40 protein-coding genes, 1 tRNA gene, 1 CRISPR repeat array and 1 riboswitch (1 of these 43 running past the window's edge) are annotated in these 57,671 nt (G+C 42.1%); of the genes, 36 read left to right on the plus strand and 5 right to left on the minus strand.

What is annotated here, in order from left to right:
- Positions 1–1,235: uracil-xanthine permease family protein (locus tag AXE77_RS00545; RefSeq protein WP_240612606.1), on the plus strand; the 1,235-nt coding region annotated here is incomplete at its 5' end.
- A gap of 130 nt (positions 1,236–1,365) precedes the next feature.
- A complete protein-coding gene (locus tag AXE77_RS00550; protein ID WP_116711640.1) occupies positions 1,366–4,995 on the plus strand; it encodes a UPF0182 family membrane protein in 3,630 nt (1,209 codons plus the stop codon).
- A gap of 134 nt (positions 4,996–5,129) precedes the next feature.
- Here the strand turns inward: AXE77_RS00550 and AXE77_RS00555 are convergent, their stop codons facing one another.
- Positions 5,130–5,921, minus strand: a complete 792-nt coding sequence (locus tag AXE77_RS00555) for an ABC transporter permease (protein WP_116711641.1) — start codon at positions 5,919–5,921, stop codon at positions 5,130–5,132.
- A 433-nt stretch (positions 5,922–6,354) separates the two neighbouring features.
- Here AXE77_RS00555 and AXE77_RS00560 point away from each other — a divergent pair, with 433 nt between their 5' ends.
- From AXE77_RS00560 to AXE77_RS00595, 8 genes are all read left to right on the plus strand, one after another.
- Entirely contained in the window at positions 6,355–7,356 is a 1,002-nt protein-coding gene (locus AXE77_RS00560; protein WP_430886641.1) for an ABC transporter substrate-binding protein, read from the plus strand.
- A gap of 138 nt (positions 7,357–7,494) precedes the next feature.
- Positions 7,495–8,094, plus strand: a complete 600-nt coding sequence (gene pth / locus AXE77_RS00565; protein WP_116711642.1) for an aminoacyl-tRNA hydrolase — start codon at positions 7,495–7,497, stop codon at positions 8,092–8,094.
- Positions 8,084–11,701, plus strand: a complete 3,618-nt coding sequence (mfd, locus tag AXE77_RS00570; protein ID WP_116711643.1) for a transcription-repair coupling factor — start codon at positions 8,084–8,086, stop codon at positions 11,699–11,701. The genes pth and mfd overlap by 11 nt, the downstream gene beginning before the upstream one ends.
- A 171-nt stretch (positions 11,702–11,872) precedes the next feature.
- Positions 11,873–12,085, plus strand: coding sequence for a helix-turn-helix domain-containing protein (locus AXE77_RS00575; protein ID WP_066714829.1), 213 nt, complete (start codon positions 11,873–11,875; stop codon positions 12,083–12,085).
- Entirely contained in the window at positions 12,085–13,692 is a 1,608-nt protein-coding gene (locus AXE77_RS00580; RefSeq protein ID WP_116711644.1) for a class I SAM-dependent DNA methyltransferase, read from the plus strand. Before AXE77_RS00575 ends, AXE77_RS00580 begins: the two co-directional genes overlap by 1 nt.
- Positions 13,679–14,809, plus strand: a complete 1,131-nt coding sequence (locus AXE77_RS00585) for a restriction endonuclease subunit S (RefSeq protein ID WP_116711645.1) — start codon at positions 13,679–13,681, stop codon at positions 14,807–14,809. Before AXE77_RS00580 ends, AXE77_RS00585 begins: the two co-directional genes overlap by 14 nt.
- A gap of 3 nt (positions 14,810–14,812) precedes the next feature.
- Entirely contained in the window at positions 14,813–18,154 is a 3,342-nt protein-coding gene (locus AXE77_RS00590; protein ID WP_116711646.1) for a type I restriction endonuclease subunit R, read from the plus strand.
- A 92-nt stretch (positions 18,155–18,246) separates the two neighbouring features.
- Positions 18,247–19,143 carry an AbiTii domain-containing protein gene (locus tag AXE77_RS00595; protein ID WP_165846011.1) on the plus strand — a complete coding sequence of 299 codons (897 nt, stop codon included), beginning with the start codon at positions 18,247–18,249 and terminating at the stop codon, positions 19,141–19,143.
- Between the two features lie 180 nt (positions 19,144–19,323).
- Here the strand turns inward: AXE77_RS00595 and AXE77_RS00600 are convergent, their stop codons facing one another.
- From AXE77_RS00600 to AXE77_RS00610, 3 genes are all read right to left on the minus strand, one after another.
- Positions 19,324–20,139, minus strand: coding sequence for an ABC transporter ATP-binding protein (locus AXE77_RS00600; protein ID WP_116711648.1), 816 nt, complete (start codon positions 20,137–20,139; stop codon positions 19,324–19,326).
- Positions 20,140–20,169: 30 nt separating this feature from the next.
- Positions 20,170–21,201, minus strand: coding sequence for an ABC transporter substrate-binding protein (locus AXE77_RS00605; RefSeq protein WP_116711649.1), 1,032 nt, complete (start codon positions 21,199–21,201; stop codon positions 20,170–20,172).
- 79 nt (positions 21,202–21,280) lie between these two features.
- Entirely contained in the window at positions 21,281–22,075 is a 795-nt protein-coding gene (locus AXE77_RS00610; protein ID WP_116711650.1) for an ABC transporter permease, read from the minus strand.
- Positions 22,065–22,187: riboswitch (TPP riboswitch) on the minus strand. Its footprint overlaps the gene before it by 11 nt.
- A gap of 147 nt (positions 22,188–22,334) precedes the next feature.
- Here AXE77_RS00610 and eno point away from each other — a divergent pair.
- The 13 genes from eno to cas2e all read left to right on the plus strand — a co-directional run bounded on the left by eno (position 22,335) and on the right by cas2e (position 37,621).
- Positions 22,335–23,630, plus strand: coding sequence for a phosphopyruvate hydratase (eno, locus tag AXE77_RS00615; protein ID WP_004106847.1), 1,296 nt, complete (start codon positions 22,335–22,337; stop codon positions 23,628–23,630).
- Between the two features lie 196 nt (positions 23,631–23,826).
- On the plus strand, positions 23,827–24,741 hold the full coding sequence (locus AXE77_RS00620) for an L-lactate dehydrogenase (protein WP_165846012.1): 915 nt from the start codon (positions 23,827–23,829) through the stop codon (positions 24,739–24,741).
- Positions 24,742–24,867: 126 nt separating this feature from the next.
- Positions 24,868–25,344 (plus strand): FtsB family cell division protein, encoded by a 477-nt coding sequence (locus AXE77_RS00625; RefSeq protein WP_116711652.1) that lies wholly within the window; start codon positions 24,868–24,870, stop codon positions 25,342–25,344.
- 77 nt (positions 25,345–25,421) lie between these two features.
- Positions 25,422–27,131: a DUF501 domain-containing protein gene (locus AXE77_RS00630; RefSeq protein WP_116712031.1), complete on the plus strand. Its 1,710-nt coding sequence runs from the start codon at positions 25,422–25,424 to the stop codon at positions 27,129–27,131.
- A gap of 67 nt (positions 27,132–27,198) precedes the next feature.
- Positions 27,199–27,282 (plus strand) — tRNA-Leu (locus AXE77_RS00635).
- A gap of 317 nt (positions 27,283–27,599) precedes the next feature.
- Positions 27,600–30,455: a CRISPR-associated helicase Cas3' gene (gene cas3, locus AXE77_RS00640; RefSeq protein WP_116711653.1), complete on the plus strand. Its 2,856-nt coding sequence runs from the start codon at positions 27,600–27,602 to the stop codon at positions 30,453–30,455.
- Positions 30,442–32,112, plus strand: a complete 1,671-nt coding sequence (gene casA, locus AXE77_RS00645; protein WP_116711654.1) for a type I-E CRISPR-associated protein Cse1/CasA — start codon at positions 30,442–30,444, stop codon at positions 32,110–32,112. The genes cas3 and casA overlap by 14 nt, the downstream gene beginning before the upstream one ends.
- A gap of 22 nt (positions 32,113–32,134) precedes the next feature.
- Positions 32,135–32,749, plus strand: coding sequence for a type I-E CRISPR-associated protein Cse2/CasB (casB, locus tag AXE77_RS00650; RefSeq protein ID WP_116711655.1), 615 nt, complete (start codon positions 32,135–32,137; stop codon positions 32,747–32,749).
- Between the two features lie 94 nt (positions 32,750–32,843).
- Positions 32,844–33,932 (plus strand): type I-E CRISPR-associated protein Cas7/Cse4/CasC, encoded by a 1,089-nt coding sequence (gene cas7e / locus AXE77_RS00655; RefSeq protein WP_116711656.1) that lies wholly within the window; start codon positions 32,844–32,846, stop codon positions 33,930–33,932.
- Positions 33,933–33,990: 58 nt separating this feature from the next.
- On the plus strand, positions 33,991–34,875 hold the full coding sequence (gene cas5e / locus AXE77_RS00660; protein ID WP_116711657.1) for a type I-E CRISPR-associated protein Cas5/CasD: 885 nt from the start codon (positions 33,991–33,993) through the stop codon (positions 34,873–34,875).
- Complete coding sequence (gene cas6e / locus AXE77_RS00665) at positions 34,876–35,520, plus strand: type I-E CRISPR-associated protein Cas6/Cse3/CasE (RefSeq protein WP_116711658.1); 645 nt, start codon at positions 34,876–34,878, stop codon at positions 35,518–35,520.
- A gap of 45 nt (positions 35,521–35,565) precedes the next feature.
- Entirely contained in the window at positions 35,566–36,507 is a 942-nt protein-coding gene (gene cas1e / locus AXE77_RS00670) for a type I-E CRISPR-associated endonuclease Cas1e (protein ID WP_116711659.1), read from the plus strand.
- A gap of 1 nt (position 36,508) precedes the next feature.
- Positions 36,509–37,621 (plus strand): type I-E CRISPR-associated endoribonuclease Cas2e, encoded by a 1,113-nt coding sequence (gene cas2e, locus AXE77_RS00675; RefSeq protein ID WP_165846013.1) that lies wholly within the window; start codon positions 36,509–36,511, stop codon positions 37,619–37,621.
- Between the two features lie 107 nt (positions 37,622–37,728).
- Positions 37,729–38,245: a CRISPR direct-repeat array (repeat unit 28 nt; unit sequence GTCTTTCCCGCATACGCGGGGGTGATCC).
- Between the two features lie 819 nt (positions 38,246–39,064).
- Here cas2e and AXE77_RS06600 read toward each other — a convergent pair.
- Positions 39,065–39,352, minus strand: coding sequence for a hypothetical protein (locus AXE77_RS06600; RefSeq protein ID WP_165846037.1), 288 nt, complete (start codon positions 39,350–39,352; stop codon positions 39,065–39,067).
- Between the two features lie 433 nt (positions 39,353–39,785).
- On the opposite strand from AXE77_RS06600, the gene AXE77_RS00685 reads away from it, so the two are divergent.
- From AXE77_RS00685 to recN, 13 genes are all read left to right on the plus strand, one after another.
- The gene (locus tag AXE77_RS00685; protein ID WP_116712033.1) at positions 39,786–40,775 is read left to right on the plus strand and encodes a cation diffusion facilitator family transporter; all 990 of its coding nucleotides are present in this window, start codon (positions 39,786–39,788) and stop codon (positions 40,773–40,775) included.
- Between the two features lie 122 nt (positions 40,776–40,897).
- A complete protein-coding gene (locus tag AXE77_RS00690; protein WP_116711660.1) occupies positions 40,898–41,800 on the plus strand; it encodes a TrmH family RNA methyltransferase in 903 nt (300 codons plus the stop codon).
- A 76-nt stretch (positions 41,801–41,876) separates the two neighbouring features.
- Positions 41,877–42,944: a phenylalanine--tRNA ligase subunit alpha gene (gene pheS / locus AXE77_RS00695; RefSeq protein ID WP_165846014.1), complete on the plus strand. Its 1,068-nt coding sequence runs from the start codon at positions 41,877–41,879 to the stop codon at positions 42,942–42,944.
- A gap of 6 nt (positions 42,945–42,950) precedes the next feature.
- Positions 42,951–45,575, plus strand: coding sequence for a phenylalanine--tRNA ligase subunit beta (pheT, locus tag AXE77_RS00700; RefSeq protein ID WP_116711662.1), 2,625 nt, complete (start codon positions 42,951–42,953; stop codon positions 45,573–45,575).
- Between the two features lie 214 nt (positions 45,576–45,789).
- A complete protein-coding gene (locus tag AXE77_RS00705) occupies positions 45,790–46,335 on the plus strand; it encodes an arginine repressor (protein WP_116711663.1) in 546 nt (181 codons plus the stop codon).
- Positions 46,336–46,732: 397 nt separating this feature from the next.
- A complete protein-coding gene (locus AXE77_RS00710; protein WP_116711664.1) occupies positions 46,733–47,947 on the plus strand; it encodes an argininosuccinate synthase in 1,215 nt (404 codons plus the stop codon).
- A gap of 18 nt (positions 47,948–47,965) precedes the next feature.
- On the plus strand, positions 47,966–49,477 hold the full coding sequence (gene argH, locus AXE77_RS00715) for an argininosuccinate lyase (RefSeq protein ID WP_116711665.1): 1,512 nt from the start codon (positions 47,966–47,968) through the stop codon (positions 49,475–49,477).
- Positions 49,478–49,621: 144 nt separating this feature from the next.
- Positions 49,622–50,941, plus strand: a complete 1,320-nt coding sequence (gene tyrS, locus AXE77_RS00720) for a tyrosine--tRNA ligase (protein WP_116711666.1) — start codon at positions 49,622–49,624, stop codon at positions 50,939–50,941.
- 117 nt (positions 50,942–51,058) lie between these two features.
- On the plus strand, positions 51,059–52,756 hold the full coding sequence (locus tag AXE77_RS00725) for a tetratricopeptide repeat protein (RefSeq protein WP_116711667.1): 1,698 nt from the start codon (positions 51,059–51,061) through the stop codon (positions 52,754–52,756).
- Positions 52,757–52,888: 132 nt separating this feature from the next.
- Positions 52,889–53,989, plus strand: coding sequence for an HAD-IIA family hydrolase (locus tag AXE77_RS00730; RefSeq protein ID WP_116711668.1), 1,101 nt, complete (start codon positions 52,889–52,891; stop codon positions 53,987–53,989).
- Positions 53,986–54,786: a TlyA family RNA methyltransferase gene (locus AXE77_RS00735; protein WP_116711669.1), complete on the plus strand. Its 801-nt coding sequence runs from the start codon at positions 53,986–53,988 to the stop codon at positions 54,784–54,786. Before AXE77_RS00730 ends, AXE77_RS00735 begins: the two co-directional genes overlap by 4 nt.
- A 100-nt stretch (positions 54,787–54,886) precedes the next feature.
- Entirely contained in the window at positions 54,887–55,828 is a 942-nt protein-coding gene (locus AXE77_RS00740) for an NAD kinase (RefSeq protein WP_116711670.1), read from the plus strand.
- A 115-nt stretch (positions 55,829–55,943) separates the two neighbouring features.
- Positions 55,944–57,671 carry the 5' portion of a DNA repair protein RecN gene (recN, locus tag AXE77_RS00745; RefSeq protein WP_116711671.1) on the plus strand. The gene runs 54 nt beyond the window's last position, so only the first 1,728 of its 1,782 coding nucleotides appear in the window; it begins with the start codon at positions 55,944–55,946; its stop codon lies off the right edge, out of view.

Consider the following 57,671-nt stretch of genomic DNA (forward strand, 5'->3'; position numbering starts at 1 on the left):
GTGAGGTTGTGGAGCCAGATGAGCGTTTAACCTGGACTCGTACTGCTGGTATTGGTGCTCAGCATGTTATTGCAATGTTTGGTGCCACATTCTTGGTGCCTATTCTTACTGGCTTTGATCCATCAACCACTTTGATGTTCACTGCTCTTTCCACAGCACTGTTCTTATTGATTAACGCGAATAAGCTTCCTAGTTATCTGGGAAGCTCTTTTGGTCTTATAGCCCCTGTTATGGCTGTAACAGCTGCTCATAAGGGTATTGCAGTTGCAAGTTTTGGCATCATGTGCACCGGTTTGCTTCTTGCTCTTATTGGTATTCTTGTTCATTTTGCAGGAGCAAAGTGGATCGACGTTATTATGCCTCCTGTTGTTAACGGTGCAATCGTTGCAATTATTGGTTTTAACTTGGGCCCAGCTGTGTGGAGCAACTTCCAAAAAGCTCCAGACACAGCACTCGTAACTCTTGTTGCTGTTATGTTGATTGCAGTAGTATTCCGTGGTCTTCTTGGACGTTTGAATATTCTTCTTGGCGTGCTCGTTGGCTACGCTTACGCTTGCTTTAATGGACAAGTAGATTTTAGCCAGATTGAGAAGGCTTCTTGGATTGGCTTCCCTAAGTTCCACACTCCACAAGTTGATTTCTCTGTGCTGCTTATGTTCTTGCCGGTTGTGCTTGTGCTTATTGCAGAAAACGTCGGACACGTAAAATCTGTGGCTCAGATGACTGGTCGAGATTACGATTCTAAGATTGGTACTGCGCTGTTTGCTGATGGCTTAGGTACTGCTATTGCTGGATGCTTCGGCGGTTGTGGTACTACTACCTACGGTGAAAACATTGGTGTTATGGCTGCAACAAAGGTTTACTCAACCGCAGCTTACTGGTGTGCAGCTGCGTTTGCGTTCATCCTGAGCCTTTGCCCTAAGTTCGGTGCTGTTGTGAATTCTATTCCAGCTGGCGTTTTGGGCGGCGTCACCACTTTGCTTTACGGCATGATTGGCATGATTGGTGTGCGCATTTGGGTAGAGAACAAGGTGAACTTCGATAAGCCAGTGAATATTATGATTGCTGCAATCGTGATGATTATTGGTATCGCTAACTTCCAGTTCGCTATTTCTGGTATTCAGTTCAACGGTATCGCTATCGGCACTGTTGTGGTGTTGGTTGTGTATCACGTTATGAAGGCTATTGGTAAGCTCACCGGCACAATTGCTAAAGACGATCCAGATGTTGCTTAACTGTACAATCTGATTTAATATAATCCGATTTAAGCGCGTTCGCATTAACTTTGCGGGCGCGCTTTTTTGTAATTATTTTTGATTACACAACAAGTAGATTGGGAATAATTAATATAGTACGATTAGCTTTATGTTGAAAGTCATTATAGAAATAATCATTGGCGTTGCATGGGCTGCTTTTGGTGCGTATCTGGCTAAAAAACCTAAAAACACTAAAGTGCATAAGCGTTCTGATTATTCAAGCGACGGAACGAAAAAGAGCAATCAAAATAATGATTTTGCCGATACTTCTTCCGATACTTCTTCCGATACTTCTATGGATGATTCCAGCAATCAAGATGTAGTTGTAGAAATCATTGATGAAGATAATAACAGTGATGATGTTGTTACTAAAGATGCTTCTAAAGATGAGCCTAATAGTGAAAACAAAGATAAGACTTTTTCAAAGTTCTCAAAAAAAATAAAAGATTGGGCAGACTATTATAGTGACGATGATGACCTCGGTGACCTCTTTACTGATCTATTAGAAGCTAAGAAGAAACTAGAAAACGAAGGCGATTCGCCAAAAAATAGCGATACTAGCGAAGATAGCGAAAATAGCGAAAATAGCGAAAGCAATACTAGCAATATTAGCGATAATAGTAATAGCAATAAAAACGATGATAAAGTTACCAAAAATAAGGAGCATAAGCGTTCTATGAGATTAGAGTTTAATGTAGGTAAATTTATTGGCGGTTCAAGAAAATGGCGTTGGGTTATTGTTGCAATAGTAGCAGCAATAGCTTTTATATGCGCAATTGTTTTTGGTCTTGCAAAGTTTATAACCGATTGCATGTGGTATGCGCAGCTCGGATTCGAAAGCGTAATTTGGATTCAGCTGGCCGCAAAAGTAGGTGTTTGGGTGCTGTACGCTGTGCTGATGTCTGCTTTCGGTTATTTGTCGGCATCGTTGGCAATTAAAGCGCGACCGAGCAATGCAGACGGATCTTATATTCGCGTGCGCGGAAATATTATAGACTTAAAACACGGAATTAGTTCCAAGGTTGCTCTACACATTGCAGGTGTTATTTCATTAATTGTCGGCGCAATTTTCGGCTCACAATTCTACAACCACTGGGTGCAAATTTTACTTATGTTTAACGCTCAGCCTTTTGGAATTAAGGATCCACAATTTGGAATTGACAATGGCTTCTACGTATTCGTACTTCCCGGATTAAGGCTATTTATCAGTGCCTTTGTGCTACTGCTAGTAATATCCCTTATTTTCTCTGTTATTACTCATGTGCTTATGGGATCTATACGCTTCACGGTTCCAATCAATGGTAAAGGAATACTAAGTATTACTAAGCGCGCTCGCAGACAGATTGCTGTCTGGTTTATGCTGGTAGTTTTGTCTTTCGCTGTTCAACAAATTGTTGACATGTTTGCTTTTGTAACGCTTGACGGTTCGCGTATTACTGGTGGTTCATATACTGATATGAATGCTAGAGTGCCTGGAAGTATAGTAATGGCAGTAGTGACTGTTTTGGTTGGTGCTGTTCTTGCGTTTTGGCTTATGCAATCTCACGCAATCTCTGGAGAAGCTCCTATTGCTGAGCGTTTCAAGACTACTGTGAAAGCTTGGAAAACTCCAACAATTGCTTTGGCTTCTTTAATTGCTTGCTCAATTGTTATATCTTTTGCTTGGCCTGTGCTGTTGCAACGTTTTAAGGTGGCACCTAATGCTCAGGAAATGGAAGCACCTTACATTCAGCATAATATTGATGCGACGAAGTTTGCGTATGGGTTAAATAATGTAAAGAAAGAATCCTATAACGCAACTTCTCAAGGTAAATCTGGCGCTTTGGCAAAAGAAGCAGAATCTACTGCACAAATTAGGCTTTTAGACCCTCAAGTTACTTCTCCAACTTTCCGACAACTTCAGCAGTCTAAGCAATACTATACGTTTGCAGATACGCTTGCAGTCGATAAATACGATATTGACGGAGTAAGTCAGGATACTGTTATTGCTGCGCGCGAACTCGATTTGGCGGGTAATGATAATCGCAACTGGGTAAACGATCACACTGTTTACACGCACGGTTACGGAATTGTTGCAGCTTACGGAAACAAAGTTACTGCAGATGGTCAGCCTCAATTTATGGAGTATGGTATTCCTACGCAAGGTAAGCTTACGAAGTTGCAAAAGTATGAGCCTCGTATCTACTTCTCTCCAAACGCTCCTGAGTATTCTATCGTTGGTTCTCCAAAGGGTACTGCTCCTTGGGAATTTGATTACCCAACTGGTTCAAATGGTGCTTTAACAACGTTTAAGGGAAATGGTGGACCAAGCGTTGGCAACTTCTTCTCTAAGCTGCTACATGCTATTCGTTTTGAATCCGATCAAATTCTATTCTCGGATAGAGTTACCGCAAATTCCCAGATTTTGTATGATCGCGACCCTAAGACTCGCGTTTCAAAGGTTGCTCCATATTTGACATTGGATGGGCGCGTTTATCCTGCGGTTGTTGACGGTCGAGTTAAGTGGATTGTTGACGGCTATACTACGTCTGATGCATATCCTTATTCGCAGATGACTGATTTTGGTAGCATAACCCAAGATTCCACAACTACTACATCTCGCTCAATTAAAGGTTTGACTAATCAGCGTGCAAACTACATTCGCAATTCTGTAAAAGCTACGGTTGACGCTTATGATGGTTCGGTTGACTTGTATGTATGGGATACAAAGGATCCTGTGATTAAGGCTTGGAAATCAATATTCCCAGGGCATTATCATGATATTTCTAAAATTTCCGGCGATTTAATGAAGCATTTACGCTACCCAGAAAGCCTGTTTAAGGTTCAGCGTTATTTGCTTGCAAAATATCATGTGGACACTGCAAGTCAATTCTTCTCAGGAGAAGACTTCTGGCAAACTCCAGTAGATCCTACGGAATCGCAAAGTCTTCAGCGTGAAGATATTTTGCAACCTCCATATTATTTGACCTTACAAACTGGAGACGCAAAGAAGCCTGTATTCTCGCTTGTTTCCACCTACATTCCTGCTGGTAGAATTACGCGCGAAATTTTGACTGGATTCCTTTCTGTAGATTCCGACGCGGGAGATACTCCAGGAAAAATTAGTCCAAATTATGGTAAGCTTCGCTTGCAAGAATTGCCGAAAGTTTCTAATGTTCCAGGACCTGGTCAGGCTCAGAATAATTTCAACGCAAACGCAAACGTGTCTAAAGAGTTGAATTTGCTTGAATCTGGTTCTACTAAAGTTAAGCGCGGAAACTTGCTGACTTTGCCGCTTGGAGGCGGATTGGTTTATGTGGAGCCTGTTTATGTGCAATCGAGTGGTTCTACAAGCTATCCGTTGTTGAAGAAAGTGCTGGTTGCATTTGGTGATCAAGTCGGTTTTGCTGACACGTTAGATGAGGCTCTTGACCAGGTATTTGGTGGAAATTCTGGCGCTTCTGCAGGGGATGCCGTCAACAAATCTGGTGGCGAAAAGGTTGACAAATCTGCTGCAGGTGCTGATCAAAAAGATTCAAATACTCATCGTTCAACAAGTGAGCTTTCCCAAAAGCAATCAGCTTCTACGAATCCTCAAGCTACGAATCCTCAAGTAAAGGCTGCTCTTAAGCGAGCTGCTCAAGCGTTAAAGGATTCTGACTCTGCAATGCGTCAAGGAAATTGGGAAGCGTATGGCAAAGCTCAAAAAGAGCTAAGCGATGCGATTAACGATGCTATGAAAGAAGAAGCTAGCAAGTAATAGAATTTTGCTACTATTCCGTTACTGTTGAGTTATTATTCCGTTACTATTTCAGTTTTCGAGCTGAGATAGTAACGGATATTTTTTTATTGATGTGTTGATTTCTCAGTTAATTAGCTGACTTTTAACGGCGATTAAAGTTGGTTATCAGGATCTTCGTCGTCACTTACCGGACCAAGAAGCATACGCTCACTAATATTGACTATTCCCATAAGCAATGCTGTAAAAGCAATAATTACTAAAGTTGCTGAAAAAATAAGGGGAGTGCGGAACGAATTGTAAGCAGCCTGTAACCAAATGCCTAATCCTTGACGTGCGCCAAGATATTCTGCAGTTGTAGCGGAACCAAACACATAAGCTGCGCTAATGCGAATACCGCCGAAAATTTGTCGCGCTGCAACGCGCAACTTTACATGCCATAAAGTCCAAACGCGACCAGCTCCACAGGTTAATGCAACGTCGCTATAAAAACTTGGTACAGCATCCAAGCCTCTAATCGTTTGAACTGCAATAGGGAACATGCTGAAAATAGTTACGATAACTATTTTCCCAGACATTTCGAAACCGAACCATATAAGAAATAGAGGGGCAATCGAAATAAGTGGTAACGTTTGTGCAGCACAAAGAAGGGGGAACAAAGCTGCGTGAACCAGCTTGCATACGTGAAAAAGTACGCCCAGTAAAATGCCGCTCACAATGGCAAGACTAAAACCAACAATTGTTTCTTTAATAGTTGCAAGAGTTGCAGGCCATAGTTGCGGCCACACTTCACAAGTGGCTTTTGCAATAGTTGTCGGAGTTGGAATAGAATTTTCTGGAATATTATAAAACTCGCAAGAAAGCTGCCAAACAATTAACAATGTGATAATAGAAATTACGGTTGGCAGGTAATTGTGCAGTAGTGTTTTCCAACGCGCGTGCGTCATGGAATATTGTTCCTTTCAATAAGCAAGCCATAATGCTTGGCTGAGTTGCTTGACTGCTGCCCCAATCAAACAACATAAAATTTTATAAACTTTCTTGTATGAAAATATCACATAGCTGGTATGTAGCGGCTATGCTAGCATTTTACGCATATTTACGCATATTTGTCTTTCGATAAGAGCATAATCGAGTCGTTTCGTGAGTCAATGTGTGGCAAACCGAAAGTGTTAATTTTCGGGGGCATTGAACGGCGCGGGCTAGGCCCTTGATACCGTTTTCTGCCAAGTTCGTGTCACATTCCCAGAAAACGGTTATTTCAAGAAAGTTAGGGAACTCATGACATGTCAATTATGGCGTAATATGCGAGCTTTTTGTTTGCAATTTAATAAAAATATTATGCGCGTAATAGCGGTATTTATAAGTTCGTGTTGCATTATGTCTCTGTGTGCGTGCGGTTCGAACGGCGGTCAGCAAAATAATAAGTCTAGTCTTCGCAATGTGTCGTTTATGCTGTCATGGATACCGGATACTAATCATATTGGCGTATACGTGGCAAAGCATATGGGATGGTTTAAGCAAGCTGGTTTACACGTAAACATTTTGGCTGTTTCTCAAACCGGTGCTGAACATGCAGTCGATTCTGGTGCTGCCGATTTTGCTTTAAGTAACATTACCAATCTTGCAGATTTCAGCACAAAGGGTGCGAGATTAAAAGAAGTTTTGCAAGTTCAACAAAAGCCTAGTGCAATTTGGTGCGCTCTCGCTAAAAACACTAATATTCATTCCCCGAAAGATTTTGATAACAGAACTTTCGCAACCTTTGGTTCTGCGGAAGGTGACGCGGTAATTCGACGTATGATTCAGTACGATGGTGGAAAAGGCAAGTTTGACAAGGTAACAGTTGGTACTTCCACATTCCGTACGCTCGAATCCGGAAAGGCGGATTTCGGCGGTTTTTATGGCACTTGGGAAGGTGTACAAGCGGAAATGTATGGTCCCAAGTTGCATTGCTTCAAAGAAGCTGATTACGGTGTGCCAGGCCAGCAAGATACCATTGGTATTATTACTCATGCAAACACGGTTAAACGTGATCCGAAACTTGTTCGCGCTTTCGTTAAAGCAGTTAAGCGCGGTTATGAATACGCTTATAATCATCCAGATGAAGCTGCAAGCATTTTGGTAAAAGAAGCTCCGGAAGCTAATCTTGATGTGAAATTCGTTAAGCGAAGCATGAAGATGATTGTTGACGGTCAATACTGGGGCAATCGTGCAGATATTAAGAGCGGCAAGTTTGTGTTCGGCACAAGTGATGTTAAGGGTGCTCAAGAATACTTCGACTTCCTAAGTAAGGAAGGTGCGTATACGGATTCTAAAGGCAAAGTAACATATAAAACTCCTCAGGCGAAAGAATTAACTACAGACGAATTTTTGAAGTAGTTTACTCAATGACTTGAGTCTTGCTAAAATAGACCGAGGCATATAAGGGCGTATCGAGAGCTGCATACTCATATGAGTGCAGTCGATACGCCCCTTTCGTCGTTTTATTACACATACGAATGGGAAAATGGTGGCATAATGGCGTCAGATTTTTGGCTTGTTGTTGGTTTAGGTAATCCTGGGTCAAAATATGAGGGAACTCGTCACAACATGGGCTTTATGGTTGCGGATGTGCTTGCAGAACGTTGGGCTGTGTCTCTTGCAGACCACAAAGGTTTAGCAAAGCTCGGTAAAGGTGTTATGAATCTCGACGGACGTATGGCCAAGTTTTTCCTAGCTAAGCCGTTAACTTTTATGAACGATTCCGGAGCGGCTGTTGCTTCTATAAGTTCTTATTATCAAATTGAGCCGGATCATATCGTGGTAATCCACGACGATATGGATCTAGACTTTGGCCGTATTAAAGTAAAAGCTGGCGGTTCTGCAGGCGGACACAACGGTATTAAGTCTATTGATCGCTCTCTTGGAACTCCGCAATATGCCCGCATTCGCATGGGTGTAGGTCACGCTCAGCGTGGTGCTCATGCGCACGATAATACGGTAAATTGGGTGCTTGGTGGTTTTGCTGGAGCACAAAAATCTGAACTTCCTAACTTTTTAGCTGACGGTGCTGACGCTGCAGAAAGTGTGATTTTCCAAGGGCTTGCGGCCACGCAGGAGCATTTTAATGGCCGTTAAGAGCGTAAGGAAAACAGTGTCGTCTGATACTGAAAATGAGCCCTCAGTTATTGCGCTGGACGATATTCTTAGCGATGTTTGCACTAACGACTCTCTTTTTCAAGATTTAGTTAGCAATGACTCAGATTTGTATGAGGATAGCAGTGCTAATGAAGGTGAACATGGCGATGGCAAGAATTGCGCTGAGAAAAGTTGCGGTGCGAATGACGAATTAACAGTTACAGCTCCTCTTGGAATTCGTCCAGCGCTTACTGCAGCAGTGGCAAAGCATACGCCGGTTGTGGTTATCGTGCCATCAAGTCGCGATGCGGAAGATTTTACTGTATCTGTTCGCGATTGGTATCAGGGCAATCCTCGCGATATTGCGTTATTGGAATCTTGGGAAACACTTCCTCACGAGCGTCTTTCTCCGCGAGCTGACACTGTTGCGAGTAGGATGGCGGTATTTCGTCGTCTTTGTCACCCTGAGAACAACAGTGAGTTATTTGGGCCAATTCAAGTGTTAATTATGCCGGTGAGGTCGCTTATTCAGCCGGTTGTAGAAGGACTTGGGGATGTTGATCCGCTTGTTTTTGCTTGCGGTGAAGAGTTATCTCTGCAAAGTGCTACGAAACGCTTGGTTCAGAATGCTTACACTCGTGTTGATCTCGTTATGGAGCGTGGTGAGTTTGCCGTTCGTGGCGGAATCATTGACGTATTTGCGCCAACGATGACGCATCCTGTGCGCATCGAATTCTTTGGCGATGAAATTGACACTATGAAGCAGTTTCACGCTTCAGATCAACGTACTTACGGATCAAATATCGCAAGTATGTGGGCTACTCCTTGCAGAGAACTTCAACTTACTGACAAGATTTGTCAGCGCGCGCGTTCTCTTATCGGGTCTATTCCTAACGCTGATGACATGTTGCAATCACTCGCTAATTCTATACCTGTTGAGGGTATGGAATCGTTGATTCCTGCTCTTGTCGACCGTATGCAATCAGTGCAAAGTATGTTGCCAAAACATGCCGTTATTATGCTTTCTGATCCAGAAAAATGCCGCCGCGCTGCAGAAGATGTTACGGCTACTGCCAACGAATTCTTAGCAGCCAGCTGGCATGTTGCAGCTTCCGGACATGGGGCGGGAGCTCCTATTACTTTCGATCAAGCCAACTTCTTAGATTTTGACGAAACTCTTTCCGCTTTGGAATTTTCAGATCATGATGTTTGGAAATTAACTTCTTTCGGAGTCGACCAAACTATTCACGGAAATATTGCTTTGCCAATTTGTGAGCCTCAAGAGTTTCGCGGTGATGAATCAAAAGTTTCTGGCGGAATCAGTGCACTTATTGACGATGGTTTCGACGTAACTATTACTTCGGCAGCATCCGGTACACTCGCTCGCTTAAGACGAGCAATATATTCCACAGGTGTACATAACTTCACAACGTTAAAATCAAGTATTTCAGACGGATTTATTGATAAAGCTGCAAAAATTGCGGTGCTTACCGAACGCGATTTAACCGGTAAATCTTCAACAGCAACGCAATTAAAAACGCCAAAGCGCAGGCGCAAAGCAATCGACTTAATGGAATTGAAGCCAGGCGATTTCGTTGTACACGAGCAGCATGGCATTGGTCGTTTTATTGGCATGAAACAGCGAAATATCGCGGTAACGGGCGGTACTGCAACTCGTGAATATTTAGTAATCGAATATGCACCAAGTAAACGCAACGCTCCTGCAGATAAATTATTTATTCCAACCGATCAGCTCGATTTAGTAAGCAAATATATTGGTGCAGAAATACCAAAACTTAACAAGCTTGGAGGATCGGATTGGGCCGCAACTAAAGCAAAAGCTAAAAAGCATGTTCACGAAATTGCGGAAAATCTTATTAAACTTTACTCTGCGCGACAGCAGTCTCGCGGTTTTGCATTTAGTAAAGACACCCCGTGGCAAAAAGAGTTGGAAGACGCATTTCCTTACCAAGAAACTGCTGATCAGCTTACTACAATTGACGAAGTAAAAGCAGATATGGAAAAACCAATGCCGATGGATCGCTTAATTTGTGGTGACGTTGGTTTTGGTAAAACTGAAATTGCGTTGCGTGCAGCTTTTAAGGCCGTGCAAGATTCTAAACAGGTTGTTGTATTGGTGCCAACTACGCTGTTGGTTCAACAACATTACGAAACTTTTACTACACGTTTTGAAGGCTTCCCGGTAAAAGTTGCGGCAATGAGCAGGTTCCAAACTAAGAAAGAATTAGACGATACGATTGCCGGAATTGCGGACGGTAGTGTTGATGTGGTAATTGGAACACACAAACTGCTCAATCCCAGCATAAAATTTAAAGATTTAGGTTTAGTTATAATTGACGAAGAGCAGCGCTTTGGCGTGGAACATAAGGAAACGCTCAAAGCTCTGCGCACAAACGTTGACGTATTAAGTCTTTCGGCAACGCCAATTCCAAGAACGCTTGAGATGGCCGTAACCGGTATTCGTGAAATGTCTACTTTGGCTACGCCTCCAGAAGACCGTCTTCCTGTGCTTACGTTTGTTGGTGCGTATGAAGATGCGCAGGTTACTGCTTGTATTAAACGCGAATTGTTGCGTGGTGGCCAAGTGTTCTACGTGCATAATCGCGTAGAGGATATTAGTTCCGTAGCAAACAAAATTCACGAGCTTGTGCCGGATGCGCGCGTTGCTATTGCGCACGGAAAAATGGGTGAGAAGCAGCTTGATTCTGTAATTCGTGATTTTTGGCATCGAGATATTGATGTGCTTGTGTGTACAACGATTATTGAAACAGGTCTTGATATTTCTAACGCGAACACGCTTATTGTCGATCACGCTGACCGATTTGGTTTAAGTCAATTGCATCAGTTGCGTGGCCGAGTTGGGCGCGGTCGTGAGCGAGCTTATGCTTACTTCTTGTATGATCCAACTAAGCCAATGACACAGCAATCTCACGATCGTCTTGCAACGATTGCTCAACATACGGCTTTGGGTTCTGGCTTTGACGTTGCTATGAAAGACTTGGAATTGCGCGGAACCGGTAATTTGCTTGGCGATGAGCAAAGTGGGCATATTGAGGGCGTAGGCTTTGACTTGTATGTGCGCATGGTTTCGGAAGCTGTTGAGAAATATAAGGAGCCGGAACGCGTTGAGGCTGTGGCTGTTACTATTGATCTGCCTGTTGAAGCTTCACTTCCGGTTGATTATATTGCGTCAGACAAGTTGCGTTTAGAAGCCTATCGTAAGATTGCTTCTGCGAATAACGTTGATGATTTGCAAGAGTTGCGTGAGGAGTTGCTTGACCGTTTTGGTCAGCCTCCAGCAGCGTTCGACGCTTTGTGTGATGTTGCAAAAATTCGTTTTGACGCACGCAAGTTAGGTATTACACAAATTAGTTCTCAAGGTAAGTCAGTTCGTGTTATTGGTTTTGATCCTCGGGAATCTTCTCTTATGCGTTTGCAGCGTATTTATCGTGGCGCACAATACCGTCCGCTTACGCATATGCTCATCATTCCAGCTCCTTTTGAATCCTCACTTGGAACTAGCGCAATGGACGAACATGAAATACTTTCCTGGGTGCATCAACTTCTTGAAGATTTAGCTTGGTAAATTTGTTCAAAAAATTGTGCATGTCACTTTTATGGAATGAATAGCAATGGTGGAATGAATAGCAAAAGAGACTTTTTTAATCTGCTATATTCCGGAGTGGCTAACTCTTTATATCGTTGATATACTCACAGAATCGTGATAATGTTTAATTATTAAAACAAGGAGCTAACTATGGCTGTTAGTTATAAAAAACTTTTACATCGCATGATTGAAGAAGATATTTCCAATCAGGACTTAATGAGAATGAGCAATATTTCCGCCAACATTATTACGAAACTACGCACTGGGCAATATATATCACTGGAAAAAGTGGAAGGTATCTGCACAGCTTTACACTGCACGCCCAACGATATTTTGGAATTTGTAGCGGAGGATGAAAAATAATGGCAAAAAAGGAAACTGCTGAAAAGGCATTAAATATAGATAGTATACTTTTTAATTGTAGAGATTACTTACGTGCAGCACGAAATTCTGGCTCATTTTTTGAAAAAAGAGATATGATGCTCACACTTGTATTCTTGCGTTTTATCGGTGAGAAATACGAAGACGGCATCGAATCACTCCGTAAGACTTTAATTGAGCAGGGACTAGACCCTGATGATGAAAACATCAGAGCTGCATTCTTTGATGATGCTACTTTTGCAGATGGAACATACAACCTTCCTGTAGAAGCAAGATGGTCAACCATCATTAACACACCGGCTCCAAAACTCAATGTTGCACTTGACACTGCATTAAGCAGACTTGAAGAGGAAGATCCTCAGCTTAAAGGTTGCTTTATAAAGGGTACATTTACCACTCGTAATTTAGCTGCTAATGACATCAAGAAAATTGTTGATGAAGTTAATAAAATCAGTCACAAGGCTTTTGGTGAAGAAAAAGATTTAATTGGCTATGTGTATGAATATTTCCTTAAAGAGTTCGCAGTTAATGCAACAAAAGAAGAAGGAGAATTTTATACTCCTCACGATGTGGTTAAGCTTATTGCAGCTATGATTGAACCGTTTGAAGGCACACTTTATGACCCTGCCTGCGGTTCTGGAGGTATGTTTATTCAAAGTGCCGAACTTGTGAAATCAAAGCAGGGTAATCTTAATAGCATCAATATTTATGGTCAGGAAAAGGAAGCTGCAACTTATCGTCTTGCAAAGATGAATTTGGCACTTCGTGGTATTAGCCATAACCTTGGTGGCACAAATGATTCTTCATTTACCCATGATTTACACAAGGGATTGTATTTCAACTACATCATGGCAAATCCACCTTTCAATCTTAAAGGTTGGTATGATGAAAATCTAAAGAATGACCCTCGCTGGGCAGATTATGGCACACCGCCTGAAAGCAATGCCAACTATGCGTGGATTTTACATATACTCTCACACTTAAAACCTTCTAACGGTGTTGCTGGATTCTTGCTTGCTAACGGTGCATTAAACGACAGCGATACATTGGAAATTCGCAAAAGACTTATCCAAAATGATAAGGTGGAAGCTATTATTGTTCTTCCGCGAGAACTGTTTATTACAACGGACATCAGTGTAACACTTTGGATTTTGAATCAGAATAAAAAGGGCGGAAAATACCACGATAGAAATCTTCGTAATCGTGAGAATGAAATTTTGTTCATGGATTTACGCACTTGGACGGAAAATGCTGTCAAAGGTGAAAACAAGAAAAAAGTACGCCTTAGTGCTGAGCAGATTCAGCATGCTGCCGATATCTACCACACTTGGCAAAGTGAAGGCACAGACGGCAATAATTATGCCATTCCGGAACTTTATCGCAGTGTTGGGATGACAGAAATTGAAAGCAAGGGGTGGGCTCTCACACCAAGCAAATATATCGAGTTTATCGACCATGATTTAGATATAGACTATGACAAGGAAATGGCACGCATTCAAGCCGAGATGAAAGACATTCTGCGTGAGGAAAAAGAGTCGCAAAAAATGCTTGAGGACGCCTTCAGGGGGATCGGCTATGAGATTGATTAACATTAGACTCGGGGATTATATTAAACGTTCTACAGAAAATAATTCTGATTTAAAATATGGAGAAGAATTAATAAAGGGTGTTAACAGTAGCGGTGTATTTGCTTCACCAAAAGGAAGCACTCTCGAAGTTGATTTGAAACCATATAAAATAGTTAACAATGAGGCTTTTGTATATAATCCAACTCGATTAAATCTTGGATCACTAGCATACAGAACAGAAGGATTATGCATTGTTTCACACTTATATATCATTTTCTATCTTACTGATGAAGGAAAGAAAATTATAAATCCACAATGGCTATATATTTATTTTCATAGAAATGAATTTAAAAGAGAAGTTACTTTCAGAAACTTTGGTAGCCAAAGACCTGAGTTTAATTTTAATGATATGAGTGATATCATCGTTCCTTTACCAGATATAAAAACACAGCAAAAGTATGTGAATGTCTACAATGCCATGGTGGCCAATCAAAAAGCCTACGAGCGTGGATTAGACGATTTGAAGCTTACTTGCGATGCATTAATTGACAATTATAAACATAAATCGACTAAAAAATCGGTTGGTGATATTCTTCAGGAAGTGGATGTCAGAAATGTTGATGGAATAATATCCAATGTTCAAGGTATTAATATTACAAAACAATTTATGCCTTCTGTTGCAAATACAAATGGCGTTGATTTGTCAAAATACAAATTGGTCTCCAAAGGTCAATTTGCATTTTCGGGAATGCAAACAGGACGAGATGAATGCATACGAATTGCACTGTTTGATAAAGAAGAACCAATAATTATTTCCCCAGCGTATAGCATTCTGCAAATAAAAGATGATAATGTCCTTGCAGAATATGTAATGATGTGGTTTTCTCGTAAAGAACTTGACCGTTTAGGCTGGTTTATGAGTGATGCAAGTATAAGAACTAATTTAGATATGGATCGATTCTACGAAATAGAAATACCAGTACCAGATTTAGAAGTTCAGAAGGCTATCATTGATATATATAATGCCTACAATATTCGTCGATCCATCAATGAAAAACTAAAAGCCCAAATCAAAGATATTTGCCCTATTTTAATTAAAGGCTCTATCGAAGAAGGAAGAAACACAAAGGAGGCATAATCTATGGCAAAGCTAAAGGAATATAACGGCCACTACTGTGAATCAGAGTATGAGTATGCCTTCATTGGTTTCTTGGAAGCTGAAGGATGGGATTATATCGCCGGCAATAATATCAACCGCATCAGCAAAAGAGATGTGTTGATTGCCGATGATTTCAAAAAGTTTATTGCCAAGACAAATCCAGAACTTACCGAAGATGAGGTTACACAGATTTTCGACAATGTTCGTCTTGTAGGTGCTGAAAGTGATTTTGCCACCTTGCATAAAGTCTACGGTTGGATGGTGGACGGCATTCAGTTTACACCGCAAGACGGTTTAGCCAAGATGATACCTCTTATCGACTTTGAAAACCCTGATAATAATATCTTCCGTGTTGTGAACCAGTTTACTGTGGAATATACAAATAACGGACAGAAGGAAAATCGCAGACCTGATGTGCTGTTGTTTGTTAACGGTATGCCTCTATGTGTTGTAGAACTTAAAAATCCGGCTGACGCCAATGCAACAGTGTACGATGCGTGGGAACAGATTAATATTCGTTATTGGAGAGATATTCCCCATTTATTGCATTACTGTCCGTTGGCCTGTATTTCTGATGGAGTGAAGACAAGGCTTGGAACAGTTCACACTCCTTATGAGCATTTTTATGCTTGGCGACGTGTGAATGATGACGATAAAGTTTCTACGCTTCCATTTGCTGAAACTGAAACAATGGTTAAGGGTGTATATTCCCCTGTAAGATTTTTAGAGATTTTTAGAGATTATATTTATTTTCAAGATAGTGTTTATGACAGTGCAGAAGTCGAAATTGTGTGTAGATATCCACAGTTTTTTGCTGCAAAATTATTAAAGCAAAGCATTGTTAATTCTATTGCTACCGGAAACGGTAAAGGCGGTACATACTTTGGAGCAACTGGCTGTGGTAAAACATATACGATGGTTTTCCTCGCCCGGCAACTTGCACTTCGTTGCTCTGATATTCCTCAAGTAGGCTCGCCGACAATTATTCTTATCGTTGATCGAGAAGAATTACAAAAGCAGGGTGCAAAGCTATTTACCAAAAGTAAAGAATTCTTAAATCTTGGTGAAGTATCTGTTGTTAAAAACAGAGCACAGTTAAGACAGGAACTCTGTGCAAGACAAAGCGGTGGTTTCTATATCTGCACAATTCAGAAATTCTGCGACCGTGAAGATGATAAAATCGGGCTTATCAATGACCGTCAGAACATTATATGCTTTTCTGATGAAGCTCATAGAACTCAGCTTGAACATTCTAAAAAGATTCAATTCAGTAAAGATGCTGATGAAAATATGAAAGCTATGGTTTCAAAGCCATATGCAAAAGTATTAAAGGAAGCATTTCCACATGCTACGTTTGTAGGTTTCACAGGAACTCCTATTGCCGAAACATATCAGACCTTTGGTCAGGAAATTGATAGATACACTATGGATCAGGCGGTCGCAGATGGACTAACTGTTTCTATTAAGTATCATCCTCGTATTGCTAAGGTGTTACTTGATAAGACCAAAGCTAAAGAAATTGAAAATTACTATAAAAAGTGTGCCGATGATGGTGCAACGTATGATGATATTGAAGCCAGTAAACGTGCAATGAGTTCTATGGAAGTTATCCTTGGCGAGCCTTCTCGCTTGGAGAGGCTTGCTATAGATATTCATGACCATTATATTTCATCTTGTGCTGGTGACCCAGATAGAATTCAGAAAGCAATGATTGTCTGCTCTAGCAGAAAAATTGCATATTCACTTCTTTTGAAATTCAAGGATAAATATCCGGAATGGTTTGAAGAGAAGAAAACTCCTGACGGAGTTACTGCAACAGATGAAGAACTTAAAGAATTAAAACCTATGCCATTTATGGCTATGGTATCGAGTGTTGGAAGTAATGATGAAGCTGAGATGTATAACTATCTTGGTGGCGTTAAAAATGATAAACGTTGCGAAGAACTGGATGCAGCCTTTAAACAGGAAAGGTCTAATTTCCATATTGTTATCGTAGTTGATATGTGGATTACGGGATTTGATGTTCCGTCACTTACATATTTATATAACGATAAGCCTTTGAAGAAGCACTTGCTGATTCAAACTATCAGTCGTGTAAACAGAAAATATCCCGGCAAAGAATATGGTATGGTTATCGACTATATTGGCATTCGCGATAATATGCGTGAGGCCATGAAGGTTTACGGTGGTGATACATCAGTTGCTCCCACATCGGATGACGTTGAGCAGGCTACCTCTGCATTCAGGGAGGAGATTGAAATACTTAAAGCACTGTTTACAGATTATGACTTAGCTCCATTCCTTAATACGAAATGTGACCCTGTTGAAAGATATAAATTACTTTCCAAAGCCGCTGAGTATGTCTTTACATCAGCACAGGTCTTGCAGACAGAAGGAAACGGAAAAACTAATCAGGTCTCGTTTAAGACATATTTCTTAAAGTCTGTTAAGAGAATGAGAAGTGCTTTTGATATTTGCCAACCTTCTGGGAATCTGGGCGAAGAAGAATCTGCGCTTGCACAGTGCTTTATGGCTATAGCAGGTTTCGTTCGTAAAATGAGCGGAACCAGCGATGTTGATGCTGAAACTATGAATCTTGTGGTATCAAAGATGGTTGAAGAGGCATTAAAATACAATAAGGTAGAAAGTGTTCTTGAAAGTGGCGAGGAAGAAGATATCTTCTCTCCTGAATACTTTGAAAAATTATCAGATGTAGAAATGCCTGCTACAAAGTTAGAATTACTTATCAAAATGCTCCGTAAGCAAATAAAGGAATATGGCAGGGTCAACCAATTAGCAGCGAAATCTTTCCAAGAAATGATTGAAAAGACTATTGATGAGTACCATGAAAGACGTAAGCACCTTACTGCTGAAGAAGCCGGGGCAACACAGGAAGCTGCCTCAGAAGATATTATTAAGGCTGCAACTGAACAAGCTTTAGTGATACTTCGTCAGATGAACGAAAATCGTGAGAGTTTCCGTAAAATAGGATTAACCTTTGAAGAAAAGGCATTCTATGATATTTTGATTGCTCTTCGTGACCAGTATAAGTTTGAATATGGCATTGACAAAGAAGTTAACGGTGTTGTGGTAAACGATAAATGCAAGACACTTGCTAAAAAAGTTAAGGAAATAATAGATACCGAGTCTTCATTTGTGGACTGGCTCAACAATCAGAATGTGCGTAATCAGTTAAAATTGAAGATAAAGATTTGTTTGGTTAAGAACGGCTATCCGCCACAGTATAGTCCTGAAGTGTTCACAAAGGTGATGGAGCAGGTAGAAAATTTTGAGGAGCATTCTGAAACAACTTCAGAAAGTTAGATTATTCCTTTTCCTTATTGCTTCTATGTGAAGAACTATGATGTTTGCTGAGAATAGTGCCCTATATGGTAGAAAGAAGGATGGTGAATAACATGGGAAGTATTGTTTTAGAATTACAGAATGAAATTGTGTCATCAAATTGCGATGTTGTTAATATATTACGCAAAGCACATTTGATTGCATCAAAATTAAAGCTTAATGATTTTGATCAATGGATTAAACACGAATTAAATGGTTATCCTGACCAAGAATCTTGCCCTGAGTATAGAAAGGTTCGTGGAAGTTTAAAAACTTTCAATCCTTATCGCGGTTGGATTCCAACCTCAATACAGGATAATGAAGTCGAAAAAAAGATTTGTGAAAGAAAGTTAGTAAATTCAATTTCTGAAATCATTTCTTTATGTCAGTCCTCAGGAAATGTATTAACTTTAGATTTTTCAGGCGAACAACTTGCATTGTTTGATAAAATGGCTGATTCGCTGCTTCCAATGATGTATGCATTACATATACCTACAACTGCAGTTAAAGACATTGAAGAAAAAGTAAAAAATACTATTTTAGAATGGACATTGAAATTAGAATCGGAAGGTATTGTAGGGGAAAATATGGTTTTCTCTAAGACTGAAAAAGAATCCGCAGTGAACATGCCACAAACCGTGAATAATTATTACGGAAATACAAGTGTGATCAATTCACCATCCGATAATGTACAGATAGTGTCTGGAAGTGAGAATACAGTTACATTTTCCTATGATAAAGTTAAGGATGTAGTTGATGCCGTTGAAAAAAGTATTAGTGAATCTGATTTATCAAAAGAGGATATAGAAACCGCAACAGAATTATTAGCTGACATCAAATTAAAAATTGAAGAAGAGAAGAAACCGCATATTTTAAAATCAGCATTGGTTGTACTAAAAGACTTTTTAATCAGTACAGGTGCCAGCGCTATTGCAGGGTTAATACAAGCTCAAATACAAGGTTTGTTCTAAAAAATCTCCCATACCGTTTCGGTATCTGAGTATAAGAAAACGACCACACAGAGTATCTCTACTCTTGTATGGTCGTTTTATTTCTTATGTTCCCGCTTAAAGGTTTCAGTCGGTTTTCTTTTAACCCCTTACTGAACACTCTATTTTGCAGTCGCCTTTATCAATTATTTTTTTGCGTTCTTACTGTAACGCTTCTCTAAGCTCGTCTTCTATTTCACTATGATTTACAGGACGATTTTGAGCGTCAAGATGCTCGCGATCAATATGCCATTGCTTAGCAATCTCACCATTTTTAATCATAAGAATGCGGTCAGAAAGTCTTACAGCTTCCGCAATATCGTGCGTAACCATAAGCGTACTCCAGCCGTATTTTGCTTGAAGTTTATTAAGCAAATCCTGCATATCGAAGCGTGTAAGAGCATCCAAAGCGCCAAAAGGCTCGTCAAGCAACAATAATTCAGGATTTCTAACTAAAGCTCGAGCTAAAGATACGCGCTGCGCTTGGCCTCCTGAAAGCTGAGATGGCCACTTGTTATCGTAGCCTTCAAGCTGCATTTGGCAAAGCGCTAAATGCGCAATATCCTTAAGCTCTTGCTTACTTGCTTCCATACCAAAAACAACGTTTTTGCTCACAGAAAGCCACGGTATTAATCGTGCATCCTGAAAGCCTATAGCTTGACGTCTTGTGGCGTAAACGTTACCTTCGCTAGGAGTAAGAAGTCCTGCAATTATTTTCAAAAGCGTGGTTTTTCCGCATCCGGATCTACCAATAAGCGACACAAATTCGCCCTTGTTAATTCTCATCGTAATATTTTTCAATACGAAAGAAGAATTATTTGCAGAATTATTTTTTGTATTTTTATTTTCTGCGGTTGCAAAAGAAATGCCGAGATTCTCTATATTAACGCAGCAATCATTATCGTTAATATTTGATTTGTAAGCAGATTCTTCGGAAACTTCTGCATTGTGACGCTTATGAAAAATGCTCTTAAACATAGTCGTATTTTAGTTACGATTAGTAATCGTTTACTTGCTGCAGTCGATTACGGCTTTAGAGAAATCAGGAACTTCCTTAATAAATCCGTATTTAACGTATTCTTTAGCTTGTTGCTTTAGCATTTTCATAGTTGCAGCATTCATTGGTCGAATTTGTGGAATGTCGAACTTTGCTAGTTCCTTCATAGTTTCATCGGAGGCACCAAACTTTTTGTACATATCGAGAATAATGGAATGCTTCTTTTGAACTCTCTTACCTTCTTCTACTAAAGCGCGATACATTTTCTTTAATAATTGTGGGTGTTTTTTAGCAAACTCTGCAGAAGCAACTTGGATGCCAAAATTAATATTTCCGTAATCTTTTGCAGTGACGAGAAGTTTTGCGCCTGGAGTTGCTAATGCTGCAGCAAAGTTCTGGTCGAAAGTTGCTAAAGCATCAACTTGGCCGGTTGTGAATGCTGCGTGGAAGTTCTTTGGGCTCATCTCTACTTCCTGAACCTTAGATGGATCAAGTCCTGCTTTTTCAAAAGCTTTGTGAATTATATAGTCTCCACTTCCACCTTTAGCAATAATGCCAATCTTTTTGCCATACAGGTCTTTAAGTGACTTAATACCGCTATTTGGTGCAGCCACGATTCCTTGAGCGTTGCCGTTGTAATAGTTAATGGCGTAAGCAACCCATGGCTGACCTTTAGAGATAAAGTGAATAAAATGGCCAGATCCAGTGGTTGTCACGTCTGCATTTCCGGAAGTTACGGCAGTGTTTGCTTCTGGAGGAACGTAAGGACCACTAAAAGTGACTTTTGCCTTGCCAAAGATTTTATCTGCCATCTTTTTATTATTTGAAAGCGTTGTTAAATAATTCGCGGAAGTCAAGTATGCTACTCGTAAAGTTCCGGTATCTTCTTTGATTTGTTTAGTAGTTTTTGTGGAAGAATTTGTAGAAGACGCTTGTGTTTTGTCGTTTGAGCTTCCGCATGATGCTAAGGTGATTGCTGTGCAAAGTGCGCAGAAGGCTGCTAATACTCGCTTACTTGTTTGAAATAATGTAAATTTAGTCATTGCATTCTCCTTGTTGTTTATTTTTGTTGCTTATTTCATTATTTTTCGTTAACAAACTTCGCTAACGATACTGTTTTGCTCACTGTTTGGATAAATGCCGCTCAGGCATGCAAACATGTTCCAAAAGTGTTGCTATTCCCTCAGAAAGTAGGCCTGCTATGGCGTATAAAACTATGCATAACAGCATTTGATCCGGTCTGTAGAATTCTTGCGATCTAGCCAGAATATATCCAATTCCTTTTGAAGCGTTCACTGTTTCGCAGGTTACTAGTGCCACCCATGACACTGATATTGCAAAGCGCAAAGCAGTCATAAAGTTTGGGAGTGCTCCTCGAAGAAGAATAGTAAAAAATATTGTTCTGCTATTTACTTCATACGCGCGCGCTAATTCCAAAAGTTTGGGATCAATATTGCGAACTCCGTCCCTCATATTTACGTAAAATGTTCCGAATACACCTATGGCAATAAGAGCTATTTTCATAGTCTCACCAATGCCTAATAAGATAATAAGCAAAGGTGCTAGTGCTGTAAAAGGAACTGAACGTAGCATGTGACCAGGTTTGTTAATAATAATGTCACCCAGTTTTGTGCTGCCTGAAATAACGCCCGCTGGAACTGCAATTATCATTCCTAAACATAATCCTGCAATAACTCTTGCAAAACTAATTCCTAACGAAGGCCAAATTAAACCTTCCTCGTTTAATTCTAGAAAAGCATTAATTACTTCTGCAGGTGAAGGAATGTGCCTAGTCTCTTTAGGCCCAAGTGTAGCTAAGAACCATCCAATAAGTATGACAATTGTTGAAAGCCATGGTTTGCATGAGTTTAGTGCAAAAGTTACCTTTTTGAGCATGCTTTGAAAATGGCTGTTCATTCGACATTCCCTTCGATAGTACTAGCTATATCAGGTTCGACGGGTATGTTCTCAGCAAAGTGCGTAAGACAAGTTTGTTAAGTACACAATTTTTGCACCCCGTGTCTTTTCGTATTATCGTCCTAAGGCGTGGACAAATGTACAAACTCGCGATATTGTGAACGTTCACGGCATAAACAGTGCTGCATACAATATAACGTCCATAAAACGCACTAATCTTGGAAGAGTCATCACAACCCATAGGTATAAAGGAGTAGTTGTGGCAGCTATTGAAAGCGTATATGCACGCGAAATTTTGGATTCTCGTGGAAATCCTACTGTTCAGGTTTATTTGGAGACCGAAGATGGCGCTCAGGGTATTGGTTTAGTGCCTTCCGGTGCTTCTACCGGTGAAGCTGAAGCTTGGGAACGCCGCGATGGTGACAAGTCCCGCTATCAGGGCAAGGGCACGTTGGAAGCTGTTAAGGCTGTCAACGAAGTGATTGCACCTAAGGTTATTGGCATGGATGCCACTGATCAGCGCGCTCTTGATGAGACCATGATTGAGCTCGATGGCACGCCAAACAAGGGCAAGCTCGGCGCAAACGCTATTCTTGGTGTTTCTCTTGCTGCTCTCTATGCAGCTGCTGAGTCCGCTCAGCTTCCTCTGTACCGCTACATTGGCGGTACCAATGGCCACATTCTTCCAGTGCCAAACATGAACATCATGAACGGTGGTGCTCACGCTGACTTCGCAACCGATATTCAGGAATACATGATTTCTCCTTACGGTTTTGCAACCTACAGCGATGCTTTGCGCGCTGGCGTTGAGGTTTATCACACCTTGAAGAATGTTTTGAAGAAGGAAGGCTTGGCTACTGGTCTTGGCGACGAAGGTGGCTTCGCTCCAAAGATGAAGTCCAACGAGGATTCCTTGAAGTACATCATGGATGCAATTGAAGCTGCAGGCTACGAGCCAGGCAAGCAGATTGGTATTTCTCTTGACGTTGCTTCCTCTGAGTTCTACAACAAGGAAACTGGTAAGTATCGTTTCGACGGCGAAGAGCGCGAATCTGCTTACATGCTTGACTACTACGAGAAGCTCATCAATGAGTATCCAATCGTTTCCATCGAAGATCCATTCCAGGAAGAAGGCTGGGATGATTGGGCAGAGATTACCAAGCGTCTTGGCGATCGTTTGCAGTTCGTTGGCGATGACTTGCTCGTCACCAATCCAAAGCGTTTGGCTAAGGGTATTGAGCTTGGTGCAGCTAATTCCTTGCTCGTGAAGTTGAACCAGATTGGTTCCGTTACTGAAACGCTCGACGCTATTGAGCTTGCAACCAAGAATGGCTTCACTTCCATGGTTTCCCATCGTTCTGGTGAAACCCCAGATACTACCATTTCTGATCTTGCTGTTGCTAAGAACACCGGCCAGATCAAGACTGGTGCTCCTGCTCGTGGCGAGCGTATTGCTAAGTACAACCGCTTGCTTGAGATTGAGGAAGAGCTTGGTTCTACCGCTCAGTACGCTGGTTACAGCGCATTCAAGGCTTGCAAGAAGTATATGAAGTAACTTTCTAGTAAAGTAACTTTCGTAACTTACTAAGTCTTTAGTATTTAACGGTCAGTCGCGTTTGCGGCTGGCCGTTTTTTTATTAAATATTTTTGAAAAAGTCACAACACGCAAAAAATTTTCTTAAATTTACTTTCATTCTCATCAAAATAGTGCTATTTTTTATGGAAAACTAAAACGGAAGGAGATGTTTCATATGAGAAAAGTCGCTGTTATAGGCATGGGAAACGTTGGTGCCGCTGTAGCGCATCAACTTGTTGTTGGCGGTCATGCTGATGATTTGTATCTTTATGATGCAAACGAGGCAAAGGTGAATGCCGACGCATTGGATTTTGAAGATTCAATGGATAACGTGCCTTTTAACGTTAATATTACAGTTAATGATTATGAAGCATTAAAAGACGTAGAGGTAATCGTAAGTGCCTTGGGTCACATAAAGCTTTTAGACGTTCCTCATCCAGATCGTTTTGCAGAGCTTAAGTATAATCGTAAGGAAGTTGCAGAAGTTGGTGCAAAGATTAAGGCTTCTGGGTTCCACGGTGTTTTGATTGATATAACTAATCCTTGCGATGCTATTTGCCAGCTTTACAAGGAAGCTACTGGTCTTCCTTACGAAAAGATTATTGGAACTGGCACTTTGCTTGATTCTGCGCGCTTGCATCGTGCAGTAGGAAAGTTCTTTGGCGTGCATCCAAAGGCTGTTAAGGGCTATAGTTTGGGAGAGCATGGTGATTCGCAATTTGTTGCGTGGTCTACTGTTAAAGTCTTTGAGCAGCCTATAACAGAGCTTATTAAAGAAAAGAACATGGACTTGGAAGCAATTGACGAGGAAACTCGCGAAGGTGGATTCACAGTATTCTATGGAAAGAAATATACCAATTATGGTATTGCTGCCGCTGCAGTTCGTCTTGTTGATGCCGTGCTTTCTGATTCAAAGGAACAGATGCCTGTTTCTAACTATCGTGAAGAATACCATTCTTATCTTTCCTACCCAGCAATCGTTGGTCGTGAAGGTATTGTTAAGCAGTGCCAGCTTGACTTGACTGAGGAAGAATTGCAAAAGTTGCAGCATTCTGCAGATACAATTTTAAGTAAGGCACAAGTAAAGTAAGTTAACTTACTTAATTTACGCTTACTAATTTCAATAGTTATTTCAAATATAATGGTCAGCTACTAGCAGGTAACTGGCCATTATTATTGCGTTTGCACGTCGAATATATCAAGTAATTTAGAGGGTATGGTTATAAGAAAGCATCGTACGAGGGCAGTAGCGGAAGAAGCAAAGCCGACTATGCGTCAACGCAAGCTACTTTCGGGACCTCTTGTTTTCATACTGATGATTTTAATAGTAACTATTGGTTCAATTGAATGTATTGCTACGGTTCGTAATTATGCTTTAAGTTTGGCAGAATTACACGCGTTACAGCGTGAAGAAAGTGCATTGCAAGAGCAAAAACGTACGCTTACCAACAATGTGGAACGTTGGAAAGATAAAGCTTATATTGCAGCGCAAGCTCGTGATCGTCTCGGTTTTGTTTTTCCGGGAGAGCAAGCCGTTCGCGTTGAACATCCAGAAGCTGTTACTGGTTCTCTGCCAAACACGTTTTCTCAAGAAAATGGGGGAACTAAGAATCATTCAGTTTTGCCGTGGTACAGCGATTTATTGTATGCTCTGCATAAAGCTGACAAGCCGGACAATGTGCCGACGTTATAAAATGGACTATATAATTACGCAAACATACGCTTCACAGGAGTAAAACAATGGCGAATTGCCAAGAAAGCTCAACTACTATGCAACAAAATATTGATAATACTTATTCTCCAGAAGAAGCTGTGCGAAATATACTCAACACTCCCGCGAACGATGCTGAACGTGCGATTGTTGAAATGCAACTTGGAAGGTTCCCGCGTGGTATGGTGGCAGTTGGTGCGCGTTGTGTATGTGGCAGGCCGCTTGCTGTTATCACGAGGCCATGCTTGGAAGACGGTACGCCATTCCCAACAACCTGTTATTTGACGAGTCCTGAAGCTGTAAAAGCAGTGTCTCATGTAGAAGCGAACGGGCTTATGAGAGAATTCAACGAATTGTTGCAGACGGACGAATCAGTGAAAAAGCAATATGAGCAAGCGCACAAGTATTATTTGCAATTTCGTCACGCTCTAGCTGTGACTTTGGGGGATAGCGAAGAGCATATTAGTGAAATGAGCGCAGGGGGTATGCCGGTGCGCGTGAAATGCTTGCACGCCTTGCTTGCGCAAACCTTGGTGATGGGCAAGGGTGTGAATCCTATTGGTGACATGGTGCTGGAACGTATTCGAGATGAGTTTGATCCTTGCGTGTGCCGTTGCACAACTCCATGGAGCGATGATGCTGATGCTGCAGAAATGGAAGTTGTGGTAGAAGAAAAAAGTAGCCGCAAGGATGCGGATTGCGCGGATTGTGCGGATTGCGCGGAAAAGAATGCAGGCAAGGATGCGGATTGCGCAGAAAAGAATGCTGCAGAAAAATCTGTTACTGTAGCTGCAATTGATTGCGGTACAAATTCTATCCGTTTGAAAATTGCGCAAGTCTCAGAGCATGGCATGAAGGATATTGTGCCGCGCATGCTTCGTGTGGTGCGATTGGGGCAGGGAATTGATGAAACGCATCGTTTTGCAGACGATGCATTAGAACGTGTGCGTGCTGCGGCCCATGAATTTGCGCAAGTGTTGAAGGAACATCCTGTTGATGCGATTCGTTTCGTGGCGACTTCGGCTACTAGAGATGCCGAAAATCGCGAGATTTTTGAGCAGATGATGATTGATGAGCTTGGGGTTCGTCCGGAAGTTATTAGTGGCACGGAGGAAGCGGCTCTTAGCTTCCTTGGAGCAACTAGCGTGGTTTCTCGTGACGAGTTGCAGCCTCCATATCTTGTAGTGGACTTGGGCGGCGGCTCTACTGAGCTGGTGCTTGGTGGGGATGGAGACAGTTTGCCGGCGCATAAAGTGGCCGCAGCATATTCGATGAATGTTGGTTCGGTGCGTATGACTGAGCGGCATTTACACACGGATCCGCCTACAGAAGAAGAAATTCAGGCAGCAATTGACGACGTTGACAAGCATATTGATGAGGCGCTTAAAGTTGTGCCAGCAGGACGCACGCGCACTATAATTGGCGTTTCAGGCACTGTGACAACAATGGCTGCGTTAACGATGGGTTTGAAGCATTACGATCATACAGCTGTTGACGGTGTAAGAATTGGATTGGAGCAGGCGTACGCGGTGAATAACCGATTTTTGCGCATGGCCAGGGATCGTAGACGCACGTACGCAACAATTCACCCAGGGCGTGTGGATGTTGTTGGCGGTGGAGCAGTGGTGTGGAGCCGCGTGCTTGAACGTTTGGCAAAAGCAGCGTATGAAGATCACGGCGGAGTGCTTGATACTTTTGTGGCCAGTGAGCACGGTTTGCTTGACGGCATTACGCTTGATTTGGGGCGCAGGCTGCTTGGGGAGAAGTAAAGCGCGTGATTTCGCCACGCGCTGAGCTTGTTCTTTGCAATGATATATGGCATAATAAGTGATTGCTGCCTCTGTGGCGGAATTGGCATACGCATCAGACTTAAAATCTGACGCCCTTACGGGCTTGTGGGTCCGAGTCCCACCGGAGGCACAAACAAAACGCTGCACAGCCGTTTGGCTGTGTGGCGCTTTTTTCTAACTCTGGCTTTATTGCTTTAATATTCTGGGTTAATATAATATGAGTTTGTTTGTTTTCCCGCATACGCGGGGGTGATCCTTCTGTGTTTCGCGATATATAGTTTTTCCCGCATATGCGGGGTGTGACGGTTGAGCTTCGAATTGCATTGTGCATTTGAAGCTCAACTAGTTTTAGTAAATAAATATGCAACACAATCTTCCTTAAAACTCTTATTAAGAGTATATTTGCCATTATTTAATAATCATTGCGGATTAAGAAGATGGTAGGGTATGAGTTGTAATCACGTTGTTAATTCTGCATTATGGGGTAAAAAGAGAGAAGCTAATGGAGTAATGCAATGGCTTCCTCTTGCTCAACATCTTGAGGATACTAGAAATGTTATTGGTCAGCTGTGGGAGCATTGGCTTAGTGGTGGTCAGCGAAGATTGATTGAATCCTCATTAAGTAAACGAGTTGATGCAAAAAAATTGTCTCAATTTTTAGGCTGTGTTCATGATATTGGTAAAGCTACTCCTGTTTTTCAGTTTCGTAAATCGTCTTCAAATTCAAAAGATTTAGATATTGCGTTAAAAAATAAGTTAGCTAACGTAGGTTTTACAAATATCGATGATTTTATTCTTAAGGCAACAGATTGCTCAAGTAGTCATCACACTATAACTGGTCAATTTATTCTTTCTAATGCTGGAGTTCCTGAAGGGATTTGTGCAATTGTTGGAGCTCATCATGGTAAGCCTTTAGATAATGATTCTGTTTGTAGAAGTAATAAGTCTAAATATCCTGACCATTACTATCAAAGTGAAACTGAAAGTGAGAATAGTAAATTATGGAAAAAATTGCAGAACGATATTTTGGTTTGGGCTTTAGAAAGAAATGATTTTTCTAATGTAGATGATCTTCCAGAAATAAATGAGCCAGCACAAGTTTTGTTGTGTGGACTAGTAATTATGGCTGATTGGATTGCTAGTAATGAACACTATTTTCCGCTTATTCCAATAGAGAAAGATTTGATTGGAAAGCAGGAAGAAAGATATAAAAAAGGTTGGGAAAAGTGGTTACAACATGGTTCTAAAGACGTATGGGAATCATTAAATTGCTATAGCGATGTTTCAGAACTATACAAACATCGCTTTGATTTCTTGCCGAATAGTATTCAGACATCGTTGTACGATGTCATTTCTCATTGCAAAGAGCCTGGAATTTTTATTCTTGAATCTGCAATGGGATCTGGGAAAACAGAAGCTTCTTTGATTGCTGCTGAGCAATTAGCAAATCTAACCGGAAGAAGCGGAGTATTCTTTGGACTTCCTACTCAAGCAACTTCTAACGGAATGTTTAGACGAGTTGAGGATTGGCTTAAAAGTGTGAATAGTGATTCCCAGGGCGAAATTGGTTTACGTTTAGTCCATGGTAAAGCTGAGCTGAATGCAGATTATGCCCATTTGCCTCATGGAATGCAAAATATGAATGATGGTTCTGAGAGTAGATCTAGTAATAATGATGTAAATAACAATGGAGTAATACTTAATGATTGGTTTACTGGGCGAAAAACCGCAATGTTGGATGACTTTGTGGTCGGTACAGTAGATCAATTTTTGTTAGCTTCGTTAAAACAAAAGCATCTTATGCTTCGTCATTTGGGTTTAAGTAAAAAAGTTGTGATTATTGACGAAGTGCACGCTTATGACGCTTATATGAATAAGTATCTTGAAGAATCTCTTATTTGGATGGCGGCATACGGTGTTCCTGTTGTGTTACTTTCTGCTACTTTACCTGCCAAGCGTAGAGAAGAACTTATAAAATCTTATATGTTGCGTGGGTTGGGCTTTAAATGGAGTGAATGCGATAAGTCTAATGTTGATTTTGAAACAAATAATTATCCTTTAGTTACGTACAGTGATAAAAACTGTGTAAAGCAAAAATTTATTGAAAATGATGCTAGTGATAATAAATCTGTTTCTGTGAGAAAAATAACAGATGATAACTTACATGAATCACTTGTTAATGAGCTTAAATCTTTGCTGAATAATGGTGGTATTGCTGGAATTATAGTAAACACCGTTAAAAGAGCTCAAGAAATTTATAATGCGTGCGTTGATGAATTTAGTGATGACGAAGTTATAGTTATTCATTCGCAATTTATTGCTACAGATAGAGTTAGAAAAGAACAACAGATTTGCAATATGATTGGCAAGAATGCTCATAGACCTGCTCGTGCAATAATTATTGGTACGCAAGTATTAGAACAGTCACTTGATATTGATTTTGATGTTTTGTTTACTGATCTTGCTCCTATAGATTTATTACTTCAACGTGCAGGCAGATTACATAGGCATACGATAGAACACCCAAATTCTCTTAAAGAACCAATTTTATATGTGTTGGGTACTAGTGAAATCTACAAATTTGATAAAGGCTCTGAGTCTATTTACAGTAAATATTTACTTATGAGAACTCAATACTATTTGCCGGATGTTATAAACATGCCTCAAGATATTTCTCGATTAGTGCAAATAGTTTATGGTGATAATCCTTTAGAGTTACAGGAAGATTTGAAAGATGCGTATGCTGCTGCAAAAAGAGAATATGATTCAGACAGAAATAACAATGAAAGTGATGCTGAAACATATAGAATTGAAAATCCAAAAACAGAAATCGGTAAAAAATCTATTGTTGGCTTGTTGACGAATTCAATTACAAATGAATCTGATGAATTTGCATGCGCTCAAGTTCGTAATAGCGGTGAATCTATAGAAGTTATTGCTGTGAAAAAAGTTGGTTCTGGTTATGGAACTTTCCATGATTGTGAAGATATTTCACAAAATATTGATGATGTGGAAGTTGCAATGAAACTTGCTCAAGAAACAGTAGGGTTGCCGTGGATATTTACATTAAATAGCAATCGTGTTGATGAAACAATTGCAGAATTGGAAAGAATACGAAAACAAAAGCAATTCAAAAATTGGGATGATCAGCCTTGGTTGCGAGGTTCTTTGATGCTTCTATTCGATGAAAATAATATTTGTGAATTATCGAAATACAGAGTTACGTATTCTGAAAAAAGTGGTATTGTATGTATTAAGAGTTCGGAAGAAGATAGAAAGGAATCACAAGGTGAGCAGATTTAATTTATTAGATGAGCCTTGGATTTCCGTCATTGTAGACGAAAAAGGCCACAATAAACTCGTATCAATTACAGACGTGTTTAAGCATGCGTCTGAATATAAAGCTCTTGCTGGCGATATGAAAACTCAAGATTTTGCATTGCTTCGTATTCTGTTAGCTGTGCTTCATACTGTTTTTTCTAGGTATGATATTCAGGGAAATTCTCGTGAATTTGATTCAGATGAAGACGATAAAGAGGATTTCAATAAAGAAACAATGAATATTTGGCGCGAAGTTTTGAATTCAAAAGAGTTTCCAGACGCAGTTTTCAAATATTTAGAACAATGGCATGATCGTTTCTACCTTTTTGATGACAAATATCCTTTCTTTCAGGCTAGTATATTAGATATTGAGAGCAAAAAGCTTAGTTGTCAAAATCCTACTGAATTATTGGGCAAAAATATTAATCGCTTAATTTCTGAAAGTAACAATAAAATAGCTGTATTTTCTCCAAAAGATAATGTTGATAATAACAAATCGTCACTTACGCAGCCGCAATTAGCAAGATGGATTATTACGTTACAGTCATACGCTGGATTGGCGGATAAGACCTTTTTTGGTACGGGAAAATATAAAGCTTCTAAAGGATGGCTTTTTGACCTTGGTGGCATTTACGTAGAAGGCGAAAACCTATTTGAAACTCTTATGCTCAACTGCGTGCTTGTTGGTGAAATGCAATCTCCTGCGAAGAGACAAAAACCGTGTTGGGAATATTCAGGAGCAGAAAATATTGAAAATTCGTTTTATGAAACATTTATTGACAATATTTCTCAGCTTTACACTCGATGGAGTAGAGCAATATATATAAATCCTGATATTAGTATTGACAAGCCGATATCGGTTTCTATAGTGAAACTTCCTGATATTAATCATAAAAATGCTTTTATTGAGCCAATGACAGTATGGAAGTACAACAAGGAACGGGAAAACAAGGACAAATACACTCCAAGGAAGCATGAAGTAGAAGAATCTATGTGGAGATCATTTGGGTTACTTACATTGCAAGAATCAGATGATGGGATCCTAAAAAATCACAAACCGGGAATTATGGAATGGTTAAATAAAATTAGTAAAGATATTGAAGGTTCTTCTATTTCATTACAGGCTGTAAGTATGAAAGATGATGGCAATGCTACATCTTGGGTTCCTACAGATGAAATATGCGATACTTTGCATATTGATGAAGTTGTAGTAACTGATAATTCTGACAATGGATGGGTGGGTAGAATTAACAATGAAGTGGAGCGTACAAGATCTGCCATAGGATTTATTTACAGGCAATTTCTTCTAGACATATGTGAAATACGTAATAGAAATAAAGATGATGCAACTAAATATGCTGATAAGCGTATTAGTCATGTTTATTTCTTAGTTGATCAACCGTTTAGAGAATGGTTAGCAAATATTAAACCAAAAGATTCAATGAATGAACGATGTACTCAATGGAGAAATACTTTGTATAACATACTCATAAATGAGGCAGAAGTCATGTTAAAAAATGCTACGTTACGTGATTTTACAGGTCTTGTTGGTGAAAAAAGTAAAAAAAATCCTGCAAAAAATATAGTTATAGCTTACAACATTTTTATTAGTCGATTAAAAAAATTATCAGGAAAATAAAAGACATAGAAAGGAGGCTATTATGACTGAAAATCAAAGCAAAACTGTTGAAGTATCTAATGCTGTTAGCAAAATTATCAAGCAATTTATAGAAATTGCAGATGCTTCGTCAAATAGAGCTATGCTTGCTCAACTTCGCCACACAATTGGTAAGCCATTAAGTCAGTCTGTAGAAATATGGCCATGGATATTAAGCAATGTTCCGGTAAGCTTCATCAATAAATATGGTGAAGTTAGCTACCAATTGCGAGCTGTTATAAACACTTTGCAAATATACGCATTGTACGAGCAAGGTGTTAGAGAAAAATCAAGTTATAAAGATTTAAATAAATCTGAAGATTCAGAAAATGAAAAATCTTATAACAATATGGGAACAGCTTTAAGAGCACTAAGAAGTGACGAAGGCGTACGTGTGGCGATGGATAGACGCTTTAGTGTTATGATTACTGCAAGCGATTATGAGAGTTTTTACTACTATCTTCGTCAACTAGTTCGACTACTAAAAAGCAGAACAAAAGAAAATCAACAAGCGATTGATTATTCTAAACTAGCGCGCGATTTGTATTTGCTTCAGTTTGAAGATTCAGAAAAAATAAGACTTTCCTGGGCACAAGAATATTATCGTTTAAGCAAGTAGCAATAACTTTTTAGCAACATCACATATTTTAAAAATTACATATTTCAAAAACAACGTTATTAAACAATCAACTAAAATTTAGAAAGGCAAAACAATGAACGCTCATTTATTCTTAGATATTCAAGCAATACAAACTGTTCCACCATGCAACATTAATCGTGATGATGCAGGAAGCCCGAAAACTGCTCAATATGGTGGTGTAACTAGAGCTAGAGTAAGCTCTCAATGTTGGAAGCATTCAATGCGTGAATATTTCAAAGAGCACAGCGGAGATTCCAATGTTGGAATACGAAGTAAAAACATTGTTAAGTACGTTGCAGATAAAATTATTGCATTAAAACCAGAATTATCTGAACAAGAAGCATTAGATTTAGCAAAAAAAACGTTAAATAATGCTGGTATTAAAACTAAAACAGATAAGGGTAAAATAACTCCTGTAGTAAATGTTCTATTTTTCTTAGGTGAAAATCAAGCGAATTCTCTAGCGCAAGCAGCAGTCAACAATATTAAGGACAAGAAGCAGCTGGAAGAAATTTTGAAAGATAATCCACCTATTGATATTGCGCTATTCGGTCGCATGCTTGCAGACAATCGATCTCTTAATGAGGATGCTTCTTCTCAAGTTGCTCACGCAATTTCCACTCACGCTGTTCGTGCTGAATTTGATTACTATACTGCTGTTGATGACTTATCTGCGGATGATAATGCTGGAGCTGGGATGCTTGGAACAATAGAATATAATTCTTCAACACTGTATCGTTATGCAAATGTTGCAATACATGAATTTAGCCATCAGTTGAGCGGTAACAAAGAATCTACAATTAATGCTCTTAGACTTTTTATTGAAGCTTTCGCTAACGCTATGCCTACTGGAAAAGCAAATACTTTTGCGAATCAAACTTTGCCGCAAATGCTGGTGGTAACTTTAAGAGATGACAGACCAGTGAATTTAGTGAGCGCATTTGAAGATCCAGTAAAAGCAAAAGACGGATATGTTTCAAAGTCTATAGAAAAGCTATCTCAAGAATACGAGAAAGTTCAAAAATTTGTTCATAAGCCACTAGCGTCATTCTATGTGACAATGGATTCTTCAAATGAGAATCTTAAATTAGGTACAGAAGAGCAAAATATGCAGCAATTATTGGATGATTTTTCTTCTAAATTATCTGAATTGCTTCAGTGAATCTCTTAATAGATAACACTTATTGGTTGATATTTAGTGTTTAACAGTTAGGAAGCTTATGAAAAGTTTATTACTGAAGTTTTCTGGACCGTTGCAATCATGGGGTACGGATTCGCATTTTGAGACTCGTCGCACAGACTACTATCCATCTAAAAGTGCGGTAGTAGGTATGATTGCTGCAGCTTTTGGGTATAGAAGAAGTGCAGATTGTGATGAAGAGATTGCAAAGCTTAATGATTTGGATTTTGCAGTACGAATAGATCAGCAAGGAAATTTGCTTAGAGATTATCATATTGCTGCAAAATATAAGCTTAACGGTGACTTTGAAAAAAATTACGTTACAAATCGTTACTATCTAGAAGATGCCATATTTCTAGTTGCAATAGGATCCGATAATGAGCAACTTATTTACAGTATTAACGATGCGTTGCGCTCGCCATATTTTCAATCTAGTTTAGGCAGAAGATCATTGCCTCCTACTGCTGACTTTATTCTAGGAGTAGAAGATTGTGGAGTAATTCAGGCTCTATTAACGCATGAGTGGCTTGCAAATGAGTGGGGTAGAAGACGAGTTAAAGTTTCTGTATTATCGAGAGGCTTGGAATCTACGGAAGAATCAAGTAAATCACTTAATTCTGGCTTTGTGCCTTTATATGCTGATGCTGATTTGATAGATAAAGCAGCAGAAGAATTAAAAAAAGAAGATATTGGTACTTATAGAATCCAGTCGTCGGTTCGTAAGTTACGCAAGGATTACGTTAATTCTTTCTCAAATAAAGAAAGGAAATTCGGGTTCCGGTACGAATCGAAAATTGAGATACCCATTGAACGAATTTGTCGCAATATGCCAAATTTGCAAAATGTTCGATCAGATAATAGTTATTTAAAAGTTCATAGAACTTTTAATGTTGAACACGATGCATTTTCTGGGATGGAGGCGTAGATGACTTACTTAAGTAGGGTTGAAATTGACTTTCAAAAGTATAAATCGCAAATGGATCTTAAATCGGTGGGTGCTTTCCATAATTGGGTTGAGCAAAGTTTTCCAGATGAATTTGTAGATCATGAGCGAAGTCGTAAGTTGTGGCGTGTGGACGTTTTACAAGGGAAACAGTATTTGCTTGTAGTAAGCGACAATAAGCCAGATTTGCAACGTTTAGAGATGTATGGGGTCGCAGGGACTGCAGTAACAAAGAGTTACGACAAGTTTCTAGAGCAGTTAAAAGATGGTATGAGAATGCAATTTAAAGTGACACTTAATCCCGTTGTTGCTATTTCTGATACTCCTGAGGCTCGTTCTACTCGTGGCAGAATTGTTCCACATATTACTTACAGTCAGCAAATGAATTTCTTGCTTAAACGTGCGCAAAAATTAGGATTTGTGCTACGGGACGACGAATTTACTATCGTTGAACGTGGGTACAGTTTGTTTACCAAATCAAAAAAGCCTATTCGATTAAGTAGAGTTACGTATCAGGGTGTGTTAACTATTAACGATGCTGATACCATGCGCAAAACGTTAATTGAAGGAATCGGCAAGAAAAAAGCGTATGGATTTGGCATGATGACACTTATTCCTATTGGTTGATCAGTTGTAAAACCTATATGTTGAGTTCATAAAGGCTGTGACAGCATGAAAGAGAAATGTGGCGCAAAGAAAGCTGAGCTTCAGGAGCTTCCTAGAATAGGTGATCGTGTAAGCTTCATATATGTTGAGCATGCAAAAGTCAATCGTCTTGATAGTGCTGTTACAGTCTTTGATGCTTTGGGAACGGTAAGAATTCCAGCTGCCATGATTGGTGTTTTGTTTTTAGGACCTGGAACAGAGATTACCCATCGTGCAATGGAACTTTTAGGAAACGTTGGTGCGAGTGTGGTTTGGGTAGGTGAGCACGGTGTAAGAAATTATGCTCATGGCAGAGCGTTGTCTAGAAGCTCAAGGTTCTTAGAAAAGCAAGCAAAACTTGTTACCAATACGAGGTTTCGATTATGTGTTGCTAGAAAAATGTACCAGATGCGTTTTCCTAATGAAGATGTAAGTGCTTATACGATGCAACAATTGCGAGGCAGAGAAGGAGCGAGAGTAAGAACTGTATATAGAAAAATGTCGGCAAAATATGATGTTCCTTGGGAAGGTCGTGAATACGATATTGACAATTTTGAAGATGGAACTATTGTCAATCAGGCGTTATCTGTAGGTAACGTATGTCTTTACGGTTTAGTGCATAGCATAATTTCGGCGCTTGGGCTTGCTCCAGGATTAGGTTTTGTGCATACTGGTCATGATCTTTCGCTTGTGTATGACGTAGCTGATTTGTATAAAGCGGAATTAACAATTCCTGCTGCGTTTGAGATTGCCTCGTTATGTGAAAATGATGATAACATTGAGCGATTAATGCGACTAAAAATGCGCGATTGTTTCGCAAGTAGCAATATTATGGCTCGAATTGTTCGAGACATACAGAATCTACTTGAAGTGCCAGTGGATGAACAGATAACGGTTGATGTAATACACCTTTGGGATGATAAAGAACGTTTAGTTGCCTCTGGCGTAAATTACAGTGAGGTGCACTGATATGCCGCTAACTGTAATAACAATGACAAATTGTCCTTCATCTTTGAGGGGAGATTTAACTAAATGGATGCAAGAAATCGCAACAGGTGTTTATGTTGGCAATTTTAATAGTCGCATTCGTGAAGAATTGTGGAAGCGTATCGAAAATACTGTTGGCAGTGGATCTGTAACAATGAGTTTCACTGCACAAAATGAAATAGGCTACGATTTCAAAACGATACATTCACATCGTGAAGTGTGTTATTTTGATGGATTACCTTTAGTGCGTGTCCCGTCAAGTGATACCTTGGAAAGTGACTTACAGTACGGTTTCAGCGATGCTGCACATTTTCATAATGCTAAAAAGTTCGCAAATATCAGGCATAAAAGGAACTTTGAAATTTCTATTGATAGTGCTGAAAATGAGTTCAAAGCTGAAAATGTAAGTTCTTCAATTTGTAATACTATTGCGCAAACCAAGAAAACTATCACCAACAATGATGAAATGGTGTGTGACAGTTATTGCAGTTATTGGAAGGAATATGTTGGTAAAACAAGTAAAAATTTTGTTGTTATAGATTTTGAAACCACTGGATTAGATAGCAGGATTCATAAAATTATTGAAATGGGAGCAGTGAAATTTGTAGATGGAGAAATTGAAGAATTTCAAACTCTCGTAAATATTTATAATAATGACGATAATTTTATTGGAGGCTGTTGCCAAAGTTCGGATAATAATAGTTTATTGCCTAATGAAATTATTAAACTGACTGGTATTACACAAGATATGCTTGAATCTGACGGCGTAAGTATATCTGTGGCAATAATAAAATTTATTGAATTTATTGGTAAACTGCCGATAGTGGGATACAATGTCCCGTTTGATTTGGCGTTCTTAAATGCTGCAATATTGTCGAGCGGTAAAGAATCTGGTATCTCTTTTTCAGGGAATAAGGTTATTGATATTTCGCGTTTTATAAAAAAAGAAAGAATGTTTTTGCAAAATTATAAATTGGAAACAGTGTTGCGTGAATATGATGTGGCTGAATCAGTGCCACATAGAGCATTGACTGATGCTAGATTAACGGCGCGGCTTGTTTTTAAAGTAAAAGGATTGCTAAAGTTTCTTTCATAAGAGTATAATCTCGTCGTGGCGCTCAAAGTGGTGAGTTTGCTTTGAGAAGTAAATAGATTTGGCTGTTTCTTTTTGAAGATGTGGCTATTTTATTGGGATTTTTAAGTGTCTTTCCCGCATACGCGGGGGTGATCCCATTGACGCTGAAATTGCAAACCGTGGAAACGCGTCTTTCCCGCATACGCGGGGGTGATCCTACCGGAGTCTGGTATGTAAATGTAAATGATTTGTCTTTCCCGTATACGCGGGGGTGATCCCTAAGCATCATCACCACCACGCATACGTCGAGGGTCTTTCCCGCATACGCGGGGGTGATCCCTAATCTTCCTTGCTGGTTTGTGGCGGCTGGCAGTCTTTCCCGCATACGCGGGGGTGATCCTGAAAAAGTACGTTGCAATGGCTATAGGCGTACGTCTTTCCCGCATACGCGGGGGTGATCCTAAAATGAGTCAAGTTTATGCAAGAGAAAGAAAGTCTTTCCCGCATACGCGGGGGTGATCCCGTATTCGCACCTATGTGTTTTTGCCATAAGGTGTCTTTCCCGCATACGCGGGGGTGATCCTACGGCGACGGTTGCGATTCCCGACGCACTTGCGTCTTTCCCGCATACGCGTGGGCGCGACGACCTGCCTGAGCGCTTAAAGCGTAGCGCGCGAAGGCAATTTGGAGCGCTGAGCTTGCTTAGGTTGAAAGCACGGTGTGCTTTCAACGCAAGCGAGGGCTGCCTTCGTCTCGATTGACGAAGGCAGCAAGATTATACGCATGGCGGGTGGTGATTTACTTCGGTGTATCGCGTGATAAAGTGGAAAAGCCGTGACGCAAGGGCGAGTTATCCTTTTTGTCCTCTTGGCGAAGACGCGCCACTGCGCTTTATATCTTTCCTGCATACGCGGGGGTGATCCTGGCAGTAAACATCACGCAGAAAGACAAAACGAGTCTTTCCCGCATACGCGGGGGTGATCCCTGCGGGTTTGTTACTTCTGACCCTATCAGACTGTCTTTCCCGCATACGCGGGGGTGATCCCAGTCATCCGTGGTTAGTTTCGGCTTAAATTTAGTCTTTCCCGCATACGCGGGGGTGATCCCGCAATAAAGCAAAATCCGATAACAAAAAGTCTGTCTTTCCCGCATACGCGGGGGTGATCCTGCGACTTGGAGTGTTATTCAGCTGGATTATGCGTCTTTCCCGCATACGCGTGGGCGCGACGACCTGCCTGAGCGCTTAAAGCGTAGCGCGCGAAGACAATTTGGAGCGCTGAGCTTGCTCAGGGTTGAAAGCACGGTGTGCTTTCAACGCAAGCGAAGGCTGCCTTCGTCTCGATTGACGAAGGCAGCAAGCTTGTAAGCGGGGGTAATCCTATGGTGGAGCTAGGGGGATTCGAACTTATGTCTTACCGCATACGTGGTTGCGATTCGTATCCGTGCCCCCGGTGAGACTCAAACTTATTCATCTGGTGAATGAACTTTACGTGGGACCCCTAAATCGTCTGCTATGTCGTCGTAGTTATCGCCACATTCATAAGGGTCTAATAAATTGTAAGCTTCGATTAGCAGCTCTTTAGGTGCACTCTTGTGTAGCCACGCGTCTACTAAATAAATATCAATTGCGATCGATGGTTCGCCTGCTCGAATAGCACTATTGGCTTCTTCTTCGGAAACCTTATCCATGTATGGCTTAGCATAAGGTCGAAGTTTATCAACCATGTCATAACAAATTTTCATCGTTTCTATCATCGTGTCCATTAGCTTTTTATTTCCTTCGTGTATCTATCTTATTGTGTGCAGTAAGATGCGTTTTCTATGCTTCTTTTCTATGCTTCTTCTACTTATCTATTTTGATTATGATAAAGTTACTTTTTATGTATTTTAATTAATTGATATTAGTATCACCTGATATACTTTTTGCGGAAGCTGGGGCTCCTCTTACCCTTAATCTCTTGCTAATAGAGTTGGTTTGAGGGAATGACCAGATTTCGCTTATGTTGACAGCGTGTGATTACATAGTCATAGATGTGAAATGTTTAGCAATTTTGAACCCCGGCTTCGGCTGGGGTTCATTGCGTATAAGGCAAAATGCGAATGATATTGAGAAATAATATCGTTTCAATATTTTAGGGGAGGCCAAGAAGTGCATAATCATAACGGTGTAATCAAAAGTAGCGATATAGATTCACAGTTACGTAGCGCGAACGCAACTACGCACAGCGCAAACTCCAACAACGCCAACGCAGCTTCTCAAGCGGCAGCAATTCACGCAAGTCACGCCCATCAGCATCGTCTCCTCCTTACTCTTTCTCTTACTTCAATCGTATTTTTTGCCGAAGTAATCGGCTCTTTCCTCACGAATTCTCTGTCGCTTCTTATTGACGCCGGCCACATGCTTACGGATATTTCCGTTCTTGCAGCCTCAACGGTTACGGCAATTCTTATGCGCCGCCGCCCAAGCAGCAAGCGTACGTGGGGCTGGGCTCGCCTTGAGGTTATTACTGCCGCTGCTGGTGCGCTTATTTTGCTAATTGTTGGTGTATATGCTCTTGTTGAAGCTGGTATGCGTCTTTTTGGAAGTGGTCACCAAGGCATTCACGATGTCAATCAGCTGCTTTTCTTCGGCATCCTCGGTCTTGCTGCAAATCTCGCTTCTCTTGTAATTCTTATGTCTCAATCGCAAGACAACATGAATATGCGTGCAGCTTTCCTTGAGGTTATGAACGATGCTTTAGGCTCTGTGGCTGTTGTAATTTCGGCAATCGTTATGATGAGCACTGGTTGGGCTGGATTTGATGCTCTTGCCGGCGCAATTATTGCTATTCTTATGATTCCGCGCGCGCTAAAGTTACTTAAGAATGCTGTTAAGGTTCTTCTTGAACAAACTCCGGAAGGACTTGATTTAGATAAGGTTCGCGAGCACTTAGAGCATGTGCCTCACGTGCTTGCAGTTCACGATTTGCACGCTAGCACTGTTTCTACTGGTATGCCAATTTTTATGGCGCATGTGGTTGTGGAACCAAACATGACGATGGCTCAGTGTGCTCAGGTGCTTTCGCAACTTCAGGATTGTTTGCGTGAGCATTTCCCGGTTTCTGTCTCTCACACCACTTTCCAGTTGGAGCCTGAAGGTTATACGACTTCCAGCGCTTCGGAACATCACGAATAATGGCTTGGCGCATTTAGTAGTTGCTATTTAGTTGTTATTTAATTGCGATTTACCTGCCATTTAACTGGTACTTAGTTGCTACTTAACTGTGTTGTGTTCATTTTTTGAAGTAAGGTGTAGATATGCCGTTAAAAGAACTGATTAATAATCCTCACAGCGAGCGCGTGCGTAGGCTTGTGACTCTTGGTCGTGGAAAGTCGCGTGATTGTGAGCGTTTTCTTGTTGAAGGTCCGCAAAGTGTGCGTGAGGCTGTTCGTTATGCGTCGTATGCAATAAGCGATATTTACGTTACTCAAGAGGCTTGCGTACATAATGAAGATGAAAATAATCAATCTTCCTCGCTGCAAGAGATAGTACAGGAAGCATTATCTCGTTCTTTATATGTTCATCCTGTTGAATCTAGTATTATGCAAAAAATAAGCTCTGATTCGCAAGGAATTGCGGCTGTTTTGAATGCGCAATCTTTAGATGAGACTTACGTAGGTGAGTTTCAGAATTTGCGAGAATCTGCGCTAGTAGAAAATGCAGATAAACCGCTTTTGATTGCGGCTTGCTGGCAAGTGAGAGATCCTGGTAACGCTGGTGCGATTATTCGCGTTGCAGACGTTGCGGGCTGTGATGCCGTTGTTTTTGTTGACGATTGTGTAAGTCGTTGGAACGCTAAACTTGTGCGCTCTACTGCTGGATCGCTATTCCATCTTCCTGTAGTACAAATGAGTGTTCAAGATTGGTTTAGCTATGCTAAAAAGGCGAATGTTCATGTTATTGCGGCGGATATTTATGGAACGGATCAGCGTAAGCCGGTACCTTTCCCAAATATTCTTGCAAATACTGATCTTGCGAGCGCGTCTGTTGCTATATTATTCGGCAATGAAGCGCGTGGTCTTCCTCAAGAAATATTGCGTCAAGCCGACAATATCTCAATAATCCCAATCTATGGAAAAGCAGAATCAATGAACCTCGCGACGAGCGCAGCAGTAATGCTTATGGGCTTGGCTATGTCGAGTCGTGCGCGAAAAATATAGCTTTGGGCAGTATTTTAACAGTGTATAAAGCATACGAAACGTGCGTAATACGCGTAATACAGATAGGAAGGGTGCTGTGACCGATAATAAGCCATTCGACGTGAAGGCGGTAGCTCAAGTAGTCAAAGAAGGCATTGCTTGTGCTGCTGCGGCTCAAACCATGGACGAACTAAAAGCAGTGAAGTCTAAGTATGCTGGCGCGCAGTCGGTGATGACTGTTGCAAGCAAAGCTATTGGTTCACTGCCAGCGGATCAAAAAAAGGAAGTCGGCAAGGTAATGTCGGCGTTACGCGCTGATTTTGGCCGCGCTTTTGCTGAGGCTACAGAACGCGTAAAGTCTGCTGAAGAAGCGCGTATGCTCTCTGCTGAAACCGTTGATATGACGCTTCCTGTAAACCGCAAGCCACTTGGTGCGCGTCATCCAATTGCGCGTATTATTGAGGATTTTGAAGACTTCTTTGTTTCCATGGGCTGGCAAATTTCCGCTGGTCCGGAAGTGGAAACTGAATGGTTTGATTTTGATGCTTTGAACTTTGGTCCGGATCATCCTGCTCGTCAAATGCAGGATACTTTCTATGTGCAAGGCAATCAGGCAAAGGATGCCGCAGGTTTTGTTGGCTCAAACATGGTTTTGCGCACTCAAACTTCTTCTGATCAAGTTCGCGCGTTAATTGAGCGTGGTGTTCCTCTGTATATTGCTTCTCCTGGGCGCGTTTTCCGCACCGATGAGCTTGATGCTACGCATACGCCAGTGTTCCATCAGTGCGAAGCTTTGGCTGTAGACAAGCACTTAACTATGGCTGATTTGAAGGGTGTTCTTGATCGTTTGGCTGTTGCCATGTTTGGTCCTGAAGCCAAAAGCCGTTTGCGTCCAAGCTACTTCCCGTTTACTGAGCCGAGTGCTGAGCTTGACTTGTGGTTCCCAGATAAAAAGGGTGGTCCAGGCTGGATTGAATGGGGTGGCTGTGGTATGGTCAACCCGAATGTTTTGAAGTCTGCTGGATTGGATCCGCAAGTGTACACTGGCTTCGCGTTTGGCGTTGGCTTGGAGCGCACTTTGTTGCTTCGTCACGATATTAACGATATGCACGATTTGGTTGAAGGCGATAAGCGCTTCAGTGAACAGTTTGTAATGGGGGAGTAAAAGCTCATGCCAATGGTAGATATTGACTGGCTCAAAGATCATGTTGAAGTGCCAGAAGGTTTGACTTACGAACAACTTGCTAAGGATTTGGTACGCGTAGGTTTGGAAGAAGAAGAGATTCATACTTCTCAAGTTACCGGTCCGATTGTAGTCGGCTATGTAGTCGATGCGACTCCTGAGCCGCAGAAGAATGGTAAAACTATTAACTGGTGTCATGTTGACGTTGGTGAACAATACAACGATGTTGACGAGAACGGTAAGAAAGTTCCTCGTGGCATTATTTGCGGCGCTCCTAATATGGCTGCCGGCGAAAAGGTTGTGGTAACGCTTCCTGGTGCTGTTCTTCCTGGTGATTTTAAGATTGAGCCTCGTAAAACTTATGGACACGTTTCTAATGGCATGTGCGCTTCTGAACGCGAGCTTGGCTTAGGAGATAGTCATAACGGCATCATTTTGCTGCGTGAATATGGTTTCTCTAAAGCTGAGTATGATGCGTTGAAGCCTGGCGACGATGCTATGGAATTGTTGCATCTGAATAAACCAATTTTGGAGATTAATATTACTCCTGACCGCGGTTACGCTTTTTCGTATCGTGGTGTTGCTCGCGAATATCACCATTCGACTGGTGCTGCTTACACCGATCCAGTGGTAGCGTTACGTGAACAAGCTGATCGTATTGCGGATACTTCCAATGAGAAAGCCTGCGATATTGAGGTGAGCGTTGAAGATACGAACCCAATTCACTCTGTGATTGGCTGTGATCGTTATTACGCTCGTGCGATTCATGGTTTTAATCCTCAAGCAACGACTCCTCACTGGATGCAGCGTCGTTTGATGCGTGCCGGTATGCGTAGTATTTCGTTAGCTGTTGACGTTACTAATTATGTCATGCTCGATTTGGGTCAGCCTTTGCACGCTTACGACTTAGATAAAATTGAGGGGCCGATTGTGGTTCGTCGTGCGCGTTCTGGCGAGCATCTTACAACATTAGATGGTAAAGATCGTGAACTTCACGTAGAGGATTTGGTTATTTCTGATTCTCCTCGTGGCAATCGTGGTTCTCGCGTGCTTGGCTTGGCTGGTGTTATGGGCGGCATGTATGGCGAGGTGACGAGCGAAACCAAGAATATTTTGCTTGAAGCGGCTCATTTTGATCCCGTTTCTATTGCTCGTACTGCGCGTCGTCATAAGATTCCTTCCGAAGCCTCCCGTCGTTTTGAGCGCGGTGTTGATACGGATTTGCAGCCTGCTGCAGCTCAGATGGCATCAAATCTTTTGGCGCAATTTGGCGATGCTCATCCGTCTTCAAGCCCTAAGGATTTGAATAATACGCAGTCTCGCAACGTTATTGTGTTTAAGGCTGATGAGGTTAAGCGTGTTGCTGGTCTCGATGTCGATTTGAACCGCATTAGCGATATTCTCACCGATATTGGCTGCTCTGTTGCTGGCGGTGGCAACGGTTCCTTCTCAGTGCTTCCTCCAACGTGGCGTCCGGATTTGAATGATCCTTGCGATTTGGTAGAAGAAATTGCTCGTTTAATTGGTTACGATGAGATTCCTGTTAAAGTTCCAGCAGTTCCTGTTACAGGTCGTACTGGTTTAACCGCTGAGCAGGCTACGCGTCGTGCAATTGCGTACGAGTTGGCTGAATCTGGTCTAGTAGAAACGTTAAGTTACCCGTTTGTTGGTGAGGAAGATATTAAAGCGTTCCGTCAAGACGTTGATGAAACTGCCAAGGTGAGTGTTCGTATTGCTAATCCTTTGGCTGGCGATCGTCCATGGCTTCGTCGTTGTGTACTTATGACGCTTGCTGGTACTGTTCGTCGTAATCTTCGTCGTGGTTTAAGTGACATTGCTTTGTATGAGCTTGGTCACGTATACTTCAGCGATCCTAACGCTCCTGCAATTCCTGCTTTGCCTGGCTCTCAGCGTCCTTCTAACGCGGAGCTTGCTGCACTCGATGCCGGCCTGCCGGATCAGCCGTTGCATGTTGCCGCTTTGCTTACTGGCCATGCTGAAGATACTGGCTGGCTCGGTACGCATCGCGACGTGGATTGGAGTGATGCTGTAGAAGCTCTTCAACGTGTTGGCAAGCGTATAGGTGTTCATTTTGTTCTCAAACAGTTTGATGCTGACAACGCTCCTGCAGCTTGGCATCCAGGTCGCAGCGCTGAGGTTTGTGTTGCTGCTGAAGACGGCTCTTGCGTGTCTCTTGGTGTTGTTGGCGAGTTGCATCCACACGTTTGCGATGCTTTGGATTTGCCGAAACATTCTGCCGCGTTTGAACTCGATTTGACCGCCTTGTTTGCGAATATGTCGATGAAGCCGGTTCAAGCAAAGCCGATTTCCACATTCCCTCCAGTTAAGCAAGATTTTGCGTTCACTGCTCCTGTTTCCTTGACGGCTAAGACTTTGCAGGATGCCATTGTGAAGGCTGCTGGCGATTTGTTCGAATCTATTGAGCTGTTTGACGTATATGAGGGTGAGCAGCTTGGTGACGGTTTGCGTTCTCTCGCTTATTCGGTAACGTTCCGCGCTGCAGATAGAACGCTTTCTGGTGAGGAAATGGATGCTGTTCGTGCGGCAATTACTAAGTCGGCAGCGAGCTTGCACGCCACGTTGCGTGTGTAAACTAACGCGAAATGATACTAGTAATGCGGTAAGCGACTGACATTATGTTATGCGACTGCGCAGTTCTTGAGAAGTTCTGTGTGGTCGCATTTTTTATTGTGATATATAATTTTGTAATAAATTGCATAGAAAATTTGTATATTGCATAGATATTTATGTGCTTATGCGTATATATTAGATTGAGCGTGTTATATGAAAGGTTTTTTTAATCATTATGGTTAATCCAAAAAAGGATACAGAAAATACCGACAACCATGAGGTTTCGGTAAAACAGCAACGTCCGACTACTAAGGCGGCTCGATTAAATGCTATCGAACAGGCTTTGCTAAGTGAGGTTATTACTTCGCAATCTCAACTTTCAAGCGTGCTAGCTCGCAATGGCTTCAAAGTTACGCAGGCTACGTTAAGTCGCGATTTGGACGAGATTAACGCAGTAAAGATTCGTTTAACCGACGGTAGGATTGCGTATGTGCTAAGTGATGGCACAGGCAATCGTCATGCTATGGATACAGTGCGTGTTGATCAGCAGGTTGCGCGTACTCTGTCTGGCCTTGTTACTGAAGTCGGTCATGCGAACAATATTGTGGTTATTCACACTCCTTCGGGTGCGGCACAGTACGTTGCTAGTGTTATCGATCGTCAGCCTCTACGAGGAATTTTGGGGTCCGTTGCTGGTGACGATACGGTTATTATGGTTTGTGTTTCTAACGAGGAAGCTGAAAATCGTGCAGCGTGGATGCTTACTGTAGCTTCTCGCTGATAACTGTTGTTGAGATTTGTGAGTGGAACTTTGCGTAAGCGTTATAGTGCGCTGTGAGCAAAGTATTGTGTATGTGAAGCGCACGGTGCGTCGATTGTGCCGTGCGCTTTTCTTTTTTCTTTTTTCTTTTTTCTTTTTCTTGGCCTTACCTTTTTCTAAAAGTAATTTCACTTATTCTCTCATAGTGCGAAATATTTGTGTGTGAAATAGCCTGAAATAAAGGGTTAGTTTCCGTAATATATTGTATAAGTATTTCACTATTGTTTTATGTTATTCTTTCTATATTTCTTCGTAAGAAAATAAATTTAACTATTTTTGCCATATCTGTTGATTTTATCGCCCCTGTATAATATGCTCTGTATTGTTTATTTATACACGATATGGCCAGGAGGTCAATATGAGCAGCAACAAGCGCATTGTATTAGCATATTCAGGTGGTTTAGATACTTCCGTTGCTATTCCTTACTTAAAAGAACAAACAGGACAGGACGTTGTAGCCGTATCGTTAAACGTAGGTCAAGGTGGGGAAGCATTAGAAGCAATTAAAAAGCGCGCTTTAGCTTGCGGTGCCGTCGAATCTTACGTTGTTGACGCGCGAGATGAGTTTGCAGATAACTACTGCATGCCTGCATTAAAAGCCAACGCCATGTATGAAGACGTATATCCACTAGTCTCTGCGTTGTCACGTCCTCTAATTACTCGTCATTTGGTTCACGCAGCCCACGAATTTGACGCAGATACTATTGCTCACGGTTGCACAGGCAAAGGTAACGATCAGGTTCGTTTTGAAGTGGCTATTCGCTCCCTTGATCCTTCATTAAAAGCAATAAGCCCTATTCGTGACTTGTCACTTACTCGCGACGTAGAAATCGCTTTCGCTAACGAACACAATCTTCCTATCGAACAAAGTAAGAAAAGCCCATATTCTATCGACCAAAACGTGTGGGGTCGCGCTATCGAAACAGGCTTCCTCGAGGATCCTTGGAATGCTCCTACCGAAGAATGTTATTCATATACAAAGAATCCTTTGGACGCTCACGATCCTGACGAAGTAACTATCACGTTTGAAAAAGGTGTGCCAGTTGCCATAGATGGTCATGACGTAACTCCATTGCAAGCAATCGAAGAAATGAACGCCAGAGCTGGAGCACAAGGCATTGGTCGAATTGATATTATTGAAGATCGTCTTGTCGGCATTAAGTCACGTGAATTGTACGAAGTTCCAGGTGCTCAAGCTCTGATTACTGCGCATCAAGAGTTAGAAAACTGCTGTTTGGAACGTGAACAGCACAGGCTAAAGCGTGCGCTTGATAAAAAGTGGGCGGAGTTCGTGTACGATGGCCAATGGTATTCTCCAGTAGTGCGCTCGCTCAACGCATTCATCAACGAAACGCAAGAGCACGTTTCTGGCGATATTCGCATGACTTTGTACGCAGGGAAGGCAGTTGTTACTGGTCGTCGATCTGAAGAATCGCTATACGATTTTAATTTAGCTACGTACGATTCTTCTGATACTTTCGACCAGCGCGCGTCCAACGGCTTTATCGAAATTTACGGATTGTCAAGTAAAGTTGCTGCAGCTCGTGACATGCGCGTTGCCAACAACAACTAATACGAGGTAATAACGATTATGCACGATGCAACAACTCACGCTTATCAACCTACTGATCCTCAACATACAGTAAATCAACCAATAGCATTGTGGGGAGGCAGGTTCAGTTCCGGACCTTCAGCAGCGCTTGCGGCGTTAAGTAAATCAACACAGTTTGATTGGCGTTTAGCAGATGACGATATTGCGGGGTCGCGCGCTCATGCGCACGCGTTGTATCGTGCAGGTCTTCTTAGTGAAAAAGAGTATGCTCAGTTATCGCTTGCGTTAGACGAATTGCAGAAACGCGTAGATGACGGAACTTTTGCGCCGATTGAAGAAGATGAGGACGAAGCAACAGCATTAGAACGCGGATTGCTTGAAATTGCAGGAAACGAGTTGGGCGGCAAACTTCGTGCAGGTCGTTCTAGAAATGACCAGATTGCTGCACTTATTCGCATGTTTTTACGTCGCCATGCGCGCCTTATTGCAAAATTACTGCTTTGTGTGTGCGATGCTCTGCTCAAGCAGTCACGAGATGCAAAAGATGCGGTGATGCCAGGGCGAACTCACATGCAGCATGCCCAGCCTATTCTGTTAGCGCATCAATTGATGGCACACGTGTGGCCACTATTACGCGATATTAAGCGACTGCAAGATTGGGATGTGAGAGCTGGTGAAAGTCCATACGGTGCAGGGGCATTAGCTGGCAATACGCTTGGCCTTGATCCGGATGCTGTAGCCCAAGAACTTGGTTTCACTAAAGTTTGCGCCAACTCAATTGACGCTACTGCAAGTAGAGACGTTGTTGCTGAGTTTTCGTTCATAGCGGCAATGATTGGCGTTGACATTTCTCGTCTTAGTGAAGAAATTATTATTTGGAATACCCAGGAATTTGCCTTCGTGCGCTTAGATGATGCGTATTCCACTGGATCTTCTATTATGCCGCAGAAAAAGAATCCGGATATTGCTGAGCTGGCTCGCGGTAAAGCGGGTCGACTCATAGGCGATTTAACTGGCTTAATGGCAACGTTAAAAGGTTTACCTACTGCGTACGCTCGCGATTTGCAGGAAGATAAAGAAGCCGTTTTTGATCAGATCGATACTTTAGAAGTCTTACTACCAGCTTTCGCCGGCATGGTTGAGACTATGCAATTTGATACGAAGCGTTTGCGAGAACAGGCAGCTACTGGTTTTGCGCTCGCCACCGATATTGCAGAATGGTTGGTGAAGCAGGGGGTTCCTTTCCGTAACGCGCATACTTTGTCGGGATTGTGCGTAAAACGAGCTGAGGAGATTGGCGGAGATCTTGCGGACTTAAGCGATGAAGATTTTGCGTCGATTATGGATGGTTACGTAGAGGCAAACAATATTGCCAATCTTCGATCCGTACTCTCCAGCGACGGTTCTGTGTCAGCCCGTTGCGGACGCGGCGGCACGGCACCGGTTCGAGTGCTCGAACAAATTGAAGAAGCAACCTGTATAATGGCGGAATATCAACGTTTTGCTGAGTCTGTTAGCGATGGTACTTCTTATCATTCTCCTCTCAACTAATGTACCCCACATATGCGTTTGACGAAGAAGCTTAAATTTTTTGCTCTGCTAGCTGTGCGTGTCTGCCTGTACTGCAAAAATTGAAAGGCTTGTGGACGCACATGGCGCCCGATATTTATCGGTACTTTTAATAAGGAGATACGAATGGCTCAGGTCAGGAATTACAAGGAAGCCGGATTTGCTTCTTTGTTTGAAGAGCTTAAGTGGCGTGGATTGATTTCGCAATCTACTGATGAGAAACAGCTTGCTCAAGCACTTGACGGGGAACCATTAACGTATTATTGCGGCTACGATCCTACGGCTGCATCTTTGCACATCGGCAATCTTGTACAGCTTATTAACATGCGTCATTTGCAGGCTGCAGGTCATCATCCTATTGCTTTAGTTGGTGGCGCTACCGGTTTGATTGGTGATCCTCGTCAAAGTGGTGAGCGCACGCTTAACTCTAAAGATATTGTGGCAGCGTGGGCTGAGCGTTTGCGTAGGCAGATTGGCAGAATTTTGCCGCTTGAAGGTGAAAATCCTGTTCGTTTTGTTAGCAATTATGACTGGGTTTCTAAGATGTCTGCTATCGACTTCTTGCGCGACGTCGGTAAAAACTTCCGTGTTGGCACAATGCTTGCCAAGGATATCGTGGCTCGTAGGTTGAATTCTGACGAAGGTATTTCTTTCGCAGAGTTCAGTTACCAAGTTTTGCAAGGTAACGATTTCTTATACTTGTTTGATAATTACAATGTTACTTTGCAACTTGGTGGTTCGGATCAGTGGGGTAATCTTACTTCCGGCATGGATTTGATACGTAAAGTGCGTGGCGCTTCTGTAAACGTATTTACAAGCCCTATTATTACGGATAATCAGGGTCGTAAGTTCGGCAAGTCAGAAGGTAACGCAATGTGGCTTGATCCTTCCATGCTTAGCCCGTATCGCTTCTACCAGTTCTGGTTTAATCAGCCAGATGATGAAGTGGTTAAGTTGCTTAAGGTGTTCACATTCTTACCAAAGGATGAGATTGAACGTTTAGCTCAGCAGATTCAGGAGGATCCTGGAAGCCGTGAAGCTCAGCGCGTGCTCGCTTGGGAAGTTACCAGTTTCGTTCATGGCGAAGATGTTACTAACCAAGCGATTGAGGCTTCTTCTGCACTCTTTGGTCGAGGTGAACTTCAGAATATTGATGAGCAGACACTTGAGGCTGCATTGGATGGAGTTAAGGTTAAGACAGAAGATGGCAGCCTAGACTTTGCTAAGTCTTGTGCTGGTGATCGTGTGGTTGAGGCTGCAGTTGCTGCTGGCCTGTTCCGCACTGTTTCCGAGGCTCGTCGCGCTATTGAAGCTGGCGGTTTGTATTTGAACAATGAGCGCGTTGAAGGGGTAGATGCTGTGCTTGACGATAACTCGTTCCTGCATGGCCGTTTTGCTTTGCTTCGTCGCGGTAAGAAAGCTATTGGTGCTGTTGAGCGCGCATAAGACGCGTTTATGATTTTACAGAATGTGTCTGCTGCAATATTTTTCTGCAGCAGGCACATGTGAATTTTATGAAATAATAACAATGCGATTTCGCATATGAATGAGAGGTATGCCAGCATGGGCGAAGAACGCGAACACTCGCGCAGTGGTAGGAAGTCGTTTGGTGAGCGTGGCGGATTTGGTCATCGAAATGGTGGTAAAAGCGGCGAGCGCCGCGGCGGTTTCCACAAGGATGGTTTCCACAAGGGTGGTTTTAAGAAGGGTGGCTTCCATCGTCACGATGATGAGCGCGGCGATGGTTTCCGTTCTGCTGTAAATCGTGATGGTGAGCGTCGTTTCGATCGACGTGATGATCGTCGTGATAATCGTCATGACGGTTTTAAGAAGGGCGGTTTCCGTAATAATGGAAACGGTGGTTTCCGCGATGATCGCCGTGATCGTGATAACCGCTATGATAGTGAGCGTCATTTTGACCGTAATCGTCGTTTCGACGACCGTCGCGATGATCGCCGTTCACGCAATGCTGAACATAATGGTGAAGAAAGCGGTAATCCTCGTTATAAGAAGTTTGATGGTGAGCGTCGTTTCGATCGTCGCGATAACCGTCAAGACAACCGCCATAACGATCGCCGTGGTGGAGATTTTCGTAAGGACTTCCGCAACTCTTCTAAGGGCGGGTTCCGTGAGGATCGTCACGACAATCGCCGCGATGGCGAGCGCCGCTTTGACGACCGTCGCAACAATCGTAACGAAAATTCTGAAAGTAATTATCGCAATAATACTAACGGAAACTTCCATTTCGACCGTGGTCCGCGTCGCAATTCCGACGGCACTGTTTCCTATCCATCTCAGAATCCTTATACCGCTCGCCGCCCAGGTGAGCCTAAGATGCCAAAGGGTTTGGAATGGGCTATGCTTTCTAAGGAAGATCGCGAACGTTTACGCGGCCTATCTAAAGAGCATGCAGAAAACATTGGTTTGCATATTCTCGCAGCCTACGCTTTAGAAGAAGAAAATCCTGAACTCGCCTTAGAGCACGCAAAGTGGGCTGCTAAGCAGGCTTCTCGCATTGATTTTTCTCGAGAAACGTTAGCTTTTGTGTCGTATCGACAGGGTGATTACAAGCTTGCTGCAAAAGAGTTCCGCACTGCGATGCGAATGAATGGTTATCTCGATTATTTGCCGTTTATTGCTGATTGCGAACGCGGACTTGGAAACTTGGATAAGGCTTTGGAAATCTGCATGTCAGATGAAGCAAAGTCTTTGAAGGGCGAAGTTAAGGCTGAAATGTTCCTGGTTTATGCGGGTGTTTTGGCAGATACCAAACATGTTGATAAGGCTATCGATTTAGTTCATGCTATGGGACGTTCCAAGGGTCTTCCTGGTGAATATCGTATGCGTGCAGTGCAGGCTGAGCAATACTTCCTGGAGGAAGCTGGACGCAATGACGAAGCAATCGAGCTTGAAACGCTGCTTGATAGACTCGAACAGCAGTATGCCGATATTGATGATGAAGATATAGATCCTGATGATATCGTTATCGACTACGATTTGGAACATTTGAATGATGCCATGATGGATGAGATTGGCATGAGTGACGATGATGCTCAGTATGCTCCTGAAACTGATGATGCTGAAGAAGCGTCGTTTGAGGAACACGACGATAGCGACGATTCTGAAGAATCAGAGGAAGCTGATAAGTCTGAAGAATCTGAAGAATCCGATTCTTCGCAAGACAATGAAAAAGCTGCATCTGAAGACGCTGACAATACTGACACTATCGAAATGAGTGCCGTTCAGTCTCAAGAAGCATAACCCATAATTTATCATCTAAAACTTGCGCCCGGCTGCTGTAGAGTATGCCGGGCACTTGTTACTTGTGCCAGCACTTACAAAAGTGGCTGCGCAATAAATTAGTTCGTAAACAATTGTGTGAGGTCAGTAACTATGCAGTCTCATTCGAGAACGAATTTTTCATCGAGTACACGTCCCTTAAGTGATGCTTTTCGTTTAGCTTTGCTCGATTTAGATGGCGTGGTGTACCGCGGAGGTAACCCTGTCGAACATGCCGCAGATGCGATCACAAACGCGCAACAACACGGCATGGCTATTGAATACACCACCAATAATTCTTCTCGATTCCAAGCAACCGTCGCGGATCAGTTAAAAAGTTTCGGTCTTACTATAGAGCCATGGCAGATTATCACTTCTTCAGTGGTTGCGGCGCGTATGGTAGCTCGCCATGTTGAGCGTGGCTCCCGCGTATTGGTACTTGGCGCTAAACATTTGCGTGATGAAGTTCAACGAGCTGGTCTTAAACCGGTAGATTCGTGTGAAGATAATCCACAAGCCGTAATTCAAGGTTGGTATCCGCGTATGACATGGCAGGAAATGGCGGAAGTTGCGTTCGCTGTAGAGCATGGCGCGCAGTATTTTGTTACCAATCGTGATTTGACGATTCCGCGAGAACTTGGCATTGCTCCTGGTTGCGGTTCTATGATTCAAGCTGTTATCAATGCAACTGGCGTGCAACCGATTGCTTCTGCAGGAAAACCAGAGTCGGCGATGTATGATGAAGCGCGATTCCTAGTTGCTGCGAATATCGAGCATAACGAAGAAGATTTTTCAGACAATACCGAACAGGACGAGTATGGTAATCCTGTTATAAGTATTTCACGCTCGCTCGCAGTGGGAGACCGTTTGGATACAGATATTGAGGCTGGCACTCGAGGAGGCTATGAGTCTTTGCTTGTGCTTACGGGCGTTACTGATCCGCGTATGCTTATGCTTGCACCACAACATTTGCGTCCAAGTTTTGTGTCGAAAGATTTGCGAGGATTAAACGAAGCTCACGAAACTCCACAATTATGCGATACTGATACGTTTACCTGCGGTAAGGCAACAGCGCGTTGTTGTGATAATAAAACTATTGAAGTGAACGATACCAGCGATATCAATGCTTTGCGAGCAGCATGTGCGTTGGCGTGGAATCTTCAAGACCGTGGTGAAACACTGGAATCATACATGCTGCCGGAGTTTTCTCTATGAATATTCGCGAAGATTTAGTTGCGACTAATGCTGCCGATTTAACTCAACGGTTAGATTGTGCTCTCGTAAGTCGCGGTTTGACTGGAAGCAGAACCACCGCTCAGCGCTTAATACGTGCAGGAGCAGTAAGCGTTAACAACAGTAAAATTACTAAATCTTCGCTACTAGTAAAAAACTCAGATACAATAAGCGTCTCGCAATCACCAATCTCAGATTCATGTCTTCGCTACGTTTCTCGCGGAGCACTTAAGCTGGAAGGTGCCTTTGAAGCGTTTGCTGCCGACGGTTTAACGACTTGTGAAACGACTCAAGCACTCGATATTGGTGCTTCAACCGGCGGTTTTTGCGATGTACTGTTACAACGAGGCGTGCAATCAGTTATTGCTTTAGATGTTGGCCATGGTCAACTGCACCCGAGTATTGCAAAAAATCCTCGCGTTATTGAAATGAGCGGAGTTAATATTCGAGACGTTTATAAAGAAGATTTGCCTTATCGACCAAACCTTATTGTTTCGGACGTTTCTTTTATCTCTCTCACTTTAGTTATTCCCGTAATCGCGCGAATTGCGCAACCTAAAGCAGATGTTGTGCTACTCGTAAAGCCGCAGTTTGAAGTGGGCAAAGGTAATCTCGGCAAAGGTGGTATAGTAACCGACAAAAATCTGAGATTGCAAGCTTTATCAACCGTAAAAGATTGCGCTCAGCATAATGGTTTGTGCGTTGTTTCCACATGCCAATCTCCTATAGAAGGCACACACGGCAATGTTGAATACTTGCTGTACGCGCGTGTTTTGTAATTGACATAAGCTTGTAGATCCTCGCAGCACGCGTGAGCAATATGTCACGAAGCAATTACAATAGTGTGTGTTATGTTGTGACAGTACGAAGGGTCTGTTAATGCCGGAACGTTTAGTAAGTTGTGCTGCTCCTGGGAGTCGCCGCGCACTAGTAGTGACACATGCGAGACTTGATAGTCGCAGTACGGTAGTAAATCAGGTCACTACTCAGCTGCGTGATGCTGGTTTTCAAGTCGATGTGTTCCATAGTGCTGCGGTGTCTGATTTTGCGCAACATACTGCTCAGCTCGTTGACGAGCATACTGAAATTGTTGTGGTACTTGGTGGGGACGGTACCATGCTTCAAGCTGCTGAACTGGTTCATTGTGCACCTGTGCCAATTATTGGCATAAATCTTGGTCACGTCGGATTTTTAGCAGAGTTTGAAAGTTTCCAAATTGATGAGGCTATTCGCAGGATTGCGCAGAAGGACTATTTTTTGGAGCATAGAATGGAGGCTCACGTTGACGTGTGGCTTCCAGGGGAAAGTGAACCGTTAAGCGATTGGGCGCTTAATGATATTACGCTTGATCGAGCTGATCGCGGCCGCATGGTGGAGCTTTCTATCCGCGTTGACGACGTGGAAATGTCCTCGTTTGGTTGCGATGGAGTTATTGTTTCGACGCCTACTGGTTCCACGGCTTACGCATTTTCTGCTGGAGGCTCTATTATGTGGCCGAACGTGGAGGCATTGCAATTAGTGCCGTTAGCTGCGCATGCCCTGTTTGCTAGGCCGCTGATTATCGGTTCTGGCTCTACTTTTACGATTGATATCCTTGAAGATTCTTCTTCGGGAGGTTGGATTTGCTGCGATGGGCGTAGACAGCGCGCGCTTCCACAAGGTTCACGCATACAAGTTCGACAATCTAAAGACGAATTGTTATTAGCGCGACTTTCCGGAGCACCTTTTACTAGACGTTTAGTTACCAAATTTGACTTACCGGTTGTCAGCTGGCGTGAACATAACAGCACCGTGGCAACGGACGAAAATAATCAAAAATAAACGAAATAATCAAAAATAAAATAAAAAATACGTATAAATAAGCAAGTATAAATAAGCAAGTAGGAAACAAGTAAAAGTAACGACAACGAACAGGCAGTAGCAAAAGAGGTGTAACGTGCTGGAAGAATTAGAAATACGCAATCTCGGTCCAATTTCTCACGCACTTATTACGCCATGCGCAGCAATGACTGCAATTACTGGCGAAACAGGCGCGGGTAAATCCATGCTCTTAAGCGCAATTAAACTTATTTCTGGCGCAAAAGCAGAAGTCGCGCGAGTGTCGCCAAAAGCGCAAGAAGCGTGGGTTCAAGGCGTATTTAGCGTAGAAAAATCGTGTGAAGTTGCGAATATCATACGCGAAGCCGGAATTGAGCTAGAAACTTCAGAAAATGACGACAGCAAGCAAGATATGTACGTTGCTAGAACAGTTCCGCAGTCAGGGCGCTCTAGAGCTACGCTTTCTGGTTACGGAGCTCCAAAAACTTTGTTGGAAACAGTATGCTCGCATATTATAACTATTCACGGCCAAAGCGACCAGTTACGTATAGCAACATCTGCAAAGCAGCGCGAACTGCTCGATACTGTGGCGCGCAATAGCAACCTACGTTACGAATACGATCAGGCTTATAAAAATTGGAAGGATGCTCAACATACTCTTGACCGTCTTGAAAATCAGGCTGCGTCTTCCCGCCAACGTGCGGATTATCTTCAAGAATCAATAACTCGCATCCGCTCAGTAGATCCGCAGCCTAACGAAGACGAGACGCTGAAAACGAAACGAAATCGTATAGAAAATGCGGCACATATTATTCGCGCAGTGAGTACGGCACTTGCCGCTCTTGACGCCAGCCAAATTGACTACGAGTCCTCAGTTGAATCTGCTGATGCTTGCATGCTTATAGACAAGGCTGCACAAGCGCTACGGACACTACATGTTGATGACGACTGTGATACTCTCGCTCATCAGCTCGACGATGTGCACGCTCAGCTTAGCGATATTGTTATGCAGCTTGCTCGCATGTTAGACGTCGACGGCAGTGATGAGGATTTAGACGCGTTAAATTCGCGTATTCATGATCTTACTGAACTCACTCGCCGCTGGGGTCCTACACTTGATGACGTTTTAGACTGGGCTGAAAAAGCGCAGTTTGAGCTTGAGGATTTGGACGATTCTCCAGAAGCTATAGAACGTGCTCGCGCCGCTTGCAACAAGCACTATCGTGAGGCTCTCACCCTTGCTAAGGAATTATCTAAAACGCGTGCGCAAGCAGCTGAAAAGCTTAGCAGTGAAGTGACGGCGGAGTTAAAATCCTTGGCTATGTCTGGAGCGCAGCTCAACGTACGCGTAAATCCTCGAAACGAAGATGCGCAGGATTCGGATGTGCTTGATTCTCACGGAATCGATGATGTTGAGTTTTTGTTCCGACCTTTTCCTGCATCCGACGATTTGCCAATAGGGAAGAGCGCTTCCGGAGGTGAATTGAGCCGACTTATGCTTGCCATGGAGCTTGTTGTTGCTCAACTCAGCGGCAATGACGAATCGATGATGACGTTTATTTTTGATGAAGTTGATGCTGGTGTCGGCGGTGTAGCTGCTGTAGAACTTGGCAAACGTTTGGCTCAACTTGCTCAACACGCTCAAGTTATTGTAGTAACACATTTGGCTCAGGTTGCTTCTTTTGCTAATGCTCAGTTTGCTGTGCAAAAAACTGTAACGGCATCTTCTGACGATGCTCAGTCGCAATATGCTGACACTACGGTTACAAAACTTGAAGGTGTGGCGCGTGAGCAGGAGATTGCTCGTATGCTTGCTGGTAGTGAATCGCAAACTTCACTGAAGCAT

The organism is Gardnerella massiliensis, assembly GCF_003408845.1.
Taxonomy (GTDB): domain Bacteria; phylum Actinomycetota; class Actinomycetes; order Actinomycetales; family Bifidobacteriaceae; genus Bifidobacterium; species Bifidobacterium vaginale_H.

Coding starts and splice junctions, on each gene's coding strand:
- AXE77_RS00550 (WP_116711640.1), top strand. CDS start 1,366: ATGTTGAAAGTCATTATAGAAATAATCATTGGCGTTGCATGGGCTGCT.
- AXE77_RS00555 (WP_116711641.1), bottom strand. CDS start 5,921: ATGACGCACGCGCGTTGGAAAACACTACTGCACAATTACCTGCCAACC.
- AXE77_RS00560 (WP_430886641.1), top strand. CDS start 6,355: ATGTCTCTGTGTGCGTGCGGTTCGAACGGCGGTCAGCAAAATAATAAG.
- pth (WP_116711642.1), top strand. CDS start 7,495: ATGGCGTCAGATTTTTGGCTTGTTGTTGGTTTAGGTAATCCTGGGTCA.
- mfd (WP_116711643.1), top strand. CDS start 8,084: ATGGCCGTTAAGAGCGTAAGGAAAACAGTGTCGTCTGATACTGAAAAT.
- AXE77_RS00575 (WP_066714829.1), top strand. CDS start 11,873: ATGGCTGTTAGTTATAAAAAACTTTTACATCGCATGATTGAAGAAGAT.
- AXE77_RS00580 (WP_116711644.1), top strand. CDS start 12,085: ATGGCAAAAAAGGAAACTGCTGAAAAGGCATTAAATATAGATAGTATA.
- AXE77_RS00585 (WP_116711645.1), top strand. CDS start 13,679: ATGAGATTGATTAACATTAGACTCGGGGATTATATTAAACGTTCTACA.
- AXE77_RS00590 (WP_116711646.1), top strand. CDS start 14,813: ATGGCAAAGCTAAAGGAATATAACGGCCACTACTGTGAATCAGAGTAT.
- AXE77_RS00595 (WP_165846011.1), top strand. CDS start 18,247: ATGGGAAGTATTGTTTTAGAATTACAGAATGAAATTGTGTCATCAAAT.
- AXE77_RS00600 (WP_116711648.1), bottom strand. CDS start 20,139: ATGTTTAAGAGCATTTTTCATAAGCGTCACAATGCAGAAGTTTCCGAA.
- AXE77_RS00605 (WP_116711649.1), bottom strand. CDS start 21,201: ATGACTAAATTTACATTATTTCAAACAAGTAAGCGAGTATTAGCAGCC.
- AXE77_RS00610 (WP_116711650.1), bottom strand. CDS start 22,075: ATGAACAGCCATTTTCAAAGCATGCTCAAAAAGGTAACTTTTGCACTA.
- AXE77_RS00620 (WP_165846012.1), top strand. CDS start 23,827: ATGAGAAAAGTCGCTGTTATAGGCATGGGAAACGTTGGTGCCGCTGTA.
- AXE77_RS00625 (WP_116711652.1), top strand. CDS start 24,868: ATGGTTATAAGAAAGCATCGTACGAGGGCAGTAGCGGAAGAAGCAAAG.
- AXE77_RS00630 (WP_116712031.1), top strand. CDS start 25,422: ATGCAACAAAATATTGATAATACTTATTCTCCAGAAGAAGCTGTGCGA.
- cas3 (WP_116711653.1), top strand. CDS start 27,600: ATGAGTTGTAATCACGTTGTTAATTCTGCATTATGGGGTAAAAAGAGA.
- casB (WP_116711655.1), top strand. CDS start 32,135: ATGACTGAAAATCAAAGCAAAACTGTTGAAGTATCTAATGCTGTTAGC.
- cas7e (WP_116711656.1), top strand. CDS start 32,844: ATGAACGCTCATTTATTCTTAGATATTCAAGCAATACAAACTGTTCCA.
- cas5e (WP_116711657.1), top strand. CDS start 33,991: ATGAAAAGTTTATTACTGAAGTTTTCTGGACCGTTGCAATCATGGGGT.
- cas6e (WP_116711658.1), top strand. CDS start 34,876: ATGACTTACTTAAGTAGGGTTGAAATTGACTTTCAAAAGTATAAATCG.
- cas1e (WP_116711659.1), top strand. CDS start 35,566: ATGAAAGAGAAATGTGGCGCAAAGAAAGCTGAGCTTCAGGAGCTTCCT.
- cas2e (WP_165846013.1), top strand. CDS start 36,509: ATGCCGCTAACTGTAATAACAATGACAAATTGTCCTTCATCTTTGAGG.
- AXE77_RS00690 (WP_116711660.1), top strand. CDS start 40,898: ATGCCGTTAAAAGAACTGATTAATAATCCTCACAGCGAGCGCGTGCGT.
- pheT (WP_116711662.1), top strand. CDS start 42,951: ATGCCAATGGTAGATATTGACTGGCTCAAAGATCATGTTGAAGTGCCA.
- AXE77_RS00705 (WP_116711663.1), top strand. CDS start 45,790: ATGGTTAATCCAAAAAAGGATACAGAAAATACCGACAACCATGAGGTT.
- AXE77_RS00710 (WP_116711664.1), top strand. CDS start 46,733: ATGAGCAGCAACAAGCGCATTGTATTAGCATATTCAGGTGGTTTAGAT.
- argH (WP_116711665.1), top strand. CDS start 47,966: ATGCACGATGCAACAACTCACGCTTATCAACCTACTGATCCTCAACAT.
- tyrS (WP_116711666.1), top strand. CDS start 49,622: ATGGCTCAGGTCAGGAATTACAAGGAAGCCGGATTTGCTTCTTTGTTT.
- AXE77_RS00725 (WP_116711667.1), top strand. CDS start 51,059: ATGGGCGAAGAACGCGAACACTCGCGCAGTGGTAGGAAGTCGTTTGGT.
- AXE77_RS00730 (WP_116711668.1), top strand. CDS start 52,889: ATGCAGTCTCATTCGAGAACGAATTTTTCATCGAGTACACGTCCCTTA.
- AXE77_RS00735 (WP_116711669.1), top strand. CDS start 53,986: ATGAATATTCGCGAAGATTTAGTTGCGACTAATGCTGCCGATTTAACT.
- AXE77_RS00740 (WP_116711670.1), top strand. CDS start 54,887: ATGCCGGAACGTTTAGTAAGTTGTGCTGCTCCTGGGAGTCGCCGCGCA.